Source organism: Paenibacillus konkukensis (assembly GCF_023523925.1).
In the GTDB taxonomy this organism is placed as follows: domain Bacteria; phylum Bacillota; class Bacilli; order Paenibacillales; family NBRC-103111; genus Paenibacillus_S; species Paenibacillus_S doosanensis.
Window position 1 is genome coordinate 5618873 of the sequence record NZ_CP027059.1, and the last position, 57671, is coordinate 5676543.

50 protein-coding genes (2 of these 50 running past the window's edge) are annotated in these 57671 nt (G+C 56.4%); 45 read left to right on the forward strand and 5 right to left on the reverse strand.

What is annotated here, in order from left to right:
• The 15 genes from SK3146_RS24445 to SK3146_RS24515 form a co-directional block, all read left to right on the forward strand.
• Positions 1-642, forward strand: the 3' end of a protein-coding gene (locus tag SK3146_RS24445) for a sensor histidine kinase (RefSeq protein ID WP_249861212.1). It extends 1113 nt beyond the left edge of the window; 642 of the gene's 1755 nt are visible here — the last part of the coding sequence; its start codon lies beyond the left edge, outside the window; its stop codon occupies positions 640-642.
• Positions 620-2242, forward strand: a complete 1623-nt coding sequence (locus tag SK3146_RS24450; protein WP_249861213.1) for a response regulator — start codon at positions 620-622, stop codon at positions 2240-2242. The genes SK3146_RS24445 and SK3146_RS24450 overlap by 23 nt, the downstream gene beginning before the upstream one ends.
• A 131-nt stretch (positions 2243-2373) precedes the next feature.
• Positions 2374-3270 (forward strand): nucleoside hydrolase, encoded by an 897-nt coding sequence (locus SK3146_RS24455; RefSeq protein ID WP_249861214.1) that lies wholly within the window; start codon positions 2374-2376, stop codon positions 3268-3270.
• A 36-nt stretch (positions 3271-3306) separates the two neighbouring features.
• Positions 3307-4638: an ABC transporter substrate-binding protein gene (locus SK3146_RS24460; RefSeq protein WP_249861215.1), complete on the forward strand. Its 1332-nt coding sequence runs from the start codon at positions 3307-3309 to the stop codon at positions 4636-4638.
• An 85-nt stretch (positions 4639-4723) separates the two neighbouring features.
• Positions 4724-5593: a carbohydrate ABC transporter permease gene (locus SK3146_RS24465; protein ID WP_249861216.1), complete on the forward strand. Its 870-nt coding sequence runs from the start codon at positions 4724-4726 to the stop codon at positions 5591-5593.
• A 10-nt stretch (positions 5594-5603) separates the two neighbouring features.
• Positions 5604-6443 carry a carbohydrate ABC transporter permease gene (locus tag SK3146_RS24470; RefSeq protein ID WP_249861217.1) on the forward strand — a complete coding sequence of 280 codons (840 nt, stop codon included), beginning with the start codon at positions 5604-5606 and terminating at the stop codon, positions 6441-6443.
• 81 nt (positions 6444-6524) lie between these two features.
• The gene (gene rbsK, locus SK3146_RS24475; RefSeq protein WP_249861218.1) at positions 6525-7469 is read left to right on the forward strand and encodes a ribokinase; all 945 of its coding nucleotides are present in this window, start codon (positions 6525-6527) and stop codon (positions 7467-7469) included.
• A gap of 186 nt (positions 7470-7655) precedes the next feature.
• Positions 7656-8312: an HAD family hydrolase gene (locus tag SK3146_RS24480; protein WP_249861219.1), complete on the forward strand. Its 657-nt coding sequence runs from the start codon at positions 7656-7658 to the stop codon at positions 8310-8312.
• 93 nt (positions 8313-8405) lie between these two features.
• Positions 8406-8930: a P-loop nucleotide/nucleoside kinase family protein gene (locus tag SK3146_RS24485; RefSeq protein WP_249861220.1), complete on the forward strand. Its 525-nt coding sequence runs from the start codon at positions 8406-8408 to the stop codon at positions 8928-8930.
• Between the two features lie 117 nt (positions 8931-9047).
• Positions 9048-10046, forward strand: coding sequence for a phosphotransferase enzyme family protein (locus SK3146_RS24490; protein WP_249861221.1), 999 nt, complete (start codon positions 9048-9050; stop codon positions 10044-10046).
• A gap of 45 nt (positions 10047-10091) precedes the next feature.
• Positions 10092-10592 (forward strand): NUDIX domain-containing protein, encoded by a 501-nt coding sequence (locus SK3146_RS24495; protein ID WP_249861222.1) that lies wholly within the window; start codon positions 10092-10094, stop codon positions 10590-10592.
• A 194-nt stretch (positions 10593-10786) separates the two neighbouring features.
• Positions 10787-11839 (forward strand): DUF1835 domain-containing protein, encoded by a 1053-nt coding sequence (locus tag SK3146_RS24500; protein WP_249861223.1) that lies wholly within the window; start codon positions 10787-10789, stop codon positions 11837-11839.
• 216 nt (positions 11840-12055) lie between these two features.
• Positions 12056-13339, forward strand: coding sequence for a class II aldolase/adducin family protein (locus tag SK3146_RS24505; RefSeq protein WP_249861224.1), 1284 nt, complete (start codon positions 12056-12058; stop codon positions 13337-13339).
• 164 nt (positions 13340-13503) lie between these two features.
• Positions 13504-14022 (forward strand): hemerythrin domain-containing protein, encoded by a 519-nt coding sequence (locus tag SK3146_RS24510; RefSeq protein ID WP_249861225.1) that lies wholly within the window; start codon positions 13504-13506, stop codon positions 14020-14022.
• A 31-nt stretch (positions 14023-14053) separates the two neighbouring features.
• The gene (locus SK3146_RS24515; protein ID WP_249861226.1) at positions 14054-14905 is read left to right on the forward strand and encodes a formate/nitrite transporter family protein; all 852 of its coding nucleotides are present in this window, start codon (positions 14054-14056) and stop codon (positions 14903-14905) included.
• 341 nt (positions 14906-15246) lie between these two features.
• Here the strand turns inward: SK3146_RS24515 and SK3146_RS24520 are convergent, their stop codons facing one another.
• Both SK3146_RS24520 and SK3146_RS24525 read right to left on the reverse strand, forming a co-directional pair.
• Positions 15247-16509 (reverse strand): acetate/propionate family kinase, encoded by a 1263-nt coding sequence (locus SK3146_RS24520; protein WP_249861227.1) that lies wholly within the window; start codon positions 16507-16509, stop codon positions 15247-15249.
• Positions 16506-17378, reverse strand: coding sequence for a 3-hydroxyacyl-CoA dehydrogenase family protein (locus SK3146_RS24525; protein WP_249861228.1), 873 nt, complete (start codon positions 17376-17378; stop codon positions 16506-16508). The genes SK3146_RS24520 and SK3146_RS24525 overlap by 4 nt, the downstream gene beginning before the upstream one ends.
• A 495-nt stretch (positions 17379-17873) precedes the next feature.
• Between SK3146_RS24525 and SK3146_RS24530 the strand changes: the two genes are divergently transcribed.
• The 24 genes from SK3146_RS24530 (at position 17874) to SK3146_RS24645 (ending at position 46119) form a co-directional block, all read left to right on the forward strand.
• The gene (locus SK3146_RS24530; RefSeq protein ID WP_249866421.1) at positions 17874-18422 is read left to right on the forward strand and encodes a DoxX family protein; all 549 of its coding nucleotides are present in this window, start codon (positions 17874-17876) and stop codon (positions 18420-18422) included.
• Entirely contained in the window at positions 18415-18678 is a 264-nt protein-coding gene (locus SK3146_RS24535) for a hypothetical protein (protein ID WP_249861229.1), read from the forward strand. The genes SK3146_RS24530 and SK3146_RS24535 overlap by 8 nt, the downstream gene beginning before the upstream one ends.
• A 15-nt stretch (positions 18679-18693) precedes the next feature.
• The gene (locus SK3146_RS24540) at positions 18694-19239 is read left to right on the forward strand and encodes a hemerythrin domain-containing protein (RefSeq protein WP_249861230.1); all 546 of its coding nucleotides are present in this window, start codon (positions 18694-18696) and stop codon (positions 19237-19239) included.
• Between the two features lie 148 nt (positions 19240-19387).
• On the forward strand, positions 19388-22003 hold the full coding sequence (gene adhE / locus SK3146_RS24545) for a bifunctional acetaldehyde-CoA/alcohol dehydrogenase (protein WP_249861231.1): 2616 nt from the start codon (positions 19388-19390) through the stop codon (positions 22001-22003).
• 68 nt (positions 22004-22071) lie between these two features.
• On the forward strand, positions 22072-24348 hold the full coding sequence (pflB, locus tag SK3146_RS24550; protein WP_249861232.1) for a formate C-acetyltransferase: 2277 nt from the start codon (positions 22072-22074) through the stop codon (positions 24346-24348).
• A 156-nt stretch (positions 24349-24504) separates the two neighbouring features.
• The gene (gene pflA / locus SK3146_RS24555; protein WP_249861233.1) at positions 24505-25284 is read left to right on the forward strand and encodes a pyruvate formate-lyase-activating protein; all 780 of its coding nucleotides are present in this window, start codon (positions 24505-24507) and stop codon (positions 25282-25284) included.
• Between the two features lie 406 nt (positions 25285-25690).
• A complete protein-coding gene (locus SK3146_RS24560) occupies positions 25691-26410 on the forward strand; it encodes a G1 family glutamic endopeptidase (protein ID WP_249861234.1) in 720 nt (239 codons plus the stop codon).
• Positions 26411-26655: 245 nt separating this feature from the next.
• A complete protein-coding gene (locus SK3146_RS24565) occupies positions 26656-27666 on the forward strand; it encodes an AraC family transcriptional regulator (RefSeq protein WP_249861235.1) in 1011 nt (336 codons plus the stop codon).
• Between the two features lie 227 nt (positions 27667-27893).
• Positions 27894-28685 carry an SDR family NAD(P)-dependent oxidoreductase gene (locus SK3146_RS24570; RefSeq protein ID WP_249861236.1) on the forward strand — a complete coding sequence of 264 codons (792 nt, stop codon included), beginning with the start codon at positions 27894-27896 and terminating at the stop codon, positions 28683-28685.
• 350 nt (positions 28686-29035) lie between these two features.
• The gene (locus SK3146_RS24575; RefSeq protein WP_249861237.1) at positions 29036-30028 is read left to right on the forward strand and encodes a beta-ketoacyl-ACP synthase III; all 993 of its coding nucleotides are present in this window, start codon (positions 29036-29038) and stop codon (positions 30026-30028) included.
• The gene (locus SK3146_RS24580; RefSeq protein WP_249861238.1) at positions 30018-31307 is read left to right on the forward strand and encodes an ATP-grasp domain-containing protein; all 1290 of its coding nucleotides are present in this window, start codon (positions 30018-30020) and stop codon (positions 31305-31307) included. Before SK3146_RS24575 ends, SK3146_RS24580 begins: the two co-directional genes overlap by 11 nt.
• Positions 31298-32296, forward strand: a complete 999-nt coding sequence (locus tag SK3146_RS24585; protein ID WP_249866422.1) for an NAD-dependent epimerase/dehydratase family protein — start codon at positions 31298-31300, stop codon at positions 32294-32296. The genes SK3146_RS24580 and SK3146_RS24585 overlap by 10 nt, the downstream gene beginning before the upstream one ends.
• On the forward strand, positions 32289-33140 hold the full coding sequence (locus tag SK3146_RS24590) for an MBL fold metallo-hydrolase (RefSeq protein WP_249861239.1): 852 nt from the start codon (positions 32289-32291) through the stop codon (positions 33138-33140). Before SK3146_RS24585 ends, SK3146_RS24590 begins: the two co-directional genes overlap by 8 nt.
• Complete coding sequence (locus SK3146_RS24595) at positions 33137-34498, forward strand: F390 synthetase-related protein (RefSeq protein ID WP_249861240.1); 1362 nt, start codon at positions 33137-33139, stop codon at positions 34496-34498. The genes SK3146_RS24590 and SK3146_RS24595 overlap by 4 nt, the downstream gene beginning before the upstream one ends.
• Before the next feature lie 606 nt (positions 34499-35104).
• Positions 35105-35902, forward strand: coding sequence for an SDR family oxidoreductase (locus SK3146_RS24600; RefSeq protein ID WP_249866423.1), 798 nt, complete (start codon positions 35105-35107; stop codon positions 35900-35902).
• 420 nt (positions 35903-36322) lie between these two features.
• Positions 36323-37417 (forward strand): putative 2-aminoethylphosphonate ABC transporter substrate-binding protein, encoded by a 1095-nt coding sequence (locus tag SK3146_RS24605; protein WP_249861241.1) that lies wholly within the window; start codon positions 36323-36325, stop codon positions 37415-37417.
• Between the two features lie 64 nt (positions 37418-37481).
• Positions 37482-38540: an ABC transporter ATP-binding protein gene (locus SK3146_RS24610; protein WP_249861242.1), complete on the forward strand. Its 1059-nt coding sequence runs from the start codon at positions 37482-37484 to the stop codon at positions 38538-38540.
• Positions 38537-40249: a putative 2-aminoethylphosphonate ABC transporter permease subunit gene (locus SK3146_RS24615; RefSeq protein WP_259618055.1), complete on the forward strand. Its 1713-nt coding sequence runs from the start codon at positions 38537-38539 to the stop codon at positions 40247-40249. The genes SK3146_RS24610 and SK3146_RS24615 overlap by 4 nt, the downstream gene beginning before the upstream one ends.
• Positions 40250-40324: 75 nt before the next feature.
• Complete coding sequence (gene phnX / locus SK3146_RS24620) at positions 40325-41122, forward strand: phosphonoacetaldehyde hydrolase (RefSeq protein ID WP_249861243.1); 798 nt, start codon at positions 40325-40327, stop codon at positions 41120-41122.
• Positions 41119-42300, forward strand: coding sequence for a 2-aminoethylphosphonate--pyruvate transaminase (gene phnW / locus SK3146_RS24625; RefSeq protein ID WP_249861244.1), 1182 nt, complete (start codon positions 41119-41121; stop codon positions 42298-42300). Before phnX ends, phnW begins: the two co-directional genes overlap by 4 nt.
• Positions 42301-42396: 96 nt before the next feature.
• A complete protein-coding gene (locus SK3146_RS24630) occupies positions 42397-43203 on the forward strand; it encodes a DeoR/GlpR family DNA-binding transcription regulator (protein ID WP_249861245.1) in 807 nt (268 codons plus the stop codon).
• Between the two features lie 160 nt (positions 43204-43363).
• Positions 43364-44401, forward strand: a complete 1038-nt coding sequence (locus tag SK3146_RS24635; protein ID WP_249861246.1) for an extracellular solute-binding protein — start codon at positions 43364-43366, stop codon at positions 44399-44401.
• The gene (locus SK3146_RS24640; RefSeq protein WP_434006819.1) at positions 44346-45050 is read left to right on the forward strand and encodes a Gfo/Idh/MocA family protein; all 705 of its coding nucleotides are present in this window, start codon (positions 44346-44348) and stop codon (positions 45048-45050) included. Before SK3146_RS24635 ends, SK3146_RS24640 begins: the two co-directional genes overlap by 56 nt.
• A 43-nt stretch (positions 45051-45093) precedes the next feature.
• Positions 45094-46119, forward strand: a complete 1026-nt coding sequence (locus SK3146_RS24645; RefSeq protein WP_249861248.1) for a sugar phosphate isomerase/epimerase family protein — start codon at positions 45094-45096, stop codon at positions 46117-46119.
• A 101-nt stretch (positions 46120-46220) separates the two neighbouring features.
• On the opposite strand, the gene SK3146_RS24650 is transcribed toward SK3146_RS24645, so the two are convergent.
• Positions 46221-47081, reverse strand: a complete 861-nt coding sequence (locus SK3146_RS24650; RefSeq protein ID WP_249861249.1) for a polysaccharide deacetylase family protein — start codon at positions 47079-47081, stop codon at positions 46221-46223.
• Positions 47082-47209: 128 nt separating this feature from the next.
• On the opposite strand from SK3146_RS24650, the gene SK3146_RS24655 reads away from it, so the two are divergent.
• From SK3146_RS24655 to SK3146_RS24680, 6 genes are all read left to right on the forward strand, one after another.
• Positions 47210-48994, forward strand: coding sequence for a sensor histidine kinase (locus SK3146_RS24655; protein WP_249861250.1), 1785 nt, complete (start codon positions 47210-47212; stop codon positions 48992-48994).
• The gene (locus tag SK3146_RS24660; protein ID WP_249861251.1) at positions 48975-50258 is read left to right on the forward strand and encodes a response regulator transcription factor; all 1284 of its coding nucleotides are present in this window, start codon (positions 48975-48977) and stop codon (positions 50256-50258) included. The genes SK3146_RS24655 and SK3146_RS24660 overlap by 20 nt, the downstream gene beginning before the upstream one ends.
• Positions 50259-50362: 104 nt before the next feature.
• Positions 50363-51865 carry an ABC transporter substrate-binding protein gene (locus SK3146_RS24665; RefSeq protein WP_249861252.1) on the forward strand — a complete coding sequence of 501 codons (1503 nt, stop codon included), beginning with the start codon at positions 50363-50365 and terminating at the stop codon, positions 51863-51865.
• Between the two features lie 115 nt (positions 51866-51980).
• A complete protein-coding gene (locus SK3146_RS24670; RefSeq protein WP_249866425.1) occupies positions 51981-52850 on the forward strand; it encodes an ABC transporter permease in 870 nt (289 codons plus the stop codon).
• A 19-nt stretch (positions 52851-52869) separates the two neighbouring features.
• Positions 52870-53757, forward strand: coding sequence for a carbohydrate ABC transporter permease (locus SK3146_RS24675; RefSeq protein WP_249861253.1), 888 nt, complete (start codon positions 52870-52872; stop codon positions 53755-53757).
• A 63-nt stretch (positions 53758-53820) separates the two neighbouring features.
• Positions 53821-55470 carry a CocE/NonD family hydrolase gene (locus SK3146_RS24680; RefSeq protein WP_249861254.1) on the forward strand — a complete coding sequence of 550 codons (1650 nt, stop codon included), beginning with the start codon at positions 53821-53823 and terminating at the stop codon, positions 55468-55470.
• 280 nt (positions 55471-55750) lie between these two features.
• Here SK3146_RS24680 and SK3146_RS24685 read toward each other — a convergent pair whose 3' ends face one another.
• Positions 55751-56509 (reverse strand): sugar isomerase domain-containing protein, encoded by a 759-nt coding sequence (locus SK3146_RS24685; protein ID WP_249861255.1) that lies wholly within the window; start codon positions 56507-56509, stop codon positions 55751-55753.
• On the reverse strand, positions 56506-57671 hold the 3' portion of the coding sequence (locus SK3146_RS24690) for an N-acetylglucosamine-6-phosphate deacetylase (protein WP_249861256.1). Its footprint extends 31 nt past the window's final position; only the last 1166 of its 1197 coding nucleotides appear in the window; its start codon lies off the right edge, out of view; it ends in the stop codon at positions 56506-56508. The genes SK3146_RS24685 and SK3146_RS24690 overlap by 4 nt, the downstream gene beginning before the upstream one ends.

The following is a 57671-nucleotide window of genomic DNA, read 5'->3' on the forward strand; positions in this document are numbered from 1 at the left end:
CTGGCTACGCTGAAGCAGCTTCAAGCGCAAATTAACCCCCATTTTTTATATAACAGTCTGAACTTCATCATTAGTTCCGCCAATCTCGGGCGCAATGAACCGGTCATCGCCATGGCCTACAATTTGAGCGATTATTACCGTTATATTACAAGGCTTGACGACGATAACTCTTGTCTTCGGGATGAGCTGAAGCTGGTGACCAACTATTTGGAGATTCATCAGCTAAGGCTGCAAAGAATCCGGTACGACATTCATGTTCCCGAAGAAATGATGAACCTGCGCATGCCTAGACTCCTCATACAGCCTATCGTGGAAAATGCGATTGTCCATGGCCTGGAGATGAAAGTGGGCAAAGGAACTCTCGTGATAACGGGAGAGGCTTCCGGCGAATACAGGCGAATTACGATCGAAGACGACGGCGTCGGTCTTTCGGCCGACAGGCTGCGGCTGCTGACGGAGCAGCTTAACCGTCCTATGGAGGAGACCAAGGGCTACGGGCTTTGGAACGTGCAGCAGCGGCTGCAATATTGGTTCGGCGAAGACGCCGGATTGGAATTGAAGGCGTCATCCGGCCTGACGGGGCTTAGTGTGACCTTATATTGGAGAAAGGATGCGGATTATGATGCAGTTGCTTCTCGTTGACGATGAGCCGGTGATTTTGGAGGACTTGGAAATTTTCATGAGAAACACGATGTGCTTTGACCATGTGCATACGGCCGGCTCCGGGCACGAGGCGGTTCAAATATTAGAGCAATCCCCCATAGATATTATGGTGACAGATATCCGCATGCCGGGGATGTCGGGTCTTGAATTATGCGAATATGTCAAACAAAAGCAGCTGGATATCGAGTACATTCTTTTATCGGGCTATGCGGAGTTCGAATATGCCCGGCAGGCGCTGCAGAGCAATACGGCGGCATACTTGCTGAAGCCGGTGAAGAAGGAGGAGCTGCTGCAGACGATCCGGCAGTCGGCGGACAGGCTGAAGCAGAAGAGGGAAGCCGCGCTCGCCAGCCGAAAGGCGCAGGAGACCGTCCGCTCTCATCTGGTCCAGCTCCAAGCTTCGCTCCTGCTGGATGTGCTCAAAGGGAAGCGATGGGCTCCCGAGAAATGGACGGAACAAACGGAGAAGCTGAACATTCCCTTCTCATTCGGAGAGCAGGCCGCTATTATGCTGGTTCGCATTGAAAACCGGTTTCTGGAGTATGACGAGCGCAGCATCGCTTTATTCGAGTTTGCCGTCGTCAATATCGCGGAGGAAGTGCTGCAGGAATATTTCGAAGTCTGGACATGCCAAGACGACAGCCATTATCTGGCCTTCATGATCAAACGGAGAAACGGGGTTTCGACGGATGCGTCGAGCAAAAAGATTCTTGAGCAGCTGGTCCCGCAATTGCAGCAGACTATAGCATTGTGTCTCCAGGGGAAAATCTCTGTCGTCATCAGCGATTTTGCAACCTTTCCCTTGTCGGTGGCCGAGTGGTACCAGCAAGCATTGGCGCTCTTCAGAAGGATGCCCGAAAGCGAGCAGGAGCTGTTCCACCGCTTGTGGGATCAGCCGCCGCATATGCCGCTGCGCCCTCTTCAGCGATTGTATGAGCCGCCTACGGTACTGCAGCTGATCGAAACGGGACGGTGGCAGGATGCGGAAGAGCGGCTGAACTATATTTTTGAAGAGCTGAGCGGCAACGGGATGGACACGGCGGAGTCATTGTCGGAGGTGTTTTTATCATTATCGAATGCTTACGCCTATCTGATTCATATGAACGGGCTGCAGATGGCCGATGTATTGGAGGACTCCTACAGGAGCGGAACCCATGCCTCCGCATTTCGCACGGTCAAGCAGCTTCACGGATGGGCGTCTCAGGCGCTGGAGCGGATCAAAGAACGGATCGGCGCCGGCGCTAAAGTCAACAAGAGCGCGCTCGTTTTGCAAATCCATCAATATATTGAGCGCCATCTGTCCGAGGATGTCACTCTCCAGGCGATTAGCGAGCACGTGCATCTGCATCCCGCTTATTTGTCGGCGGCGTACAAGCAAGAAACGGGCGTGAACTTGAGCGAATATATATACCGGTACCGCATGGAAAAGGCCGCCTATCTGTTAAGAAATTCGAAGGCCAAAATTTACGAAATAGCGGCCCAGCTCGGGTATCAATATACGCCGTACTTTACCAAGCTGTTCAAGAACTATTATGAAGTATCGCCGCAAGAGTATCGCGCTTTTGTCGGCCGGGAGTAAGCAAGATCTTTAGATTGTCCACTAGGATCTTAAAATATCATCCGTGTTCGCCGCCCCCTATCCATTTTATACTTTAAAAGAACGGTGAAACGCCGCTTTATAACAACTCAAACCAAATAGGGGGCTTCATAGTGAATCGCATTATACTGGATACGGATATAGGGACAGACTCGGATGATGCCGTTGCTTTATCGCTCGCGCTGAGATCGCCGGAAATTAAGCTTGAAGGAGTTACGACCGTGTACGGGAATGTGCACGTTCGTGCGAACATTGCCAGGAAAATCATGAGGCTCTCCGGAGACGAAGAGGTAGCCGTGTACCCCGGGGTCGTACAGACTTTGCTGCGCAACCGCGAGGTGTTCTGGGCCGGCATCGAGGGTGAAGGGCTGGATATCGAGGACTCTAAGGAGAAAGACAGCAAGCATGCCGTGGATTATATCATCGAGACGGTGATGAACAATCCGGGCGAAATTACGCTGGTGCCTATCGGGCCGCTAACGAATATAGCTGCGGCGATCATTCGGGAGCCCGCTATTGCGAAGAATGTCAAAGAAATTGCTATGATGGGCGGCGTCGTTCGCTTGGGCAGCACCGCCGTAGAGCTTCCTCCGATTGAACATAATGTGAAATGCGACCCTGAGGCGGCATCGGTCGTATTTGGGAGCGGGGCCCCGATTCTTATGGTAGGGCTTGATGTGACGAGACAGGTTTCCATAACAAGAGAGGACAAGGACGATCTTGCGGTCTCGGGAACCCCGTTAGCCGTTACATTGACCAAGCAAATTGAAGGATATATGGATTACCGGCAAAGGGATTTCACCTACATGCATGACCCGCTGGCCGTAGCGCTTCTGATCAACCGCGAATTGGTGACGACGAGAAGAATGAGCGTCCGGGTCGATTACGATCATCGACATCCGACGGGAATCACGGTAGGGGAACTGGATGAGCAGGGGAATGTTGAGGTTTGTCTTGAAGTGGACCGCGAATCGTTCCTGCAGCTGCTTAAAGAACGAGTGTTTAGCTGATATAGGCTTGGATAGATAAAAAAGGGGGCTTTCACGTTGAAAAAATTACAAACCAGCATCGCCTGCTCGCTGGCTCTGCTGCTTCTGGCAGGCTGCTCCGGCACTTCGGGCAAAGATTCTCAGTCCGCCAAACAAGCGGACAGCGCTTCCGGAACGACCGAAATTTCGTATTTGGCCAACTCGATCTGGGAGAAGCCGATCAAGAAGGTCATTGACGAATTTGAGAAGGAAAACCCCAATATCAAGGTGAATCTGCAGCTTAGTCCTTCGACCAAATTGACCGAAACGATAGAAATCAAGCTCGCTTCCAAAGCGCAGGATCTGGACGTTATCTCTGTCGATGTTCCGTTAACGATGGGATATGCGGTGAAAGGATATTTGGAACCGCTCGATTCGCTGATTGGCGAGGATGCCAAGCAGAAGTGGATTCCTTCCGCCACCGATGCGGGCTCGTATCAGGGGCAATTAATGGCGGCTCCGATGAACACCTCCAGCGTCGTTCTGTTCTATAACAAGGATTTATTCCAGCAAGCGGGCATTCCGTTTCCATCGGATCAATTGGATTATAGAATGACCTGGGAGAATGTGGTGGAAGTAGCCAGGAAATTATCCAAGGATACGAACGGCGATAACCAAAACGATGTATTCGGTTTCAGCTTCGACCAGGTTGGCAAAGCCTATCAGCTGATTTCTCTTGGGCAAAGTAAAAATGCGAAGCTGCTGAGCGACAACGGCCTTACGGCTACGGGCTATACGAATTCGCCCGAAATGGTAAGCGCGTTCCAGTTCTACTCGGATCTGTTCAATAAAGAGAAAGTGAGCCCGAAGATCAAACGGGAGGAAGCGCTGGATTACTTTATTTCAGGTAAAGTGGCCATGTTCCTGGCTTCGACCCAGAATATGCCGCGGATTCAAGAGGCAGGCATGAATTTCGGCATCGCTCCTCATCCTTATTTCGCAGGCGGGAAAGTCGTGACGCCTACAGGAAGCTGGCATGTGGGCATCTCCAAATATTCCACGAAAAAAGAAGCCGCAGCCAAGTTCGTCAAATATTTGACGCTGGGTAAAGGCTCGCAAATTTGGTTCAATGAAAATGGGGCGCTTCCGGCTACTCTGGAACTGCTCGATCAGATCGATAAAGATCCCAAATACAATGAGTTTCCTAATAACATTATGAAATTGGCGGCCGGGGAAGCGCGCGAAACTGCGGCTACACGCCCCAAAACGCCGGGCTACCTGGAATGGGAAACCAATGTGAACAAAGCCTTCGAGGATATTAAGAACGGATCGGACCCGAAAAAGGCATTGGATGACGCTGCAACGCTCATTGACAGTCAATTAAAGAAATATCAGTCCGTAGTGAAGTAACTATAAGGCAAGGGATAGGCTAACCGTCCTGTCCCTTTTCTTTCAATAAGTTTTCTTAGGAAGCTAGAAATTTGGACGACAGAAGGTGAATGACATCAAAGCGCAGCGAATCACTCCTTATTTATTTTTATTCCCGGCGATGCTCGGCTTGCTCCTGTTCAAGCTGTATCCGGTGTTTAAAGGCTTGACGGACAGCTTGTATGCGCCGGCCTTTCTCAACGCAAGCGAAGCCTTCGTCGGATTGCAAAACTATACAACTCTTTTTACAGATCCGGTTTTCTGGAATTCATTGAAAATTACGCTATTATTCAACGTATTCGTCAATCCGATACAGGTTATTCTTGCCTTTATGCTGGCGCTATTGCTTAATGCGAAGCTCAAGCATATCGGGATATTCCGGGGAATTCATTTTGTTCCCGTTGCCGTATCGGTTTCTACTGCCTGTATTTTATGGAATATTATGCTGAGCCCCGAACAAGGAGTCGTGAACTCCATGCTGGTCGGGCTGGGGCTGGAGCAGCAGCCGTTTCTCACCAGCTCCAAGCAAGCTCTCGCATCGATTATCGGCATTTCGACGTGGAAAGGCATCGGCTATTGGGCGATCTTTTTTCTGGCCGGCTTGCAGGAGGTATCCGTTTCATTATACGAGGCGTCTTCCATGGACGGAGCCTCCCGGTGGCAGCAATTTATGCAGGTTACGTTTCCGATGATGAAGCGGTCTATCACGTTCGTGGCGGTATCGGTTACCGTCTCTAACTTCCTGCTGTTTTCCCCGATGTATATTCTTACCCAGGGCGGCCCGGAGCACAGCACGAATGTCTTGATGCTGGAGAGCTACAACAGCGCGTTCCTCTATTCCGATTCCGGCAGAGCGTCTGCGATTGTCATTATATTGCTGCTATTAACCTTAAGCATCGTCGCCTTGCAGTTTAAATTTTTGAAAGCCAAGCACTAGGGGGGATCACATGAAACGCAACAAGGGCTCGATTCCCGTAATGTATATCGCACATATCCTTCTGGGGCTTATCATCTTGCTGCCGCTGGGGTTTGCCTTAGTCTCGTCGCTGCGCCCCCTGGATGAAATTTTCCGCTACATGTCGCCTGTTTCGTGGAGGACGTTCATTCCGACTCATATTACTTTTGACGCTTATGTCTCGCTATTTACGGAGAGAGGCTTCGGGCGGATTTTCTTCAACACGTTTTACGTTTCGATAGTCAACGTTGTGATAGGGCTGGTTATCGCTTCCATGGCCGCTTTTGCCTTCGTCTATTTTGAATTTAGAGGCCGGACTCTACTGTTCTTCCTCGTCATTCTCACCTTTATGATCCCGTTTGAGGTGATCGCGATTCCTTTGTACGGCCTCGTCGATAAATTGGGATGGATCGATACGTATTCCGGCATCATTGTTCCCGGGTTGGCTAACGGGCTGGTCATCTTCCTCTACAGGCAATTTTTCCTCGATCTTCCCAAGGCGCTTATCGAATCGGCGCGGATTGACGGAGCTTCGTGGTTCAAAATTTATGCGGGAATCATTCTCCCGTTGTGCAAGCCCGTCACCGTAAGCGCGGGATTGTTAATTTTCATCCATCAATGGGAGTCGTTCATGTGGCCGCTGATTGCGACCCGGTCCAAAGCTTATAAAGTGATCCAGGTCGCCTTAAGCGATTTTGTCACCGAATTTGCAACGTACTGGAACGAGATGTTCGCCGGCATCATCATTGCCGTACTTGTGCCTGTCCTTGTCTTGCTGCCGCTTCAACGTTATTTTGTCAACGGGATCGCCAACACGGGATCGAAAGAGTAGCTTGCTTAAAGCGGCCGATCAATGATTACAGCGAGCGATAAAAAAATCGGTTTGGCTTGGATGCCAGGGGAGGTTGTATCCATGGGAAATATCGTAGTCGTCGGCAGCATTAATATGGATTTCGTATGCTATATTCGCAGGTTTCCGCAACCCGGAGAAACGGTGCAAAGCTACAGGACGGAGACGAAATCCGGGGGCAAAGGAGCGAACCAGGCTGTGGCCGCAGCGCTTTCCGGCGGGAAGGTCAGTTTGGTCGGGGCGGTCGGCAACGATTCCTACAGCAGGGACATCGTGTTTGGGCTTAGAAATTACCGCGTCGATACGGACCGGATCATGCAGAAAAAGAGTGATATAGGCACGGCCTTTATCGCCGTGGAGGAGTCGGGCCAGAATAATATTGTTATCAGCGAAGGCGCGAACGGTTGCTTGACGGTAGAAGATTTAAAAGACCTGCCGGAGCTGTTCGGCCCGTCGTCGGTGCTGCTGGTCCAGAACGAAATTCCATGGGCTTGCACGCGGGCCGCCTTGCAACTGGCCAAGGATCATGGAGTACGGACTTATTTCAATCCTGCTCCGGCATTAGGCATCGAAGAGGACGTATTTCCTCTGGTGGATGTTATGATTTTGAACGAATCGGAGGCTGAATCCATTACCTCCATTCGGCTTAGTGAAGAATTATCCGATGTAAAGCAAGCTGCAAGCCGGATTATCGCATTAGGGGTACGGGAAGTGATCATTACCCTCGGGGAAAAAGGTTCCTTCTACATGAACGATCAGGAAGAGAGTATATTCACTCCAGCATTCTCCGTCCATGCGGTGGATACGACGGCTGCCGGGGATACGTTCATCGGTTCGTTGATTGCAGCCAGGCAGCAGGGGACGCCGATCAGAGAGGCTCTGCGGCAGGCCAGCGCAGCTTCAGCCCTTGCGGTGTCGCGGGCCGGAGCTCAAGAGTCGATACCGACTGCCGAGGAAGTCGCCGAATTTTTGAGCCGCAGCGATAGCCGGGTTGGCGAACCGATTTAACTTTGCGGTGCGTTTGGCACGGCTTAAACGGGTTTAAACTTTACTGAAACATGCAGGAAGAGGCTGCCGGTGCACACAACCGGCGGCCTTTTTGCGCCCCATATATGAACCGGCTTGCAAAAACGCCCGCGATTCGGCATTGTATAAGTAAGACGATTATCGTTACCTGGTTAGGAGGAGCCCGGAATGAATCCCAAACCGCTTCGCTTCGCGGGAATTATTTTTGATATGGATAACACGCTGCTTCGGTCGCATATTGATTTTGCCCGGATGAAAAGAGAAGTGCGCGAATTGCTTCTCGGCTTCGGCGTGATGGAAGAGGAGACGGCTTGGGACAGGCATACGACAGTAACGATGATCGACTCGGCGCGTTCGCACCGCAATTATACGGACAGTGTGGATCGGGCCGTTTGGCGGCGCGTGGCCGCTATCGAAGAGGAGGGGATGGCCGGAGCGGACCTGGAACCCGGTGTCGCCGAATGTTTGGAGGCCATCAGCGGAAAGCTGGTGCTCACCGTGTTGACCAATAACGCGGATGCGGCGGCGTTCAAGGCACTTCGTGAAACCGGCATCGACCGGTATTTCGCGAAGGTTGTCGGCAGGGACGGCACCACGGCTCTGAAGCCGGCTCCGGACGGCGTGCAGCGCATCCTGCGGCAGTATGAAGCCATCCCGCCGCATCGCTGGTTATCCGTGGGCGATTCCTGGATCGACGGCATGGCGGCGCAATTAGCCGGCGTACCGTTCGTGGCGTACGGCCCCGGAGCCGCTCGGATGGAGGAGCGGGAGGTACGGCCGCTGGGCGCGATCGAAGCTATGCATGAGCTGATGCGATTTTTGTAGACGGGCTTTATTTTTTATAAAGAAAACTTTCCCTTTCTATGTAAGCAGATATTGGATATAATCTGTATTTATGTAATATCTGGGGGGCGTTATATGGAGAAGATCCCTTTATTTATTGTTACCGGCGCAAGCGGTGTCGGGAAAACGACAGTTATGCAGGAGCTGCGTGCCATACTGCCGCAGTTTGATGTATTTAGCACGGATATGGACAATTTCGGAACGACGGCTGCCAAATTAGAATACCAAGATCGGTTTAACTTATTGTTTCATTTTGCTAATGCGGTTGCGAAATCCGGAAGAGGAACGATCATTTGCGGCACGATGATGCCATGGGCGGCTGAAAAGTGCGATACATACAATGAATTCAGTGAAATATGCTTTATTAATCTGCATTGCGATGATGCGACTCGCAATCATCGTTTGCGCAACCGAGGAGATCGCGCCATGTGGACCGATGAGATGCTTAAGCAGCATGAAGAATTTGCCCAATGGCTTATTCAAAATGCAGAAACCGCATACAATCCTCCTATGCCCGTAATTGATACTACATCAACCCCACCGGCACAAGTCGCAGAGCACATAAAAAAATACATACTGAGTAAATGGAACCAACCCTGACGAGGCTGCCGCAATGAACGGCAGTCTCGCTGCGCTATGGGAAACGAGAACCAGGGTAGAGGCGGATGCGAGCCATCGCTTTTTAGATGAGTCTGATCATAGGGGAGGAAAGCTGCTATGCCGGATGATGCGAACTGTATTAAGGAAATATTGTTACAATATCCCTTTATCGACCCCGTTGTGGAATTTATTCGCCATAATGAAAACATCACTTACAAGGTAACCGAAAAGGGATCTGAAGATGCTTACCTGCTGCGGATACATAAACCAATAACCAAAAACATGCAGGGGGTACAAAACAGGCGCGAGGCGATTCAATCGGAATTGGAATATTTGTTAGCTTGGTCGTCTTGTTCTGAACTGCCTGTTCAAATCCCTGTTCCGAATCTAAACGGTGATGTAGTATCAAGCGTTGTCCTGGAAGGCGAAGAAGTATATTGTTCCGTCTTGAAATGGATTTGCGGGGAAACCATGTCCAGGAGCGACTTCGCCAGTGAAGAAATGGCGAGTACCTTGGGGGAGCGTGTCGCCCAATTGCACCAGTTTTCACGGAGTTTTAAACCGAGTTCCGGGTTTATAAGACCCGAATACGAGATCGCGTGGATCAATAACATGCTGACCAAATTGCGATCAGGTGAAAACATGGGTGTAATCCTTAGCGGCGAGTTCCAAATTATTGAAAAGGCATTTCCGCCGATAATCGATCGCATGAAAAGCTGGAGCAAAAGCATTGAGACATGGGGATTCATCCATGCCGATATTCACTATAGCAACTTCATTCGCACATCCAGGGGAATCTCGTTCATTGATTTCGGATTATCGGGGTTTGGATACTACGCAATGGATGTAGCTATGAGCGCCCTTTTTATTAAAAGCGAATTGCGGGATGATCTGCTGTCCGGCTACACTAAAGTGATTGCCGGGAACATAGATGTCGCACAGCTTGAGGACTTGATGTTTTTGAATATATGCGAATATTATGCATTTCTGGTCAGCAGAAGAGAAAAGCATCTATGGATACGCGAACATATGCCAAGCCTGATTGAACTTTGCCGATCGTTGCTTCAAGGTACACCGGTTTTTTATCGTATGAATCAAGTAGGCTTAGCCAACTAAAGAGGCTGTGCTTAATAAGAAGTTCCGCTAACAGGAGGCGATTGCATGGAAGTCAGACAAATGGCGACAGCATTCTTGATCCATCAAGAGCATGTATTAATGATGAAGAAAGCTCGCAGCAAACTATTTGATTTCGAGTTTTGGGGAGGCATTGGCGGTCATCTTGAATATGAAGAATTGAACTTCCCGATGAAAGCAAGCTACAGGGAAATTGAAGAAGAGACCGGGTTTAAGGAGAATGAAATCAACAACTTTAAACTTAAATACATTTTAATAGAAGACAGTCACGGTGAAATCAGACAGCAGTACGTTTATTTTGGTGAAACGACGCATAGAAACTTTATCGCTTCGGATGAGGGCGACTTGTTTTGGATTCATAAAAATGAACTGTTAAATCTAAAAACTTCGAAAATGATCCAATCTACAATTCAACATTTCTTGGAAAATCCTGATGAAACTAGCATTTGTGTAGGCTCGCTCACGGTTAATGATGAACAAATTCCACAGATCCAATGGACTACCGTAAAGCAGACGTCAACTTTTTAAACCTTGGAGTTAAATGAACGTACTTACTATCTAGATTTAGTCGGGCCTGTCTCATAGAGATGGGTCTATTTGCTTTATTATCCTATATATGAAACTAACTAGGCGATTTCGCGTCTAAATTAAAAAGGTACAAACAGTAAAAATCCGAACCAAATCGAATCGTATCGATATAGGTTGGAGGGGAGAAAAGAGCATTGAATAAACGATTAGACATACGGAAAGCGATCCATGCGCTATCCTCGCAAGAGGCCAAGCAGCTCCTCGCGGGCATTAAGCTTCAATTGGATTTGGTCGAGTTGAGCCCTAATGCGAATATAGATTTGTATAAAAACATCAATGACATGTACGAGCAGCTGCTGGTTCCCGATAGCCGGAAATCGATATGGGAGCCGGATGCGTCTGCCAGAAAGGTACATATCGTTTTCGGGGATTCTGCTGCCGCAAGCTTGAAATTGGCCATGAAGCAGCTGGGAGATGCGGAGGCGAGCAAGATGGTCTGCTTCCGCGACCTATTTTCCATCGGTCCTTTATGGCGGCTTCATGAAGAAAGGGGACGAGCGGCTAGAGGGGAGTGGTTCAAAGACCATATTAATAGCGGCAATGACGACGATGCTGATGATGATTATGGCAGTATGTATCACCAAAGACTGGACGAGCAAATGGCCCTTATTCCCGATGAAGCCTCCATTGTCATATGGAGCGGCGGCAATGCGCATGAGCAGGCAGGGCTTCGGTATGCCATGTATTTGCTCAAGGAAAGGAACAATCCAATCTTTACCTTCCATGCCGCAAAGGCGTGCGAGAGAAGGTTTTCCACTGCTGATCGGCAAATTCGCTATTCCCATACAGGCGAAATTTCCCCGGAGCTACTTCAGGAGATTGTTGGAGAGGCTGAGGAAGTCGGACCTTTACCACGGGAAACAAGAAGGCTGCTGGAGCAGGAATGGTTGTCGCTTGCAAACCGTGACGAAGTGCTGCGCACATGGGACGGAGAACGAATTGTTAATGTCCGTGAAGATCATTACGACGCTTATTTGCTGGAAGCCATAGACAAGCTGCATACCGGCCAATCCCATCGTGATTTTATTAAAGCGGCAAGGGTCATAGGCGAAGCGCTCGGCTCCTGTGAGCAGTACATTGGCGATAGTTATTTAGAATATCGGCTGAGGCAGTTGATCTACAACGGAGTTTTGGACATCAAAGGCGTGCCGCGGGCGATGAGGTATTATAGTGTAAGGCGTAAATAAGGGACAGAAGTAGGAAAATTGCAGGAGTTGAAGCCAATTCCTTTTGCAAAACGACCGGGACCGCTGATCCGTCAAAGGTGCCGGTCTATTTTCTGAGGCAGAACCGGGCATTATAATTGATATTGTGAAATCCATCACATGATACGGCGCTACCGCGGGCTATAATGAAATTCATACTGAGGATATGCATTTATATAGGAAAAAGAGGTGGACTCTATGCATTTTGAACTGGCGCATCCGGCTGATCAAATCATTATGATGATGGAGCGAATTTACGGTTACGGCATGACTACGACGTCCGGGGGCAATCTGTCCATACGCGACGAGAACGGAGATATTTGGATTACGCCCGCCGGCGTGGACAAAGGGGCTCTGACCCGCGAGGATGTGGTGTGCGTGAAGCCGGGCGGAACGTCGGTCGGCATTCATGCGCCGTCGAGCGAGCTTCCTTTTCACGAGCGCATTTATCGTGCCAGACCCGACCTGAAGGCGGTGCTTCACGCCCATCCGCCGGCGCTTGTCGCCTTCAGCATCGTCAGACAAATCCCGAACCTGCATTTGCTGCCCAACGATTACCGGATTTGCGGCGAGGTGGGGATGGCGGAATACGCGCTGCCCGGCAGCGAGCGGCTGGGGAGGAATATTGCCGACGTATTCGCGAGAGGAATCAACACGGTGATGCTGGAAAATCACGGCGTCGTGATCGGGGGTAGTGATTTGTTCGAAGCGTTCAAAGCCTTCGAAACGCTGGAGTTTTGCGCGAGGCTGGAGCTGAAGGCGAGACGGATCGGCGAACCGGTCGCCCTGACGCCCGAGCAGCTTGCCGAACGGCTGGCGGACACGCCGCAAGCGGAGGCTTTCGTTCCCGCCGGATTTAGCGCGAAGGAGAGAGGACTGCGCCGGGAGATGTGCCGGCTGATTCATCGCGCTTATCATCAGAAGCTTTTTACAAGCACGCAAGGCACGTTCTCGCAAAGAATCGACGGAGATTCGTTTATTATTACGCCATTCGATCAGGACCGGAAATACCTCGGGCCCGAAGATCTTGTAAGGGTGGACGGCGGCCGCGTGGAGGCGGGGAAGGCACCGAGCCGCTCGGTTCGGCTGCATCAATGGATTTACGATAAGCAGCCGCATGTCAATTCGATTATTATCGCTCATCCGCCGAATATTATGGCCTTTGCCGTGACGGCTGCCAAGTTCGATTCCAGGACGATTCCCGAGAGCTACATTTTGCTGAGAGGCATGCCGAAATTACCTTACGGCGCGGCTTTCCGGACGCCGGAGGCAACGGCGGAACGGTTTACTCCGGATACGCCGATCGCTCTCATGGAAAATGAATGCGTGATCGCCGTCGGGCACAGTCTGCTGAATGCGTTCGACAGATTGGAAGTGGCCGAGTACAGCGCCAAAGCGGTCATTTCGGCGGCAAGTCTGGGCGGCATCGTCGTTATGGATCAGGACAAAATCCGCGAGATCGACGAAGCGTTCAAGCTGTAGTGCAAGCTGAAGCGGGGTAGGCGCGACGATGCGTGTCAAACAACGAATCGATTATCCATGACAACTTGTGATTGTTTTCACATACATTCCCGTTCGGATACGGTATAGTGGGAACTAGCAAGAGATCATAGCATAAGGCCTAGAAGCCAACGGAGGGATAAGCGATGAGACAGCGCATGAATATGGATTTGCATTTTACGACGATCGGCCACCCGCTGTATGAATTCAACGAAGCGGTGCAGCGGCTTAGGGAAGAGCACGCGATGCTCGAAGAAGGGTTGGGCGAATTATGCGCCGCCGCCAAGGCGATCGGGGACGAGGAGCAGACGGACGATTGGACGGAGCCGCTCCTTGAATTGCGCGGGAAGGCATTGGCCTTTCAGCAGGAGCTGATGGCCCACAGCCATTGGGAGGAAGAGAAGATGTTTCCGATGGTCGCCTGGTATTTCGGCGAGGAGCCGGATCAATTCCCGCTGATGGAGCAGGAGCATGAGCTTGCCGAGCAATGCATCGAGGCGTTCATCAAGGCGGCCGACCGCATCCGTCATGCCGTGCGCCGCGCCGAGGCTCAAGATATGGCAGCCTATTTGCTGCAGGCCGGTTCGATATTGAAGCATCATTTCCGCCAGGAAGAAGAGATTATCGCGGCGCTCGAAGACCGTTCGAACCGGTACGGATTTTAGGCCGGGCGGCATCTAGGAGGGGGGATGTTCCATGGGCTTCGCCAAACCGGAGCAAATCGCGCTGCGCACCGTGCAATTCGGCGTGAAAAAAGCGAACCTGCCGCTGTCCGCCCAGCTTCCGCTCGGATTCGCCGCCGGCGCCTTCATCTCGCTCGGCTTTCTTCTGGCCATCCGCGTAAGCGCCGGCCTGCCTCCCGAATGGGAAGGCTTCCGCAGCTTCCTCGGAGCCGCCGTCTTTCCGCTGGGGCTGATCTTGTGCCTGGCGGCGGGCGGCGAGCTGCTCACCGGCAATATGATGGCCGTGCCCTTCGCCTGCATGGCGGGACGCATTCCGCTAAGGCGCGTTGCCGCCAACTGGCTGGTCATCACGCTGAGCAACTTCGCCGGGGCGATCTTCGTCGCCTATGCGTTCGGCCATCTTGCCGGAATGACGGAGCACGGGCCTTATCTGGCCCAAATGGTCGCGCTGACCGAAGCCAAGCTGGAAGAGCCGTTCCTGACGGCGCTAATCTCGGGGGTCGGCTGCAACTGGCTTGTCTCCCTGGCGGTGTGGACCGCGTACGGCGCCGACGACGGAGCGGGAGTGGTGCTCGGCATCTGGTTTCCGACGATGGCGTTCGTGGCGCTCGGCTTTCAGCACGTGGTCGCCAATATGTTTCTCATTCCGGCCGCGATTTTCGCCGGACAGGCGAGCTGGGGGGAGTATGCGGCTAATTTCGTCCCCGTTTTTCTCGGCAATGCGATCGGGGGTTGTTTATTTGTAGCCGGGCTCTATCGTTTGGCCTACAGACGGAAGCTGCGGGAAGGAGAAAGCGCGGAGGAGCAGGTCCGGCAGCAGGCGAAAGGGAGCAAGGAGCCGGCTATAAGGGAGCCGCAATTATGAGGTATTCGGGCCCGAGCGCCAGCAGCCGCTTGAATACAGGCCGATGACTGAGACCAATTTCGTTAAGGTGAAATTGGTCTTTTTGGCTTGCCGTGCAGCCAGAATGGGATCATTGGATGCGCATGAACGATAAAAGCGACCGCTGCACGCGGCCGCTCCTCTAACGTGAAAAGACACCGACACAGTTATTGCGCTCGCATCGCAATGCTGCGAAATTTTCCAACGCGCGCGAATCCCGAAGTGCGCGTTTGCAGCGCCGCGCGGCAGTAGGTCGAATCCCATAAGCAGAGGCAAGCGGCGCAACATACCGACTGCCCCTCCTATAGGGCAGATCCGTCCGTTTACACCGATCCCAATGCCGCGTGGTGAACGCGATCCGTATCGCAGCTTGGCGCCGCCGCTTCCTTCTTCTCCAGCAAAGCGTACGTTTTCTGGGCGATCATCAGCTCCTCGTTCGTCGGAATGACGAGGACACTGACCCGGGACTGTTCGGCGGAGATGAGCCGCTCCCCGCTATCCGCCGCTTCGTTGAGCCGCTCGTCGACGGCTACCCCGAGATAAGTCAGCCGCTGCGTAATTTGCTGCCGCAAGTACGACGAGTTCTCGCCGACGCCGCCGGTAAAGACGATCGCATCGACGCCGTTCATCGCCGCGGCATACGCCCCGATATATTTGCGGATGCGGTATTCGTACATCTCCAGCGCGAGTATCGCGCTCGCCTGCCCCTGCCGGGCGGCTTCCTGAATTTCGCGCACGTCGGAGCTGATGCCGGAGACGCCGAGCAGGCCGCTGTGCTTGTTCAGCATGGAGCTGATCTCATGCAGCGTCAGCTCCTCCTTCATCATGAGATAAGGGAGGATCGCCGGATCGAGATCGCCCGAACGGGTTCCCATCATCAGCCCTTCGAGCGGCGTCATGCCCATGCTCGTGTCGACCGAGCGGCCGGCTTCGATGGCCGTGCAGCTGACCCCGTTGCCGATATGGCAGGTCACCATATTCAGCTGCGTGACGGGCTTGCCGAGCAATAGCGCCGCGCGGCGGCTGACATATTCATGCGACGTGCCGTGAAAGCCGTAGCGGCGAATACCGTATTTGCGGTGAAGCACCCGGGGAATCGGGTACAAGTACGCCTTCGCGGGGAGCGTCTGATGGAAAGCCGTATCGAATACGGCGACCTGCGGCACATCCGGGAGATGCTCCTCCACGGCGGTAATGCCGACCATATGCGCCGGGTTATGGAGCGGGGCGACGTCGTACAGCCGCTTGATCTCCCGCTTGACTCCGGCGTTAATGAGCACCTCGCCCGTGAACACCTCGCCGCCGTGGACGACCCGGTGCCCGACGCCGTGAATGTCCGTTACGCTGCGGAGCACTCCGGTATCCGGGTTCGTCAGGAGGCGCAGCATCAGGCTGATCGCCTCCGAATGCGTCATAATCTCTTGCACGAGCGTCACTTCGTGTCCCGCGCCGTCCTGCTGAGAGATCAGCGCCGTCTCCGAGCCGATCCGCTCGACTCTGCCCTTGGCGATGAGCCGCTCGCGCTGCATATCGAACATTTGATATTTCAAAGAGGAGCTGCCGGAATTGATAACCAGGATGTTCATATTCTTTCCCCTCCGTCGGTATATTGGAAAAAGCCTCTGCCCGTTTTGACCCCGAGCCTGCCGGAGCGCACGGTTTTCTTGAGCAGCGTATTCGGCCGGAATTTCACGTCCCCGAATTCGAGAAACAAAGCCTCCATCGAAGCGAGCACGGAATCGAGGCCGAACCGGTCGGCCATTTCCAGCGGGCCGTAATGAAAGTCGTAGCCGAGCTTCATCGCTTTGTCGATGTCCTCGGCGGAAGCGACGCCCTCCAGCAAGGCGTGGATCGCCTCGTTGATCAGAACGCAAATGAGCCGGGTCGTCACATAGCCGGGAGATTCGTACACCTGCACGCTCTCCTTGTCCAGCACCTGCTCGGCGAACCGTCTCATTCGGGCGAACGTCTCCTCCGACGTATTCATGCCCCGCACCAGCTCGACCATGCGGATTTGCCCCGCCGGATGCAGGAAATGCATGCCGATCGTCCGGTCCGGATAAACAAGCCTGCTTGCCAGCAAGGTCAGGCTGAGCGTAGCCGTATTGGTGGCAAGAATCGCATCCGGCGGAAGAATGCGGTCGAGCTCGATGAACAGCCGCTGCTTCGTCTCGAAATGCTCCGTAACCGACTCAATCGCAAGCTGGCATTCCGCCAAAGCTTCCATATCCGTAACCTTGTGCAGCCTGGAGAGGATCAGCTTTTTCTCCTGACGTGTAAGAGCCCATCGTTCCATCTGCCGGTCCAGATGAGCCTCGATCGCTTCAACGGATTGTCCGAGCAGCTCGGGCGTTTTATCGTAGAGAAGCACGTCCAAACCTTTGGACGCCAGCATAACGGCGATGCCTTGTCCCATCGTGCCTGCGCCGATAACGGCGATTTTTCTAAGTTCCATCTCTCTCACTCCTTCCATTCTTATTGTAAGATCGCTGCACGGGAAACTCTGTGATCCTTTTCACAAGGAACTTATTCCGGGCGGGAGCGGCGCCGCAGATTGGAGCAAAACGCAGCCCTCAACGCGGATTAGCGGGGGATATTGTCGAAGCAAAACGAAGTTTAAAAAAATTCCGGCAAGTGTGATTTTAAGCACATTCTTTTATCTTGAGGTCTGGTACATTATAGCCATGGGGGACAGCAAAACACCCCGCAGCGCCAAGCTTCATAACAACAAGGTTCGCAAGATGAAGCTTCGGAGCATAAAGGCTTCACATAACAACCAAGCAACGCTATGAAACAGGGAAAGGAGAATCGCCATGAAGAAAACATCCGGATCCAATCGATCTCCGCTGGTCGAAAAGATTTTTTACAAATAAGTTTGTGAAAAAAAGAACATTCCAGTTTTACAATTAATTTCATGTTAAAACTTCATATCAAAGAATGGGAGAGGATTATCATGTTAAAGTGGATTAGGGAAAACGTTTATGCGGCCGGATTATTTTTCATCATTCGGGTTTACCTCGGATGGGAGTGGCTGACGGCAGGCTGGCACAAGCTGACAGGCGGGTTCGACGCCACAGGGTTTATTAAAGGGGCCGTCACCAAGCCGATTGTCGATAAGGCGACCAACGAGCTGGTTTATCCGACCTTCACCGCCTTCCTGGAGCATTTCGCACTGCCGAACGCGACATGGTTTAACATCGTCATTCCGATCGGCGAATGCTTGGTAGGCCTTGGACTTATCCTCGGCGCATTGACGACGACGGCGGCATTCTTCGGTATGCTGATGAACTTCATGTTCATGTTCGCGGGCACCGTAAGCACTAACCCTTGGCTGATCCTGATTGGCGGACTCGTCTTCCTGGCTGAAACGAACGCCGGACGCTTCGGAGTCGACTACTACCTGATGCCGCTGCTTCGCAAAGCGTTTCATAAGATGAGACACGGCGGACACAACGGCCCGACAGCGGCGGACGGCAAGCCTAAAGCGGTGCATGTATAACCGTCCGGCACATCAAGCCAAGTCGGCAAGGAGCAGCAAGAACAGCAAGAAGCGTGGTGAAAGAGCGGCCGGGGAGCGGAAGCTTCTCTCGGCCGCAGGCCGCGAATGCATCGCCGAACATCAAGAAGCCCGCTTGCAAGACCGGCAGGGAGCGCGGCTGCTATCAAGCAAGCAGACGGAGCCCGGACTTGGATCAAGTCCGGCGCTCTTCTGCAAGCGGCAAGACGGCAAGTGTAACGATAACGGCAAGCGATAAACGGAGGTCATGACCATGGACAGGAAAATGGCTTATGAAACGCAAGGCGACTTGGGGACCGCGCACGAAACGGAGCTTTCCGAGGCGCTGGAGAGATTGAAGCGGGAACACGACGACCTGCTGCGGGCATTGAACGGGATGTATGCTCAGGCAAGACTGGCGGAACGGGAAACCGATCCGAAGCGGGCCCTGCCGTTATTGCTTCAGCTGCGGCTGGGAGCGACGGCCTTTCTGGAAGAGCTGGAACGCCATTCGGAATGGGAGGAGCACGAGCTGTATCCGTTCTTGAACGATTATTTCCACCGCAAGCATGCGCCGTCGATCGTGCCTTCGCTGTGGATGCTGGAGAAAGATCATGAACTGGCGACCGACAATCTGAACTCCTACCTGAAAGCCGTTCGCGTGATCGAGAGCAACCCCGATGCGATGCTGCCGAGCCAAGCGGCCGGCTACCTGATTCATGCCTGCCGCATTCTGCAAGAGCATTTGCGCCAGGAGGAGCAGCTCGTATTCCCGATGACGGAGCAGGTGCTGACGGACATGGATTATTTGTTCTCTTAGGCTGCTGGTTTCTGGTATGCAGATGCCATGTAGATGCTATGCAGATGCAAAACCTGCTGTGCAATCGGGGAAAAGGCTTGACGCAAGATATTGTGAAATAAATCACATAAAAGCGGCGGAAGCCCGCTTATCCATTGGAGGCGAAACTATGGCAGTCAGAGAAAAGCAGGCGGCATCAGGCAGCGCGGTTACTGCGCAAGAAGAAGTGAACGGACTCGTTCAAAAGGCGAAGAAAGCATTGCAGGCCATGCTGCAGCTAAATCAGCAAGAGGTCGACAACATCGTGCAGCAGATGGCGCTGGCCGGGCTGGATAAACATATGGCGCTTGCCAAGCAAGCCGTCGAGGAGACGGGCCGCGGGGTCTATGAAGATAAAATTACGAAAAATTTGTTCGCCACCGAGTACATTTATCACAGCATCAAATACGACAAAACAGTCGGCGTCATCGAAGACAATCCCTATGAGCACTACCAGAAGGTTGCGGAGCCCGTAGGCATTATCGCCGGCGTGACGCCGGTGACGAACCCGACGTCGACGACGATGTTCAAGGCGCTGATCGCGATGAAAACGCGCAATCCGATCATCTTCGCCTTCCATCCGTCCGCTCAGCGCAGCAGCGAGGCCGCGGCGCGCACGGTCATGGAGGCGGCGGTGAAGGCGGGCGCTCCCGAAGGCTGCATCCAGTGGGTCGAGCATCCGTCTCTGGAAGCGACTAACCTGCTCATGAACCATCCCGACGTCGCGCTGGTGCTGGCGACAGGCGGAGCCTCCATGGTCAAGGCGGCGTACAGCACAGGGAAGCCGGCGCTCGGCGTAGGCCCGGGCAACGTGCCCTGCTTTATCGAGAAAACGGCGAATTTGCAGCAGGCCGTAACCGATCTGATTTTGTCCAAGACGTTCGATAACGGCATGATCTGCGCCTCCGAGCAGGCGGTCATTATCGAGGAGCCGGTTTACGCGCAGACCAGGCAGTTAATGAGCCATATGGGCTGCTACTTCTTGAATAAGGAAGAGACGGAAGCCGTATCGAAGCTGGTCATCAACCCGGAGAAATGCGCGGTCAACGCCGTTATCGTCGGCCAGTCCGCCGTCCAAATCGCGGGGATGGCAGGCATCACGGTGCCGGAGAATACGAAGGTGCTGGCGGCCGAGCTGGGCGGCGTCGGCGAAGCTTATCCGCTGTCCGCCGAGAAGCTGAGTCCGGTGCTGGCCTGCTACAAGGTGAAGAACGCCTCCCAGGGAATAGCCCGGGCGGCGGAAGTGGTCGCTTACGGCGGCATGGGTCACTCCTCCGTCATTCATTCCAATGACGAGCAGGTAATTGCGGAGTTCTCCGCAGCGCTGCAAACCGGCCGGATCATCGTCAACGCTCCGTCGACGCACGGCGCGATCGGCGATATTTACAACACGAACCTGCCGTCGCTGACGCTCGGCTGCGGCTCTTACGGCCATAATTCGACGACGGCCAACGTCACCGCGGTCAATCTGCTGAACATTAAGCGGGTCGCTTACCGCACGGTCAATATGCAGTGGTTCAAAATTCCGCCGAAGGTGTATTTCGAGAAAGGCGCGACGCAATATTTGGAGAAAATGCCGGACATCTCCCGCATTCTGATCGTCACCGATCCGATGATGGTGAAGCTGGGTTATGTCGAGCGCGTCGAATATTATTTGCGCAAACGGAAGACGCCGGTATCGATTGAAATTTTCGCCGATGTCGAACCCGATCCTTCCGTCGATACGGTCGAACGCGGCACCAGGCTGATGGAATCGTTCCAGCCGGACTGCGTGATCGCGCTCGGCGGCGGTTCTCCGATGGACGCGGCCAAGGCGATGTGGCTGTTCTACGAATATCCGGATACGAGCTTCCAATCGCTGAAACAGAAATTTCTGGACATCCGCAAGCGGGTGTACAAATATCCGCGCCTCGGCCGCAAAGCGAAGTTCGTGGCGATTCCGACGACTTCGGGCACGGGCTCCGAGGTGACCTCGTTCGCCGTCATTACCGACAAGCAGGCGGGCCATACCAAATACCCGCTGGCCGATTACGAGCTGACGCCGGATGTAGCGATTATCGATCCGGATTATGTATACAGCCTGCCGAAAACGGCGGTAGCCGATACGGGGATGGACGTGCTGACCCATGCGATCGAAGCTTACGTATCCGTCATGGCTAACGATTATACGGACGGTCTGGCGATCAAGGCGATTCAGCTCGTGTTCCAATACCTCGAGCCTTCGTTCGCCGCGGCGGACCCGCTGGCAAGAGAGAAGATGCATAACGCTTCGACGATAGCGGGCATGGCCTTTGCCAACGCCTTCCTGGGCATTAACCACAGTCTGGCGCACAAATGGGGCGGCGAGTTCCATACGGCGCACGGACGGACTAACGCCATATTGATGCCGCACATAATCCGGTACAATGCGCAGAAGCCGACGAAGTACGCTTCGTTTCCGAAATACAGCCATTTTGTCGCCGATCAGCGCTACGCGGAGATCGCCCGTATTCTGGGCTTGCCCGCCCGCACGACGGAGGAGGGCGTGAACAGCTTGATCGAGGCGGTCCGCAAGCTGAATCAGGCGCTCGGCATTCCGGCCTCCTTCTCGGAGCTCGGCATCGACCCGCAAGTATTCGAGAGCAAGGCCGACGAGCTCGCCGACCGCGCCTTCGAGGATCAATGCACGACGGCGAATCCGCGGATGCCGCTCGTTACCGAGCTGGCGGAGCTGTACCGCAAGGCGTTTTACGGAAAATTCGAATAACGGCGTTATCGATTCTATGATCTGATCTTATCGTGCAAAGCTGAGATAATATTTTGGAGGTGCCTGTCATGGCAATGAAGGAAGCGGAGCTGCAGCAGCAGAAGCAGCAAGCATGGGAAGCGTATTACGAAGGGTTTCGCTCCGGCAAATGGAAGACCCATATCGATGTAAAAGATTTCATCGACCGGAACTTGACTCCCTATACCGGCGACGAAGCGTTTCTGGCCGGTCCGACGGAGGCGACCGTCGCGCTCTGGGAGCGAATCCGCGAGCTGATGAAGCAGGAGAATGCCAACGGAGGCGTGCTGGACATCGACGTGAACACGGTATCGACGATTACGTCCCATGCGCCGGGTTACATCGATCAGGAGAAGGAACAGATCGTCGGTCTCCAGACGGACGCTCCGTTCAAGCGCTCCGTGCAGCCGTTCGGAGGCATCCGGATGGTCGTGGACGCTTGCGAGGCGTACGGCTTCCAGCTGCCGGAGGAGATCGTCAAGCTGTTCACCGATATCCGCAAGACGCATAACCAGGGCGTATTCGACGCCTATACGACCGAGATGCGCACGGCGCGGAAGGCGGGCATCATTACCGGCCTACCCGACGCCTACGGGCGCGGCCGGATCATCGGCGATTACCGCCGCGTCGCCTTGTACGGCGTCGACCGGCTGATCGCGGCGAAGCGGGAAGAGCAGCTTCAGCTCGAAGTGGACGCGATGACCGAGGAGGTCATCCGCGCCCGCGAGGAGCTGTCCGAGCAAATCGCCGCGCTGCGCGAGCTGAAGCGGATGGCCGCCTCCTACGGCTGCGATATTTCCCGGCCGGCCGTGTCGGCCCAGGAAGCGGTGCAATGGCTGTACTTCGCCTACCTCGGCGCGATCAAGGAGCAGAACGGGGCCGCGATGAGTCTCGGCCGCGTATCCAGCTTCCTCGACATTTATATCGAGCGCGACTTGAAGGCAGGCAGACTGACGGAGGAAACCGCGCAGGAGCTGATGGACCATTTCGTCATGAAGCTCCGTATCGTGAAGTTTCTGCGCACGCCCGATTACAACGAGCTGTTCAGCGGCGACCCGACCTGGGTGACGGAATCCGTCGGCGGCATGGCGCTGGACGGAACGACCCGCGTGACGCGCAGCTCATTCCGCATCCTGCATACGCTGTACAACCTCGGGCCCGCGCCGGAGCCGAATTTGACGGTGCTCTGGTCGCCGCGTCTGCCCGAGGCGTTCAAAGCTTACTGCGCCAAGGTGTCGATCGAGACAAGCTCGATTCAGTACGAGAATGACGATCTGATGCTGCCGCAATTCGGCGACGATTACGGGATCGCCTGCTGCGTATCGGCGATGCGGATCGGCAAGCAGATGCAGTTTTTCGGAGCCCGCGCGAATCTGGCCAAAGCGCTCCTCTACGCAATTAACGGCGGCGTGGACGAGAAGCTCGGCATTCAAGTCGGACCGGCCATCGCGCCGATCCTGAGCGAGACGCTCACGTACGACGAGGTCATGCCGAAATACGATATCGTGCTGGAATGGCTGGCCAAGCTGTATATCAACACGCTGAACGTCATTCACTATATGCATGACAAGTACAGCTACGAGCGGCTGGAGATGGCGCTCCACGACAAAGATATTTTGCGCACGATGGCATGCGGCATAGCGGGCTTGTCCGTCGTCGCCGACAGCTTGAGCGCGCTGAAATACGCCAAGGTCCGCCCGATCCGCAACGAGCGGGGCATCGCCGTCGACTTCGAGATCGAAGGCGAATACCCGCAGTACGGCAACAACGACGAGCGGGTCGACCGCATTGCCGTGGAGCTGACGGAAGCGTTCATCGCCAAGCTGCGCAAGCATAAGACCTACCGCAATGCGGTGACGACGATGTCCGTGCTGACGATCACCTCGAACGTCGTCTACGGGAAGAAGACCGGCAGCACGCCGGACGGACGCAAGGCGGGAGAGCCGTTCGCTCCGGGAGCCAATCCGATGCACGGCCGCGACCGCAAAGGCGCCTTGGCTTCGCTCGCTTCGGTAGCGAAGATTCCTTACGAGAGCAGCCTGGACGGCATCTCCAATACGTTCTCGATCGTCCCGAAGGCGCTCGGCAAGGAGCAGCAGGCGCGGGTGAACAATCTGGTCAGCCTGCTCGACGGCTATTCCGCGACCGGCGGCCATCATCTGAACGTGAACGTGTTCGACCGCGAGCATCTGCTCGACGCGATGGAGCATCCGGAGAATTATCCGCAGCTGACGATCCGCGTCTCCGGTTATGCGGTCAACTTCGTCAAGCTGACCCGCGAGCAGCAGCTCGACGTCATCCACCGGACGTTCCACGGATCAATCTGATTGGATCTGATCTGATCGTCTGATGAACAAGAAGAACTAGCTCAAGCGGAAACAGTCCGTAGAAACGCAAGCGTTCGCCTTCAACCCCGGATATCGGGCGGTTAGTCGTACCGGGCAATCCGGGAGGGGCGGCGCTCAAGGAAAGGAGCATACCGTATGAACGGCACTTTACATTCCCAACACAGTCACGCCGGAGCCGTCCACTCTCATACCGGCCGCATCCATTCGATCGAAACGTTCGGAACGGTCGACGGCCCGGGCATACGCTTCGTGCTGTTCATGCAGGGCTGCGCGCTGCAATGCCAATACTGCCATAATCCGGATACTTGGGATTCGGCCAAGGGCCGGGTCGTCACCGTAGACGAAATTCTCGGCGAGCTGGAGCCGTACCTGGAATATTACAGGCGCTCCGGGGGCGGCATTACCGTCACCGGGGGAGAGCCGACCTTGCAGGCCGCGTTCGTCGCCGCCTTGTTCACCGAAGTCAAGCGGCGCTGGGGGCTGCACACCGCCCTCGATTCGTCCGGCTTCTGCGAGCCCGACCATGTGCAGGAGCTGATGGAGGTGACGGATTTGGTGCTGCTCGACGTGAAGCATATCGATCCGGCGAAGCATACGGCGCTGACCAGTCAATCCAACGAGCGGACGCTGCATTTCGCCGAGCTGTTGTCCGCGCAGGGCAAACCGGTCTGGATTCGCCATGTGCTCGTCCCCGGCCTGACCGACGGCAGCGAGGATCTGAGGAAGCTCGGCGCTTTCCTGGGCAAGCTGACCAACGTCGAGAAGCTGGAGCTGCTGCCTTATCACCGGATGGGCGTATACAAATGGCAGCAGCTCGGCAGGCCTTATCCGCTGGAAGGCGTCGCCGAACCGGACGAACGCGAGGTGGAGCGGGCCAAGCGGCTGATTGCCCAGGGGATGGGCGGGAGTTGGTGAGCGGACGTGGAGCGTATTGGAACCATCTTATCCGAAACGCCTCCATACAACCGATGCAACCGATGCAACCGATTATAATGAAAACAAGCGGTCCTTTCCGGATATATTCGGAGCGGGCCGCTTGTTCGCTGTTTCTGCGCTCTTGCTGTGCGGCGCCTTGGCGGAACGGATTGCTTGCCGCCGCGGCGCGCCTGTTTCATGCTCTTTGTGACAGCCGTCCGTGTCCGGTTCTCCCCGGTTCGAATAGCCATATGAAATAAACCTCCATCGGGGCTTTCGGCTTTCCAAGAAGCGAAGCGCCCGGTTATAAGCAGGTTTATTCGCCGATTGGAATACAGCGATGCGATCGCTGTAAAGGACTTAACATTCCGATGCGGCAGATAAAGGCGAACAGGTGGTGAAAGGTTTGGCGCGAAGCATACGGAAAGGCTCGTCGCCCTGCAAGCCGGTGTCTTCCAAGACGGGAATCCGGCAGAATGCGCTGGCGGCGGGGTGGACATCCGCCAACTGGTCGGGGTACGCCGTGAAGAAAACGAAAAAAAATTCATGCCGCAGCATCTCCGCCTATTGGAGGGTACCGCGGATAAGAGCAAGCGAGTCAGACAAATATTCCTCGACTTGGATCGGCATTGACGGATTCGGTAACTCCTCGTTAATTCAAACCGGAACCGAACAGCACTACAAGAACGGCAAAGCCCATTATTACGCCTGGTGGGAAATACTGCCTGCGGCCGAGACGAGAATCCCTCATAAGGTTTCGGCCGGCGATTGGATGTATGCGAGCATTTCCCGGCGAAGCGGCGCGAATCGATGGCGTATTGTCCTTGCCAATCGAACCCAAGGCTGGGTTTTCTCCAAAACGGTCGCCTACAGCGGACCGGCTCTTACCGCGGAATGGATCATGGAGGCGCCTTCGCTCAACAATCAGATAACCAATTTGGCCAAGTATACCCGGCTTCCGTTTACCAGGTGCCGCCTCAACCGGAGCAACCCGCGGCTCAAGTCTGCGCAGAGAGGCGTTATGGTTCAGAACGGCAAGACAGTCTCCACGCCGTCTCTTCCAAGCAAGAGCAAGGACGGCTTCTTCGCAGCCTACGGTTCCCGAACGCCCCGGCCACCGAAATAACCCGAAGCAGCGGCTTTGCGCCGGGCAGCGCTTTTCCAGATTCCAATGGCTCTTCCGCGCTTTTTTCACCAGGCTTCAAAAGCCCGGCCGTTTCCCCGCGACATTTCAGTTTTAAGCCGACCTCCTTCCGGGGCGGCTTATTTGTATGGCTGCGTATCCCTTGGATGAAGAAAAGCGCATAATTAATGTATACTTATTAGTACCCGGAACGAATAGGTAAGCAGCTAAAAGGAGATCCATAAGCAATGAAATCCGACCGTATCAAATTTCCGCCGGGATTTTGGGCGGGATTGCAGCAATTGGGGATGGACCCGCAGGACGTAGCCCGCAAAGCGCGGCTGCCGCTCGCCGCAATTGCCGATGAGGCTGAAGTCACCGCCTCCCAATATTTCGCCGTTTGGCAAGCGTACGCCGATCTCGCAGGTGACGCGGCTGCGGGAATCGTCCGGCTCGTCACCGTCTTTGCAACGGCGCAATATCCGCCGACCGTCCTGGCTACCTATCATGCTCGCGACTATCGCGATGCCCTGAACCGGATGGCCCGGTATAAGCGGCTGTGTCCTCCGGAAAGCTTGCGGATAACCGAAGAGGGAGAGCGCTGTACCGTCGAATTGGAATGGATGCCCGGCAAGCGCCCCGTACCGCCCGTGCTGGTCGGCACCACGCTGGCCTTTCTTCTGGAGCTTGGACGGCGCGGCACGGGCCGGCCTATCACCGCAATGTCCGCGGAATTTACTCACTCGATGGGAGATGTACAGCCCCTTGAAGCTTACTTCGGATGTCCTGTTCGGACGGGGGCGGCCGAGAACCGGTTGACGCTGCGCCGGAGCGACCTGGACCGCCCTTTTATATCGTATAACCAAGAGCTGCTGGAGATCCTGACTCCCGTGCTGGACCGCTCGCTGGATGAACAGATCAGCCGTTCCGTCTCTGATATGGTCAAGTGGTTTTTGAAGCGCAGCTTAACCGGAGGGCGCCTCGACATTCGGACTGCGGCGAGCGGGCTCGGCATGAGCGATCGAACCCTGCAGCGCCGCCTTACGGAGGAAGGGACAACGTTCAAGCAGCTGCTGTCGCAGGTTCGGCATGAACAGGCGCGGCAATATTTGACAGATCCTGAGCTTGATATAAAAGAAGTGGCGTTCTTGCTTGGATACGAAGACCAGAACTCGTTTTATCGCGCCTTTCGCAATTGGGAAGGCGACACGCCTTCCCGCTGGCGTTCCCGGCATATCGAGGCAAACCCGCGGTTATAGAGCACCAATCTCATCTAATTAACCTCACCAAATTCCGCCTGATCCGTCTCGCGCAGTTCTCGTATTTTTCCGAGTTTTCGCATTTGGCGGATTCAACAAGAAATTTGGCGCTGCGGGCTAGTTACGGAACGATCCGGACCAAGTAATATGATCTCTATCCTAAGCAAACCGGAGCAATCCGAAGCATTATACGTTTGCTGTGAACGACAACAAAGGAGATATCAGTTATGGATATGGGATTAAGGAACAAGACCGCTTTAGTAACCGGATCGACCAGAGGCATAGGGAAAGCCATTGCCGTTGAACTTGCCAGAGAAGGCGCCGATGTACTTGTTAACGGACGGAATCGTGACGAGGTCGAAAGAACGGTAAGCGAATTGAAATCGGAGTTCCCGTCGACTTCTCCGCAGAACGCTGCCGCCGATATTGCAAATAAGGAGCAAAGGGCAGCTTTATTTGAGAAGTTTCCCCGCGTCGACATCCTGGTCAACAATATGGGGATTTACGAAATCATGTCCTATGAGGACGTTGACGACGCGGTGTGGGAAAGGTATTTTCGTACGAACGTGCTCGCCGCCAACGCATTGTCTAAATTTTATTTGCCCGCCATGTTGAACAACAATGACGGACGAATTATTTTTATCGCCAGCGAAGAAGCGGTAATGCCTTCGGGGCAGATGCCTCAGTATGCAATGACCAAATCGATGCTGTTATCGCTGTCCAAAAGCCTGTCCAAACTGACGATAGGCACGGAAGTCACATCCAATGCAATTATGCCGGGACCGACGCTTTCCGAAAATGTATATCAAATTATCGACGGCCTGTTTCCGGACGATAGGGCTTTTTCGGAAAAGGAGAAACAATTTATGGCGGCAAACCTGCCTCAATCCGAAATCCAGCGCTTTATCAGACCTTCCGAAATAGGCAGGCTGGCCGCATTCGTATGCAGCCCTTATGCATCCGCGTTTAAAGGTTCCGCCATCCGAATGGACGGGGGTATGGTGCCTACGATTTTTTAATGGTAACGGCTCGGGTTTGGCTGCTTCCGGGACATAACCCGCCGGCCAAGCCCGTAGTACCGTAGTAAGCAGCTTAAAAACGCCTGTCGTCTTGAACGTCGCGCAGCACCGCGATGCCGACGAACGCTTGATGAGGACGCCTTAAGGGCGTCTTTTTGTTGTTGCTTTAGTTAGAGGCAGCCGCGAAATCTGCGGGGTCTTAGAAAAAGATAGTACTTTCAGCATTTCAGGAATCGTCTACAATAAGGTATAACAAAGATTCGACGCTTCTAGACTGTCGATCGCTTCCTTCTCTTATGTCGCACAGCTTTAAGAGAAGTTACGCAGGGAGAGCATAAGGAGGTTCGACTATGCATATCAGAAATATTAAAATAAGAAGCACAGGCAAATATTTGCCGAAAAAGATCGTGACCGCCCGGGAGATGGATGAGCGGCTCGGCGTGCCCGCAGGCTGGGTCGAGAAAAAATCCGACGTGGTGCGGCGGCATTTCGTCGAGGATGAGACCGCCTCGCAGATGGGGGCTTACGCTGCGACCGAAGCGATGAAGCAAGCCGGTCTGCGCTTCGGCGACATCGATTGCCTGGTGTGCGCCAGCGGCACGATGGAGCAGCCGATTCCGAGCACGGCTTCGCTGATTCAGCGGGCGCTCGGCGAGGAGCAATCCGGGGTGCCCTGCTTCGATATTAATTCCACCTGCCTCAGCTTCCTGACCGCCCTCGACGTCATGTCGTATATGGTAGCGTCAGGCCGCTACCGCCGCATTCTGCTCGTATCGAGCGAGATCGCCTCGATCGGGCTTAACTGGTCGGATAAGGAGAGCGCAGCGCTGTTCGGCGACGGGGCGGCGGCGGTGATCGTCGAGGGAGCGGAACAAGGCGAAGGCTCCCGCATCGTCTGCTCGGCGATGAAGACGTACAGTCAAGGCGCGCATTTGTCGCAAATCCGCGGCGGCGGCACGGGCGCTCACGCCTTGTCCGCGCAGGAGGAGGAGGCGTTCCTGTTCGAGATGGACGGCCAGGCGATTTATAAGATGGCGGCGCGCATTTTGCCCGGCTTCGTCGATTCGCTGCTTCGGGAAGCGGGCTGCTCGATCCAAGATATCGAACTCGTCATCCCGCATCAGGGCAGCGCGATGGCGATGCGGCTCATCGGCCGAAAGCTCGGCATCGCGCGCGAGCGGCTGATGTTCATCACGCCGACGCACGGCAATACGATCGCCGCGTCGATCCCGATGGGGCTGCATGAAGCGATCCGTCAAGGGCGGATTGCGCGGGGATCGCGGATCATGCTGCTCGGGACGTCGGCAGGGTTGTCCGTCGGAGGGATGATCCTTGACTATTAGCGGGCAGGCCGGATCGCCGGAGCGGAAGGAACCGGCAGGCAGGCGCATTCTGCTCACCGGCGGCCGAGCGCCCGCGACGCTCGACCTGGCAAGGCAGCTCGCGGCGAACGGCCACGCGGTCTACGTGGCGGAGAGCTGCCCGGAGCAGCTGTGCAAGCGCTCGCGCGCCGTGCGGCGCAGCTACCTGGTGCCGGAGCCCGCGGCGAATCCGCGGGCCTATGCGGCGGCGCTGCGGGACATTGCCGCGGCCGAGCGCATGGACTGGCTGCTGCCGATGTGCGAGGAGCTGTTCTATGTCGCGGCCGGGCTTGACGAGCTGCAGAGCGTCTGCCGCGTCCTGGCCGAGCCGCCTGGGAAGCTTAGGCGGCTGCACAGCAAGTGGGAGTTCATCAGCCGTGTGCAGGAGCTCGGCTTGTCCGCTCCGCAGACGCATTTGCTGTCGTCGCCGCAGGAGCGCGCCGCCTTCATGGCAGAGGAGGCGGAGCGGGCGAAGCGGCGGCGGGAGGCCGGGGAGCCGGATGCGGCGAAGTGGGTATTCAAGCCGGTCTTCTCCCGTTTCTCCAGCAAGGTCGTCATAGCGGAGGTGAAGGCAAGCGGCTGGCAGCCGGATTCCCGGCTGGCTGCCCTGCCCGTGACGGGCGAAGAGCCGTGGGTGGCGCAGCGGTATATCGAAGGGACGGGCTACTGCAGCTACAGCATCGCCCAGCAAGGGACGATAACGGCGCATGCCGTCTATCCCGTGCGCTTTACGGCCGGACGCGGCGCCTGCATCAGCTTCGAGCCGGTCAAGCATCCGGGAATCGACCGCTGGACGGAGCGGTTCATACGCGAGGAAGGCTTCACCGGCCAGATCGCCTTCGACTTCATCGAAGACCGCGAGGGCGGGCTATATCCCCTCGAATGCAATCCGCGGGCGACGAGCGGCATTCATCTGTTCCGGCCGGAGGACCGGCTGGACCGGGCGCTCATGCCGGAGGAAGGGCAGCCGCTACCGGAGCGGATCGAACCGCAAGCTTCCCGCAAAGCAATGATCGCCGCAGCGATGCTGAGCTGCGGCGCGGTCGCCCTGCTCAAGGACTTTTCCCGCGAGCGGCTCGGGTCATGGCTGCGAATCATGACGGGAGGGCGGGATGTCGTCTTCAGGGCGAACGATCCGGGCCCTCTCTGGCAGCAGTTCCGGCTAGTGTATTGGAATCTGCGCGTCGGCGCCCGGCATCGCATTTCGGTGATGGAAGCGTCCACGAAGGATATTGAATGGAACGGCGGTGAATTAAGGTGAAGGTGCTGGTCACCGGTGCAACGGGTTTTTTAGGCAAGCATTTGGCGGTGGCTCTGCACAAGCTCGGCCACGAAGTCACGGCTGCGGGGCGGAATGCGCAGGCCGGAGCGGAGCTGGCCGCGCAGGGCATCGCGTTTCTGCCTTGCCGCCTGGAGGATACGGCTCAGACCGTAAGGAGCTGCTTCGGGCAGGATATCGTCTTTCACTGCGGGGCGCTGTCTTCGCTGTGGGGCAGCTATAACGATTTCTATGAAAGCAATGTAACGGGCACTCGCAACGTGATCAAGGGATGTACGGAAGGCGGCGTACAGAGGCTTATTTACGTTTCAACGCCGAGCATCTATTTCGATTATACCGATCGCTTGAGCATTGCCGAATCCGCTCGGCTGCCTCGCCGCGCGGCCAATGCCTATGCCGAGACCAAAAGGCTCGCCGAGCAGGACATCGATGCGGCCTTTCGCTTGGGGCTGGCTGTCGTTACCGTTCGTCCGCGGGCGATTTTCGGTCCGGGCGACCGGGCAATCGTACCGCGGCTCATCGAGGCCAGCCGTCAAGGGAAGCTGCCGCTCATTAGGGGCGGCCGCGCCGTTCTCGATCTGACCTATGTGGATAATGCGGTACAGGCGCTGCTGCTGTGCATGACGGCGCCTTCTTCCGTGCTCGGGCGCAAGTACAATGTTACGAACGGCGAACCGCAGCCGTTCATTGAGGTGCTGAACTATTTGTTCGAACGGCTGGGCGAGCCGCTCCGCAGCCGGAAGCTTCCGTACCGGGCGGCTTACGCGCTGGCGGGTTTGCTGGAGGCCGCCGCCAAGCTTTCCGGCAGCGGCAAGGAGCCGCTGCTAACCCGCTACAGCGTCGGACTGCTTGGCCGCAGCCAGACGCTCGACATTACGGCGGCGAGAGAGGAGCTCGGCTATCGGCCGCAGGTCACTGTGAAGGAAGGGATTGACGCTTATGCCGCTTGGTACCGGAGACAACATGATTAAGCTGGATGTCGCATGCTTCGTGCTGGAGGCCGGCTGCTGCACCCATCCACAATGGGTTACACTGCGCGGCGGAAGCCGCCGTCCTGTCCGCTTCCCCGCTCTGTTCGCGCTGATCGAGCATCCGCGCCTCGGCTATATGCTGTTCGATACCGGGTATACGCAGCGGTTTTTCCGGGAGACGGCCCGCTGGCCATACTCGCTCTACGCGAAGATGACGCCCGTTCGCTTCACGGAGCGGGAGAGCGCGGTACAGCAGCTTCGGCGTAGAGGAATCGAGCCGGAGGCGGTGCGGCACATTATTATCTCGCATTTCCATGCGGATCATGTCGCCGGGCTGAGGGATTTTCCGAACGCCGACTTCCTGTTCTTGCAGGAGGCGTATGACGCCGTCCGCCGCCGTACGGGCTGGAACGCCGTTATGGCCGGGTACCTGCCCGGCTTATTGCCGGACGATTTCGAGGCGAGGGCGCAGCCGATAGATGAAAGCAAGCAGGCCGAGCTGCCGCCGGGCTTCCCGTTCGAGCGCGGCCTCGATCTGTTCGGGGACGGCAGCCTCATCGCCGTCGACGTGCCGGGACATGCCGCCGGGCAAATCGGCCTTCTGCTGTCTGCCGGAGGCGAAATGCATTTTCTATGCGCGGATGCGGTATGGAGCAGTCTCGCATATCGGGAGAACCGGCCGCCGCATCCTTTGGCAGGACTGATTATGTCCGACCGCCGCAAGTATAAGGATAGCTTCGAACGGGTCCGCCGGCTGCATAAGCTGTATCCGGACATCCGGATTGTTCCGTCCCATTGCGAGGAGATGGAACGGTCCCTTGTTCGGGGAGGGGGCTCGGTATGATCGACAAGCTGATTGTAGTCTGGCATTATGCGCTGACCAAGTACCGGATGCGGCGAAGCCGCGAACGGGAGCGGGTGGAGAAGCGGCAGGAGAAGCGTATCCGCCGGCATATCCGCTTCGTGCGGAAGCGCTCCGCCTATTACCGCGAGCTGTGGCGGGGGCTTCCCGATTCGGCGTGGCGCAGCTTCCCTGTCATCGGGAAAACGGAAATGATGGAGCACTTCGACCGCCTCAATACGGCGGGCGTCTTGAAGGAGCAAGCTTTCGCGCTCGCGCTGCGGGCGGAGCAAACCCGCGATTTCACGCCGATGCTCGGCTCCGTGACGATAGGGCTGTCCTCCGGCACGTCGGGCAGCCGCGGCTTGTTTCTTGTGAGCCGTTACGAACGCATGGCCTGGGCGGGCACGATCCTGGCCAAGGTACTGCCCCGCTCGCTGCTCCATGCCGAGCGGGTCGCCTTCTTCCTCCGCGCCGACAGCAATCTGTACGGCAGCGTCGGCAGCCGCAGGCTGCAGTTCCGGTTCTACGATCTGCTCGATCCGCTCCATGAGCATATCGAGCGCTTGAACCGGCAGCAGCCGAGTCTGCTTGTCGCCCCGCCGTCGCTCTTGCGGGCGCTGGCGGAGGCGGCGCAGGACGGCCGGCTGGCGATCCGGCCGGACAAGATCATCGGGGTCGCCGAGGTGCTCGACCCGCTGGACGGGCGGCGCATCGAAGCAGCGTTCGGCCAGGCGGTGCACCAGATTTACCAATGCACAGAAGGGTTGCTGGCCTGCACCTGTCCGCACGGGACGCTGCATATCAATGAGGATATCGTCGCGGTGCAGAAGGAATATCTCGACGAAGAGCTGCGCAAGTTCGTCCCGATTATTACGGATTTCTCGCGGACGACGCAGCCGCTGATCCGGTACCGTCTGAACGATATGTTGACGGAACGGGCGGAGCCTTGTCCTTGCGGTTCGTCGCACTTGGCGCTGGAGCGGGTCGAGGGGCGCTGCGACGATCTATTTTATTTCCCGGCGAAAAGCGAGGCGAGGCGAATGGAGCCGCCGGTGCCGGTATTTCCCGATTTTATTAGCCGTGCGATCATTTCCTCCGCCGAGGAAGTGCTGGAGTATAAGGCTGTTCAGCATGCGGCGAACCGGGTAGAAATCTCGCTGCGGTTGAAGCCGGAGCATGCCGGGATATGGGATAGCGTCTGCGCGCGCATTACCGAAAGCATCGGCCGCTTATGCGATTCGCTCGGCTGCAGCGCGCCGCAGCTGCGCTATACCGAGCTGGCCTATGAGCTTGGGCCGCGCAAGCTGAGAAGGGTGGAGAGAAGATTCCAGCCGGAGGAGCGGCCGCTTTTATACTGAGATGCTAAAGGCATGGTGAACAAGTGGCCGGAGAGTCGATAAAGAGTTGAAATAGCATAAGCGTTCGCTTTTTTCTGCGGATTGCAACCCATTTAAGGGACATTTATTCAAGAAATTCGGGACGGGCAGCGATCGGAGCATACGCAGTAGCACGGAAAATCTGCGCTGTAAAGGCGAGCGCTAACGCTTCTACAGTGGCGGAGTAAAGTCGCAACGGACACAGGGGCCGTTATATAAACCATAGCGGCCATTTTGGATTTCTAACGGACACAGATGCAGCTATTTGTTGACAAAGCCTCCATAGAAAGCGATACGGAGCTATGTAAGCGCTGTGATGTCCGTCCCTCGTTTCAAAAACGTCTGTTTTCGACGAATTTAGCTCACCGGTGTCCGTTAAACTTGGAAATGATTTGATGCTTGGTTCCGGGGGCTATACCTCCTGAGAACCGCGGACTTTTTCACCGCACTCTTAAGAAAAGGAGGGGTTTGCTCTTGGACACGAGTCAGAAGCATCCGCAGCTTAAGCGCAGCGGAGACGGGCAGGACGGACAGAGCGAAAGGCCGGTGGCATGCATAACAGGGGCGTCCAGCGGCTTCGGATTGTTAATGGCGCTGGAGCTGGCGAAAGCCGGCTACAGGGTGATCGCAACGATGCGCGATACGGCGAATAACGGGCTGCTGCTTCGGCGTGCGGAAGAAGCGGGCGTTGCGGAGCGGATCGACTGTTTGCCGCTCGATGTAACCGACCACCCGGCGTGCGAAGAGACGATCGCGCATATACGGTCCGCCTACGGCCGGATCGACGTGCTCGTCAATAATGCGGGGATGGCCATCGGAGGCAGCATCGAAGAGATTCCGATGGAGGAGTGGAAGCGGCAGATGGACGTCAACGTCTTCGGACTCATCGCGATGACCCGGGCGGCGCTTCCTGTTATGCGCGAGCAGCGGCGGGGCACGATCATTAACATCGGCAGCGTGAGCGGAAGAGTCGGCTTCCCCGGATACGGACCCTATGCGGCGTCCAAATTCGCGGTGGAGGGGTTCAGCGAATCGCTGCGCCTGGAGATGCTGCCGTTTGGCGTCCACGTCGTGCTGGTCGAGCCGGGAGCGTACCGGACCGATATATGGTCCAAAGGCTTCGACCATATGACGGCGCGGTTTCGGGAGGACTCGCCCTACGCGCGGTTTCTGGGAGCCGTTCTGCGCTATTCGCGCAATGTCGCCCGGACCGCAGGCGAGCCGCAGGATGTCGCCCGAGCCGTCGTCCGCATCGCCGGCTCCCGCTATCCCCGGCTGCGCTATCCGCTGGGGCGGGGAGCGGCGTTGTCGATCGCAGGCAAGACGCTGCTGCCTTGGAAATGGTTCGAGCGGCTGCTGCTGCGGGAGCTGGAGAAGGGGGATTAGCTGAAGACGAGAGGAACCTAACCTTCGTCGAACGCTGCTGCAATTGCGATAGGGGAGGACGCCGGCAGGAGGTTCCTCCGGGCATGCCCTACCATGCCGCGATAAAAGCCAATACATATACTATGATTTCCTCGAGCAGAGTTAGCCGACTCTCTCGGGGATTTTTTTGTATTCGACATAAGATGGGAACCGATTGCCGTGCAACGCATTTTGAGCATCGCGTAAATAATGAACCATCGAAAATCCGGCAAAACGGGCCGCGGGCCGCATCTTCCTCTGTTAGATTGACATGAAAAACAACTAAAAACAACGAAAAACTATTAAAAACACAATCTTAATATGGGTTTAACACTCGTATTACAATTCGCTTTTATAGTTAGAAACAAGCAGTCATCTTAAAAAAACGAGGGAGAGATTAGCTTGAAAAAGTGGACGCATGTCATTGCGGCGGCATTAGTAACGATATCATTGACGGCAGGCTGTGCTGCCAAATCGGCGCAAACCCCGGCGGCGGGCGGTGCCGCTTCGGCGGACGCAAGCACGGCTAACCAGCCGGTCAAAAACAACGAAATTACGGTGTACACAGCGCTTGAGGACGATCAAATCAAGTCTTATCTCGAATCGTACAAAAAGAAATATCCCGACATGAAGGTCAACATCGTTCGCGACAGTACAGGAGTGATAACGGCCAAGCTGCTGGCGGAAAAAGCGAATCCCGTCGCCGACGTCGTCTGGGGCACGGCGGCGACGAGTCTTCTGGTGTTAAGCCAGAACGACATGCTGGAGCCTTACGCCCCGCAAGGCGCGGACAAAGTGGTGCCGGAATTCAAGGATACGGCGAACCCTCCGAAATGGGTAGGCATCGACGCCTGGGAAACGGCGTTTATCGTCAACACGAAGGAGCTGGAGAAGAAACACCTCCCGGTCCCGAAATCGTATGCCGATCTGATCAAGCCGGAGTATAAGGGCATGATCGTAATGCCTCATCCTGCTTCATCCGGTACCGGCTTTCTCGATGTATCCGGCTGGATTCAGCTGATGGGCACAGACAAGGCTTGGGGATATATGGACAAGCTCCACGAAAATATCGCTTCCTACGTTCATTCCGGCTCCAAGCCGGCCAAGATGGCGGCTTCCGGGGAAGCGGCGATCGGCATCTCGTTCGGCTACCGCGGGCTTCAAGAGAAGAAGAAGGGCGCTCCGGTCGAGGTGGTGTTCCCGGAAGAAGGCTCCGGTTGGGACGTTGAAGCAAACGCATTGATGAAGAAAAAAGACATCAAGCCGGAAGCCAAGCAGTTTTTGGATTGGGCGATTTCCGAAGAGCCGATGCAGGAATATGCGAAAAATTACGCGATTCTTTCCGTGAAAGGCGACGGTAAAATCCCCGAAGGCTATACGCAGGACCCGCTGAAGCAGTTGATTCAATACGATTTGAATGCGGCGGCTAAGGACCGCGAAAGCATCTTATCGGACTGGGAGAAGCGTTACAGCGGCAAGAGCGAGCCCAAGAGCTGATTCAAGCTCGCCGAGCAGGGAATTCTCCGATCGAACAGCTAGCTATATAGGAGAGTGGTTACTTATGAAAAACAGCGATTTGACCGTGCGCGGCATTCACAAATCGTTCGGCGGGTTTCAAGCGCTGCGCGACATTCATCTCGATATTCCCAAGGGGCAGTTCACCTGCCTCCTGGGGCCGAGCGGCTGCGGCAAAACGACGCTGCTGCGCATTATTGCAGGCCTTGAGCGGCCGGATGCCGGCAAGATCGAGCTAAGCGGCCGCGATATTACCGCGCTGCCTCCGGCGAAGCGCAACTTCGGCATCGTGTTCCAATCGTACGCGCTGTTTCCGAACCTGACGGCGGCGCAAAATATCGCCTACGGCTTGAAGGGCAAGCTGCCGCGCAAGCAAATCGAAGAGAAGGTGCGGGAAGCGCTCGAGCTGGTCGATCTGCATCGGATCGAGGAGCGGTATCCCGCCCAATTGTCGGGCGGTCAACAGCAGCGCGTTGCCCTGGCCCGGGCAATTGTGATGTCGCCGGAGCTGCTGCTGCTCGATGAGCCTCTGTCCGCGCTGGACGCGAAGGTGCGGATCAAGCTGCGGCAGGAGCTCCGTGCGCTGCAGGAGCGGCTCGGCATCACGGCCGTGATGGTCACGCACGACCAGGAGGAGGCGCTCACGTTGGCGGATCGGATCGTCGTGATGAACAACGCGCAGGTGATGCAGAGCGGCTCGCCGCAGGAAGTGTACGAACGGCCCAACTGCCCGTTTGTAGCCGATTTTATCGGGGCGATCAACTTTTTGCCGGGTTCGCAGGTGGCCGGCTATCCGCAGCCGGAGGCGCTGCTTGCGGTGCGTCCCGAGCATATTCGGGTCGTAAGCTCCGGAAGAGGCGCGGCGGAGCATGACGTGCCGGTCATCGCCGGCTTGATTCGTCATGTCGAATTTCGCGGGCCTTACTACCGGATCGAGCTGCAATTGCTCAATGACAGGGAGGAGCCGGTCGATCAAGCGATGACGATCGACGTGTCCGTGCAGGCTTCCCAAAGCATGGAGCTGGTCAAGCATCGTAAGATGATGCTGACGCTTCCGCAGGAACGGCTGCTCGCCTTTGACCGGGAAGCGGCGGTGCTGCAATGAGAGCTCTCGCCCCGCGATGGCGGAAACGGCGCAGCTGGGGGGCGGGCGAAGGGGGGCAAGCGGCATTCATTGCGCTCATGCTGCTCATCCTGCTTATCGTTATGGCCGCCCCGTTGTACATGCTGTTCCGCCAAGCGTTTCAGAGCCGCGACGGCGCGTATGTCGGGCTGGACAATTTCCTGCAATACTTCGAGACGCCGGTTTGGAGTGGCGCCATCGGCCATACATTGTTCATTTCACTGAGCACAACCGCCATTTCGGCCGTGCTTGCGTTTTTCTACGCTTATGCGCTCGCCCGCACCGATATGAAGGGCAGACGCTTGTATAAATCCGTCGTGCTGCTGCCGCTGTTTGCTCCGACGATGATGCACGGGATCGGCCTGATTTATTTGTTCGGCAAGCAGGGGCTGGCTACCCAAGGCTTGTTCGGTCTGCTGCCGTCCATAGACATTGAGCTGTACGGACCGACGGGAATCATTTTATCGGAAATCATCTATACGTTTCCGCAGGCGTTCCTTATCTTCTCCATTGCTCTGGCCATGACCGATTTCCGGCTGTATGAGGCGGCCGAATCGATGGGGGCCGGCAAAGCAAGAACCTTTGTTACCGTTACGCTGCCCAGTGTAAAATATGCGGCGATCAGCGCGCTGTTCGTCTGCTTTACGCTCAGCTTTACCGATTTTGGCGCGCCGGCGGTGGTCGGAGGGCAGTATTCGGTATTGGCGACCGATATTTACAAAAAGGTCATCGGCCAGCAAAACATGAGGATGGGAGCGGTAATCGGCATTCTGCTCACTCTGCCGGCCTTACTCGCCTTTGTTGTGGACCGGATGGTCACTAGCAAGCAGCAAGCGGTCCTTACGGCCAAGTCGACGCCGTATCAAGTATCGCCCGGACGGTGGCGCAATGCGATCGGCCATATGTATTGTCTGCTGATCGGCGGTTCGATTGTCCTGTTGACGGCCGTTGTCGTCTTGGCCTCGCTGGTGAAGGTATGGCCGTATAATTTGACGCTCGGCTGGAGTCATTACGACTTTTCCAATGTGGCCGGCGAAGGGCTGGCTCCGATTTGGAACAGTATCCGCATCTCGCTATTTACCGCGGCGGGCGGTACGGCCATGACCTTCTTGTTTGTTTACTTAATCGAAAAAATCCGCGTTTGGCCGGCGCTGCGCCAAGCAAGCTATTTCATCTCGATGCTGCCGCTGGCGCTGCCCGGGCTCGTCATCGGGCTCAGTTATATATTCTTTTTTAATGCCCCCGGCAATCCGCTTCATTTTTTATACGGCTCGATGGCGATTCTCGTGCTGGTGAACATCGTTCATTTTTATGCGGTGCCGTTCCTTACGGCTTCAACCGCGCTCAAAAAGCTGGATAAAGAATTCGAGCTCGTATCGGAATCGATGAATGTGCCGTTCTACAAAACATTGTTTCGTGTGACGATACCGATGTCGCTGCCTGCGATTATGGAAATGGCGATGTATTATTTCGTCAATTCGATGGTCACGGTATCCGCCGTTATTTTCTTATATGCGCCGGACCTGAAGCCGGCTGCGATTGCCATCGTCAATATGGACGACGCGGGAGATATCGCTCCTGCAGCGGCGATGTCGGTGCTGATCGTGGCGGTGAACGTCGCTGTGCGTTTGCTGTACGAGGCGGGAACGTTCCGGCTTCGCAGAAGGATGGAGGCCTGGCAGCGCAAGTAACGTTTCTCAGGGACTCTTATTGGAGCTTCTTAAACGGCAGGAATAACTATTTTTTACCAAAAGGGGAAGATCGACATGATTCAAGCGGTTATATTGGATTGGGCAGGAACGATGGTTGACTACGGATGCTTCGCGCCGGTAGCGGCTTTTATGAAAGTATTCGAGGAAAGAGGCATTGGAGTGACCCAGGAGGAAGTGCGCAAGCCGATGGGCATGCTGAAGAAGGACCATCTTCGCGCAATTTGCGAAATGGATCGCGTCGCAGTGCTATGGCAGGCCCAATACGGCCGGACGCCGAACGAAGCGGATGTCGATTCGCTGTACGGCGATTTCGAGCCGATGCTGTTCTCGATCCTGCATCGGTATGCGGAGCCGATTCCGGGCGCGGTGGATATGGCCGAACGGCTGCGCAAGCAGGGCATTCGGATCGGCACGACGACAGGCTATACGAGGGAGATGATGAACGTCGTCGCCCCGGAAGCGGCCAAGCGCGGTTACGAGCCGGACGGGATCGTTTGTCCGGATGAGGCGGCGGGAGGACGTCCGCTGCCGTGGATGCTGTATCAAAATGCGATCCGGCTCGGCGTGTATCCGATGAAGCATCTCGTCAAATGCGGAGATACGATCAGCGATATGATGGAAGGCGCGAATGCGGGCGTATGGACCGTCGGCGTACTGAAGGGCGGCAGCGAGCTCGGCATGACGGAGCAGGAGGTGGAAGCCTGCGATCCGGAGGAATTGAGCCGCCGTCTGGATCAGATCGAGAGCGGCTTCCGTGCGGCCGGGGCGCATTACGTCATTGAGACGATCGGCGAGCTCGATCGTGTCGTAGCGCAAATTAATGAGCGGCTGGCCAAGGGGGAACGTCCATGAATCGCGCTATCCATGAAGGGCAAGAAAGCTTTGGCGGGCAGCAAGCGAAGCAAGCGCAGGAAGCGCTCCCGACGCTGCCGAACAATCCGTATTTATTGCTGACGCCGGGGCCGCTTAGCACGACCCCCAGCGTCAAGGCCGCGATGCTGCGCGACTGGTGCACGTGGGATGACGACTACAACTCGCTCGTGCAGAGCATTCGCCGCCGGCTGACGCGGATGGCGAGCCGCCGTGATCCGGAAGCGTACACCTGCGTCCTGATGCAGGGCAGCGGCACGTTCAGCGTCGAGTCCGTGATCGGCACGGTGCTGCCGGAAGGCGGCAAGCTGGCGGTGCTGGCGAACGGCGCCTACGGCCAGCGAATCGCGGCCATTGCCCGGACGCTGCGCATCCCGGTAGCCGTCGCCGACTTCGGCGAGATCGCGCCGGTGAGCGCGGAGCGGCTGGAGGCGCTGCTTGCCGAGCAGCCCGACATCACGCATGTTGCGGTCGTCCATTGCGAGACGACGACCGGGATTTTGAACCCGATCGCGGACATTACGCGCACCGCGAAGCGGCACGGGCTGATCACGATCGTCGATGCCATGAGCAGCTTCGGCGGCGTTGACATCGATATGGCGGAGCTGGACATCGATTTTCTGATCAGCAGCAGCAACAAGTGCATCCAGGGGGTTCCGGGCTTCGGCTTTATTTTGGCGCGGAGGGCCGCGTTGGAAGCCTGCGCGGGACAGGCGCGCTCCTTGTCGCTCGATCTGTACGACCAATGGAGCACGATGGAGAAGCATAACGGCAAGTGGCGGTTCACCTCGCCGACCCATGTGGTCAGAGCGTTCGATCAAGCGTTGATCGAATTGGAGCAGGAAGGCGGCGTCAGCGCGCGAAACGCGCGATACGCGGAAAATCAGCGCCGGCTCACCGCCCGGCTGGAGCGTCTCGGTATCCGGCCGCTGCTGGCCCGGGAATGGCCGTCGCCGATCATTACGGCATTCTATTATCCCGAGACGGATAAATTCTCGTTTCAAGAGCTGTATCATCGTTTGAAACAGGCCGGTTACGTGATCTATCCCGGCAAAATATCCGCCGCCGACACGTTCCGTATCGGCAACATCGGCGATGTCGCGCCGGATCAAATCGACGAGCTGGCAAGCGCGATCGAGTCGCAGCAATTTTGGACATAACGAACATGAGGAACCGATCCGCAGCGGAACGATGTTTATCCGATTCGACAGCTGGTATACTATAGTTAATTACTGGAGGCATTGGAGGCTGCATACGTGTCATTGAATGGCGAGGAAAGAAAACAGACCATCCTGAACCTGCTTCAGATGCAAGGCAAAGTAAGAACGCCGGAGCTTGTGGAGCAGCTGGAAGTTTCCTCAGAGACCGTGCGCCGCTACTTGGAAGAGCTGGAGTTTGAGAACAAGTTGAAGCGCGTATACGGCGGGGCGATCAGGATTCATTTTGAGCGGGAGGAACCGTCCCATTTCAAGCGGGAGGTGCTGCATGCGGAGGAGAAGAGGCGGATCGGGCGGGCTGCCGCCGATTTCGTTCAGGATAAGGATGTCATCGTGCTGGACGACGGTACGACGGCGCTGCATATGATCGAATTTCTTCTGGGTAAACAAGGAATTACCGTTCTCGTTTCTTCCGTTCCGGCTTTGAATCTGCTCATTGATTATAAAAATAAGGGGATGTTCTCCGGCGAAATTGTATTCATCGGTGGACGGGTGAATGCCGCCCATTACCGGGTGAGCGGGGCGGCGGCGCAGCATTTTATGAGCTCCTTCCATGTCGACAAGGCATTCGTCGTAGCCGACGGTATTCGGCTGGACAAAGGCATTACGAGCTATGACGATGAGCGCGGCCTGCTGTCGCGGATGTTTCTGAAGCAGGCGGACCAGGCGATTGTGCTCGGCGACCATTCCAAAATAGGGTCCGCCCATTTTTTCAAAATGGCCGATTTGAGCGAGGTCGATATGATCATTAGCGATGCAGCGCCTCCGGCCGAATGGCGGGAGAAGCTTGCGGAGCAGGGAATTCACTGGGTTGCAGCCGGCGAAGTCGACGGGCTTTCCTCATAGGGGAGCCCGTTTTTGTATATACCTATTCAAACTTACTCTAAACCCTAAATGCAACACAATACGATCGGATGAGAAATCAGAAGATCTGATCATGCTAAAGCGCATTCATTCTGTTACCCTTAGTGAAGAGAATACCATTAATTTTACTGGGGGGAACGGTATGAAGAAATGGATCAAATCGACGGCAGCGATGGCGCTGACGGCGAGTATGCTTGCCGGATGCGGATCGCCGGGTTCCACGGCCTCCAAGCCGGAGGACGGCGCGCAGCAAGCATCCGCGGGAGCGGCAGATCAGTTCAAAGAGAAGCTCAGCCTGAACTTGATGAGCATCACCTATGAAGGCGGAGGCTGGCCCGACAAGCACCCCATGATCGATTATTTGAACAAGAAATTCAACGTCGATCTGAAATTCCAATGGGTGCCGTCGGACAGCTATACGGAGAAGCTGGGCGTGCTGGCGGCGTCGAATTCGTTTCCTGATGCGTTCTTTATCGATATGAACAACTTTCTGAAATGGCGCGATAAAGGCGTATTTCTCGACGTGAAGCCGCTGCTGGGCAATTACCCCAACCTGACCAAGGATATTAAGCCGGAAACGTTCGCCATAGGCAATCCGAGCGGAAAAATATACGGAGTGCCCGTGTATACGCCGGAAACCCGCGATACGTTGGTTATCCGCAAAGACTGGCTGGATAAGCTGGGGCTGAAATATCCGACGAACACCGACGAATTGTATAACGTGGCCAAGGCGTTCGCCAAAAACGATCCGGACGGCAACGGCAAAGAAGATACCGTCGGCTTCTCGACCTCGATCTCCGGGGGAACGACCTTCAACAACCTGGATTACTTGAAGTTCGCTTTCGGGTTGGCTAACGGCTGGAAGGAAGTGAACGGTGCCTTGGTTCCATGGCAGGTGCAGAACAAGGAATTGAAGGATTTCCTGGGCTATTTGCGCAAGGCGTATGCCGAGGGCGTGCTGGACAAAGACTTTGCGGTAAATAAAAATAACGATCCGAGCGTGAAGGCGGAAGCCAATAAATTGGGGATTCATCAGCTGGTGGCCACGGCGATTTATGCCGAAGGCTCCTCCGGCTCGGAGCTTAACATCAAGAAGACGGACCCGAACGCTCAATGGATGACGGGTGCGCCTCCCAAAGGGCGGCTCGATACTAGATATTCGCGCCGAGGAGAGCCATAGCGGCTCGCATGCGCAGTCTTCGAAGCGATGGGAGACGGCGGGCGGAGGGGCCTTGATGATTCTCGGCTCGCACCCGATCGCCGCGGCGATTCATCTGAAAAGCTTTGAGGGCCGCATGAAAGGGGAACGCCCCATCCGCGTCCGGTCGGTGGTTGCCGATATGGCGCCGATGACGAAAAGCGCCGCATACCAATCGGTGGAGCGGCACTGGATCGTGACGGATTGGGTCGATGTGGAGACGTGGGCCAGCGTGATCATCACGTTTACCGACGGGACCAAGGCGGTCGTGCTGGCCTCGTTCGCCGTACTGGGCGGCGTTCGCAACGTGATGGACATCTATACGTCCAACTCCGTCATCCAATGCAATATGACGCCGAACGACGGAGTGATGGTGTATGCTCCGAGCCCGGACGTCTTCGCCAATGAATTTATCGCCGAGAAGCTCGAAACGAAGGCTGGCTGGAATTTCGCCTCCTCCGACGAAGAATGGGCTCGCGGGTACATTCAGGAAATGCAGGACTTTATGGAGTGCATCGCGTGGGATAGGCAGCCTCTATCCGACGGGCAGCTGGCCAGAGACGTGCTGGAAGTGATCTATTCCGCGTACTTGTCTTATGAAACGGGGAAGCGGATTGATATTTTAAATTGAAGTTTCAAATTAAAATTCCAATAAGGAAGAGGAGAATCGCCCAATGAATCGTGCAGAGCTGAACGAAGTATCGCTTGCCAAGGTGTACAAGCAAATTCCGACGGAGCATTATTTGGCGGATGACCGCAGGGGAGAGTATTATTCCGGGGACTACAAGCTGGGTGTCAACCTGTACAGCTTCAGCCATAATTTGTTCGCCTGGTTGCAGGGTACAAACGCCGCGCCTCCGGCGGATACGCTGTCGCTCATCCGTTTTTGCAAAGAGATCGGCTGCGACTGCGTGGACGTCACCGGCTATTTCATTCCCGGGTATGAGAATTTTGCGATGCCCTCCAAGCCGGACAAGGACATATACGGCTATGCCGAAAGCATCCGAAGTCTATGCGAGGAGCTGGGGGTTGAAATTAGCGGCACGGGCGTCAAGAACGACTTCGCCGATCCCGATGCCGCCAGACGGGCTCTGGACGTGAAGCGAATCAAGTACTGGATCGACGTCGCCGCGGCGATGGGAGCGCCCGTCATGCGCGTGTTCAACGGCGAAATTCCGCAGGATATACTATCTACCGACTGGGACACGGTCGCCCGGGAGAGGATCGTTCCCGCTCTGATCGAATGCGCGGACTACGGCGTAGGCAAGGGAGTCCGCATCGGCATGCAAAATCACGGGGACATCACCTCGACGGCCGATCAGGTCATCCGCATTCTCGAGTGGGCGGATCACCCCAATCTCGGCGTCGTCAACGATACCGGCTGCTACAAAACGTTCGGCGCCGCGACGGGCGACGGCTACGATTGGTACGACGACATCGAAGCGGTGCTGCCGTATACGTATAATTTTCAAATCAAGAGGCTGCCCGGCGGCCTGAATACGGAGACTCTGACGGATTTGGATGAGCTGTTCACGCGAATCCGCTACAGCGGTTACCGCGGGTATCTTCCTTTGGAGACGATCTGGTCGGGCGCGGACCCGCAGCATCCTTCCAAGCTGGCTGCTCCGCCTTACGAGCAGGTTCGCGATTTTTTTAATGAGATTCAAGCGGCGATGATTCGCACGAAAGTACGGAAGTAACCGTTCGAACGCAGCATCATAAGGGATGCTCTCAGCCTAAGGAAGCGATAGGCCGTGAGCATCCTTTGCTGTTGTTTGGCGTGCTCAGCCGTCGCCTGCCATCATGCCCTCCACGACCGCTGCAGCTCGCGAACCTCCCGCCATCCGATAAGGCTCAGACGCTCTCGGGCGATGACGTCCTGAACGTCCGGGTCGAGGAACAGATCGTATTCGCAGCGCCGGATCGGCCAAGTGCCGGTAATGGCCTTCAGCTCTTCGGTATCGAGCGACGGATGGAATAAGAGCTCCGTTAATCCGGGCTTCATCTCCCGAAGGAGCCGGATCGCAAGCTGCTTGATCGAATCGTAGTCCGGCGTCTCGGCATAAGTAAACGGCAGACTTAGAACCTCATGCGGATGGAGAATCCCTCTCTCCGCGGCCAGCTGCGCGATCAGCGCCTCCTTGCCCGTCTTGTGTGCAGGGTTGGGCGAGAAGCGGATAGGCAGCGCGAACTGCGCGGCCAGCTCCACCAGCAGCTCATGATGATCCGGTCTAAGGCTGCCCATATGATTATCGAGATGGGTCGGGTCAACCCCCATGCGGATCGCCAGCTCGATCTGCGCGGTCAGCTCCGACCGGACTTGTTCGGGGTCCGCCTTCGCCATATGAGCCGTGTTCGCGGGAAAATGGCCGAATTCGTCAACCAGCGTATCTACATTCCCGTTCCTCAGCACCGGCCCCCATTTGTAATGATCCCATTCGCTTGTCAGCGTCAGATGAACGCCCACGTCCAGCCGGGGATTGCGCGCAGCCGCCCGGGCGGCCTCCAGCGACCAGGGGCAGTTGACCATCAAGGTAGCGGATGTAATCGCCCTCTTTTCCAATAAGTTTAGAATGGCTTGATTGGTCGTATGACACATGCCGAAGTCGTCCGCATGCAATATGACGCACCGTTCCTCCTCCAAGCTCCGTATTTCCGCCATTGCCATCGTTCCCCCTTCAGTGTTAGCTTATTGTATATCTCGATTATCGCAGAAAGCCTTCGGGCCCTCTACTCCGATTTCGACTTTTGATTTTCTTTTTTAGACTTTTGTTAAGGGGGGATGCCGGCGTGAAGAGAGGAGAGCGCTGGATCAAACGGTTGTCCTTGAACTCGATTCGCACGAAGCTGGTGCTGGGCGTGCTGCTGATCATCGTGCCGTTGAACGCGCTGATGCTGGGCTTAAGCTTTTATTCGATCAAGGTCGTTCATAATCAGGTGGCCGATTCCAACAACAATATGCTGAGCCTGTATATGGAGCAGTTCGACGAGAAGCTGCGACGGGTGGATGAATATTTGCTCGGTCTGATGCAGTACGAATCGAATCTGTCGATTCTGCAATCTCCCGCGTCGGAGTGGAATCATTACAGCGCGATTCATAATCTAAGCAATAATGTGACGGCTAACATCGTTTCCTACGATTTTCTGGCGGGCATCTTCGTATACTCGGCGCCGGGCGACGATTACATTTATGCCTTCAACAGGCAGACGCAGATCGGCGAGAGCGACTATATCCGATCTTATGTCCGGGACGCGGTCCGCTCGGATCGGACGCCAAGGGAATGGTTCGAGCGGGGATGGTTTATCGTGCATCCTCCTTCCGGGGCTTCGTATTTTGTCCGCCTGATGAGAAGTGAAAACGGTTACGTCGGGGCTTGGATGAACATCGCCAATGTGCAGCTGCCGCTGCCTTTGGTGAATATCGGGGACCAAGGCGCGGCGTTGTTCGTGGACGAACAGGGCGCTCCGCTGACTAACGCATCGTTCGTCGGCGAACGGCAGGTGCAGGTGGATGTCGGGCTGACGGATTATTACATGACGGGGCAAAAAGAACGCTTCCTCGCCCTCGGCAAGCATTCCACGAAAGGAGCGTTCAGCTTATTCGTCTTCCTCCCGGAGGATAAAATACTGGAGAAGCTGCCCGATCTGCAAAAAGTCGTCGTCACCATCACGGTCTCGTCGTTCGCGATTTTGCCGGTAAGCTTGCTGCTGCTGCGCAAATCGATGCTGATTCCGATACGAAGGCTGCTCAGAGCGATTAAACAGATTATGGAGGGCAATCTGGACGTGCGCATCGCGGCGTTCCGGACATCGGAGGAGTTTCGGATCGTGAACGACTCCTTCAACCATATGATTTCGCAAATCCAGGAGCTGCGCATCCGGGTGTATGAAGAGAAGCTCGACAAGCAGAAGGCCGAATTGCAGCATTTGCAGCTGCAGCTCAATCCCCACACGTTCATTAACTCGTTAAATATGCTGCACATGCTGGCTCGCACCGGGGAGTATCGGACGCTGGAGGATATTTCGCTATGCCTTATTCATTACTACCGCTACAATTTTCGCAGCAATTTGACGCTGGTGACGCTGAAGGAGGAGCTTCAGCATGTGCGCAACTACATCCGCATTCAAGAGCAGCGGTTCCCGGATAATATCCGAATGTCGGTGCAGGTTCCGGATTTTCTGCTGCGCGAGCCGGTCCCGCCGTTAATTATTCAAACGTTCGTGGAAAATACGGTCAAGCATGCGGTCACGCTGGATGAGCCGATTGACATTACGGTGCACGCCGAAGTGGCCGTCTGCGGCGAGCAGCCGTATCTTCTCCTGCGGGTTCAAGATACCGGCATGGGCTTCCCCGATCAGGTGCTGAGCGACCTTGCCGGGGGAAACCGGATTTACAACGAAGAGGGGGAGCGGATCGGCATATGGAATGTGAAGCGGCGGCTGCACATCATTTACGAGAACAAGGCGGACATCCGCTTTGCCAACGGGGAGCCTCATGGAGCTAAGGTAGAGCTACGGCTGCCCATTTATCACGAACCGGAAAAGAGGAAGCTGCATGAATCTGCTTATTGTTGACGATGAACTATGGCTTGCGGAGGCGGTAAAGAGCGAGCTGCCTTGGGAGGAAATGTTCGGCATAAGCTCCGTATCGATCGCGAACAATATCCGCCAGGCGAAGGAGGCGTTCGGTCGGGATTCCGTAGACCTTATGATCTGCGACATTGAGATGCCGCAAGGCAGCGGGCTGCAGCTGCTTGCATGGGTCAAGGAGCATCATCCCCGGACGGAGACGGTGTTTCTTACGTGCCACGCCGATTTCAAGTACGCGCAGCAGGCGATGCAGCTCGGCTGCCTGGACTATTTGCTGAAGCCGGTATCCAGGGAGGAGCTGCGCCAGGCGGTAGAGAAAGCGATCGCCCAGATTAACCGGCAAAGCTATCTGCTGGAGTACAGCCAGCTGGGGGAATTTTGGACGAAGCATCAGCCGCTGCTCGTCGAGAGGTTCTGGCTCGATGTGATCGGCTACTCGATCTCGCCGCAGCCCGAAGCGATACGCCAAGCGGCGGCGGAGCGCAACATTCCGCTCAGGGAGGGGATGCTGTTCCTTCCCGTGCTGATCCAGGTACAGCGGTATCATAAACCGCTCAGCCCGCGGGATGAAAAAATATTGGAATACGGCCTGTGCAACTGCGCCGAGGAAACGCTGTTTCCCCAAGAGGACGGCAGAATCATCGTCTTGTCGGAGCGCAAGCTGCTCGCCGTGATTCCTTCGGGCCAAGGGGGCCATGACATGAGCCGGCTTGTCGCCGACTGCGAATCGTTCATTGCCTTCGGCAATCGGCATCTGTACTGCGATGTGTCCTGTTATGCGGGGGAAGCGGCGCCCGTGCATCAGTTTGCCGATACGGTGCAGAGGCTGTTCCTGCTCGCTCAGCATAACGCCGCGTCCACTGGCAAGGTGAACGTATCGCGAGGGGCGCCCGCCGCACGCTCGTTATCGGCCGAACTCGTCGAGAAAATCGGGCAATATGTCGACGGGAAGCTCGATCAGGAGAGCCTGTCGAGAGAAAGCGTGGCGCAGACGGTGTTTTTGAACCCGGATTATTTGGACCGCATCTTCAAGAAAGAAACCGGCATGTCCGTCACCGCCTTCCTGCAGCAGCAGCGCATGCGGCGGGCCGAGGAGCTGCTCTCCCATACGACGATGTCGGTCATCGCGATCGGCCAGCAGGTCGGTTACTCGAATGTTTCGCATTTTTCCAAACGGTTTAAGCAGCATTCGGGTCTGAGTCCGCTTGAATTTCGGCGCCTCCGCAGCCTTCCTCCTAGTCGAAAATAGAACAAGGAATGGTCGAAAACAGAGCGGAACCGGATGCCGGCAGGCGGTAGAATGAAATCATGTTCGAACATCAATTTGAAACGGTAACAGATGGGGGAAAGAGCATGAGAAAACAAATGAAGTTGGCCGGCTGCGTACTGTCCGCTGCGCTGCTATTATCCGCCTGCGGAGGGAACGAGGCTCCGAAGGCGGGGAGCGAACCGGCGGGCGATGCGGGAGCGAACGCGTTAAACAAAGACCCTTACGAGGTGGTCGTCGCCTTCCCGATTATCGGCAGTATTCCGAAGGACATTCAGCTGGTGCAGGATGAAATCAACAAAATTTCCAGGGCGAAGCTGAACACGACGATGAAGCTGCTGCCGCTCGGCAGCGACTGGGCTAATCAGATCAATCTGATGCTGAGCAGCGGGGAGAAGCTGGATCTGATGGCCACGTACAATTACAGCGCCGACGTCTCGATGGGGCGACTGCTGCCGATTAACGAGCTGATCGATCAGCACGGACAGGGCATCAAGACGGCGCTGGGCGATTACTACAAGGCGACGTTCATCAAAGGCAAAAGCTACGGGGTTCCGAGCGTCCGGGACTTCGCCCAAGATTACGGCCTGCTGATCCGCAAAGACCTGCTCGTCAAAACAGGGATCGACACGTCCAAGATGAAGAGTCTGGACGATTTGGAGCCGCTGCTGAAGGCGCTGAAGGAGACGATCGATCCGTCGATGGTTCCGCTCACGAACAAGACGGGCAATTCGGTGCTCGGCACCTTCAGCACGCGCGACAGCCTCGGCGACGACCTGGGCGTGCTGCTGGGCAACGGCCAGGATAATCTTAAGGTCGTGAACTGGTATGAGACGCCGGAGTATGCCGGGTATTTAAAAACGATTCGCCGTTGGTACGAATCCGGCTATATTTTGAAGGACGCCGTGCAAAACCAGGAGGCGGAGAACGCCGTCATTAAAGCGGGCAAAGCGGCGGCGGTGCTCGGACATCAGAAGCCGGGCTTCGAGACGCAGGCTTCGCATACGACCCAAATGGAGATGGCCACCGTCAAGCTGGTGCCGCCGATCGCCAAGACGAGCACGGTCACGAACGTCATGTGGGGAGTCGCCGCCACCTCCAACAAGCCGGACCGGGCGGTTCAGTTCCTGAATTTGATGTATTCGGACAAAGACATCGTCAACCTGCTCGACTGGGGAATCGAAGGCAAGCACTACGCGAAGGGCAGCGACGGCCTGATCGATTACCCGCAAGGCGTCGACAAGTCGAATACGGGCTGGGGCTTGAACATGGGATGGATGTTCGGCAATCAGTTCCTGGCATACGTGTGGAAGGGCGACAGTCCGGACTTATGGAAAAAGACCGAGGAATTCAATCGGAGTGCGATGAAATCGAAGGCGCTCGGCTTTACGTTCGACGCCTCTCCGGTGAAAACCGAGGTGACCGCGGTATCCAACGTCATTAACCAATACCGCAGAGGCTTGGAATGCGGCGTGCTGGACCCGGATAAAGAGCTGCCGAACTTTATTTCCAAGCTGAAGGACGCGGGCATCGACAAAATTGTCGCCGAAAAGCAGAAGCAGCTGGATCAATGGTCCAAAGAGCAGTGAGGAAAGACAAGGCAATCCGACGCCTGTCGGGTTGCCTTTCTTCTAGACGACGAGACCGGGGAGCGAAGATGCCGTGCGCAGTACAACAGTTAGAAAATATGTTCCTTTGTTTTCCATGATGATTCCGGGGCTGATCTATTTGCTGATCAACAATTACGTTCCGATGTTCGGGATTATGATCGCCTTTAAAGAGGTGAACTATGCCAAGGGCATTTTTGCCGGGGATTGGATCGGCTTCAAAAACTTCGAATACTTGTTCAAAACGCGGGATGCTTACGTCATCACGCGAAATACGCTGCTGTACAACGGGGCGTTCATTATCATTCATACGGTGGTGGCCGTAGGCGTGGCGATTCTGCTGAACGAGATCAGGCAAAAGCTGGCCAACCGCTTTTATCAAAGCGTCATTCTGCTGCCGCATCTGATCTCGATGGTCATCGTCAGCTACTTGGTCTATGCGCTGCTGAGCCTGGAGACCGGGCTGATGAACAAGACGGTGTTGCCGCTGCTCGGGATCGATCCCCTCTCCTGGTACACCGAGGCCAAGTATTGGCCGCTCATCCTGACGATCGTCCACGTATGGAAAGGGGCGGGCTTTCTTTGTATCGTGTATTTGGCTTCGATTATCGGCATCGATACGGAGTACTACGAAGCGGCGATGCTCGACGGGGCGACGAAATGGCAGCAAATCCGCATGATTACGATTCCGCTTATTACGCCGGTCATTACGATGATGACGCTGCTGGCGATAGGCCGCATCTTTTATTCCGATTTCGGTCTGTTCTATCAAGTGCCGATGAATTCGGGTCCGCTCGTCGAGACGACCAGCGTCATCGATACTTATGTGTTCAGAGGCTTGATTACGCTCGGCGATATCGGGATGTCATCGGCGGCGGGGGCTTACCAGTCCATCGTCGGCTTCGTGCTGGTGCTGCTGTCCAATTATGCGGTGAGGAAGCTGAGCAGGGAAAACGCCCTGTTCTAGAAGGAGGTGAAATGAAAGCATGTCTAAAGAACCGAAAAGCATTCAATGGATCGCCCATCTCGTGCTGCTCTCCATGGCGGCCGCATGTTTGATTCCGTTCGTGCTCCTGTTCATGTCGTCGATCTCCAGCGAAGAGAGCATTATTAAATACGGGTACCGGTTTGTGCCGCAAATGTTCAGCCTGGACGCGTACCGCTATTTGCTGGAGCACGGGGGAGAGCTCGGGCGCGCTTACGGCATCACGATCCTTATCACCGTCATCGGGACGTGCGCGAGTCTCGTCATTACTCCGATGCTGGCGTATCCGATGTCGCGTCAAGATTTGCCTTTGAAACATTTCTGGGCGTTTCTCGTCTTCTTTACGCTGCTGTTCAACGGCGGTCTGGTGCCGACCTACTTGATATATACGAAATTTCTGGGGATCAAAAATACGATCTGGGCGTTAATCGTCCCCGGGCTGCTGATGAACGGGTTTAACGTGCTGCTGGTGCGGACTTACTTTATGACTTCGATTCCGCCGGCCCTGATTGAAGCGGCCAAAATCGACGGCGCGGGAGAGTACCGGACCTTCTACAAAATCGTGCTGCCGCTTTCGATGCCGATTATGGCGACGATCGGGCTGTTTCACGGGATCGGGTATTGGAACGACTGGTTCAACGGGTTAACCTACGTGACGAATCCGAAGCTGTTCAGCATTCAAAATATTTTGAACCGGATGCTGCTCGATATTCAGTTTCTTACGCAAAATTCCAACTTATCCGCCGCCGCCGGAGACCAGGTCGCCAAGCTGCCGAGCACGACGGTTCGTATGGCGATCGCGATTGTCGGCGTGCTGCCGGTGCTGATGGCTTATCCGTTTTTCCAAAAGTATTTTATTAAAGGCATCACGATCGGCGCGGTCAAATAAGGATGGCGGATGATGAGGCTGCAAGGAAAGTCCGATATAATACGAGCGAAGGGGAGCGGCAGGATGAACGATAGGCCAGGCGTTCCGGGCGCAGGGACGGAAGATAGAGCCTGGGCAAGGCAGTCCGGGACATCGGATGACTGTGCCGGGAGACGGCAGTATCGGGTTGAGGTGACCGAGCATGTCGGCGTAACGCTGAGCGACGGGATTACGCTGAGCGACGGGATTACGCTGAGCGGGAGGCTTTTCCTGCCGCAGGCGGATGAAGGCGCGAAGCGCTGGCTTTGTCTGCTGCTGGCTAACGGCTACGGGAATCGGAACCAGCCCAGAGAAGATGGGCTGTGCGGCTTCTTTGCCCGCAGCGGGTATGCGGTGCTGCATGTAAGCATGCGCGGTTCCGGCGCCTCCGAAGGCGTCAATACGTTATTCGAATCGTACGGAGAAGACGGCTGCGAGCTTGTGGCGTGGATGGCCGGGCAGGAGTGGTCGACCGGCGCGGTAGGGATGATCGGCCAATCGCTGCGGGGCATCAGCCAATGGCTGACCGCCAAGCGGCTGCCGCCCGGGCTGAAGGCGATCAGCCCGGAGATCGCGTCGCCCGACGGCTACGACGATTTGTGGTATGCCGGAGGGACGCTGCCCGGCCCCGGGCGAAGAAGCAGGGGAGCGCCGGAGTACCCGGCGGCAGCGGCGCACCGCAACAAGGACGACTGGTGGCGCGAGCGGACGGTGTCGCCGGAGGAGCTGGCGCGGATTGCGCAATCCGGCATAGCGGCGCTGATCTCCGGCGGCTGGCAAGATTATGTGTCGCCGGGGAATCTGAAGGCGTATTCGGCGCTGCGCGCCCACGGGGGTATATGCAAGCTGGTCGTCGGGCCCGAGGCCCATGCTTCCGTTGCGCGGATGGAGCCTTATGACTTCAGGCTGTGCCAACTGCGGTGGTTCGACCGCTATTTGAAGGGAGAAGATAACGGGATCGACCGGGAAGAGCCGGTGCTGCTGTTCATCCGGGGCGCAGACATGTGGCGCTACGAGCGGGATTGGCCGATCCCGGATGCGAAGCGGGCGGCGTTCTATCTTGCCGGCATACCGAGCGGCACGCTGGCCGGACGAGACGGCGACGGTTCGCTTTCCTTCGCTCCCGAATCGGAGAGCGGCAGTTCGGTCAGCTGCTACGACTATTTGCCCGATACCGGGCCGTTGCTTCCGGCGATGCGCTGCGCGAGGGGCGGCATTCCCGCCGCCGATCTGTCGCGCTATGAAGAGGCGGCGGCGAGCTGGACGACGGAGCCGCTTCCCCGCCCTGCGGAGATAACCGGCATCGTACGCTTGCGCTTGTGGGCGGCGTGCACGGCCGAGGACGCCGATTTTGTCGTCACGCTCTCCGCCGTATCGCCCGGCGGACGCTCGCAGCAGTTGACCTGCGGTTATCTCAACGCCTCCCGCAGCCGCAGCCGTTCGCACCCGGCTCCGCTCGTCCCGGGCGAAATCCGGGACTATGTCATCGAGCTGATGCCCATGGCCTCGGTCGTGCCGGAAGGCTTTCGGCTGCGCCTTGCGATCGCCGGAGGCAGCTGCTCGCTGCCCGAGCAGGAAGCGCCTCAAGGTCCCGGGCTGCAGCCGCTGCCGTCCGCGGTAACGATCTATCATTCCGGGCGGTATCCGTCCTGTCTGGAAGTGCCGGTGATCGGAGGCTTTATCGGGCCCGAGTGAGGAACGACGGCCGGGCAGGCGGAGCCGCCCGGATATGAAGAGGCTGACCGGATAGGACTGGATAGGAAGCCAAATTCCGGGAACGCAGACAGCCGGGGCGCGGCCGCTACAGCAGGCGATTAGCGTCTGGCTGTCTGCATTTTGCCGGGGGGGAAGACGAAATCCGGCCGCTATAGAAGGGCAGCTCACGTTTAGTCCTCCTCTGTTTTTTGCAGGTACAAAACGAAACCCGGCCTCGGATCGTAAGGATCGCAAGGCCGGGTTTGTTATGGCGTGTGCGCTACAGCTTCTTGATTCTGCCTTTGAATCGCTCAATGAAGCGGGCGTTGGCTTCATCGCCGCCGCTGGCATTGCCGCTCATCCATATGGGCGGGCGGATGCCGTCCTTGACCAGCAGTTCGATCGTCTCGGCTGTGAGCGAATTGAGCAGATAGGCGTTGGCGAACGTGGACATCGCGGCGACCCGCTGGTCCAGACCGTCGATTTCGACGACGGCGTCTCCGACTTCGATTTTCGTATCCAGCACGATATCGACCAGGTCGTGCAGGTTTTGCTTGGACGGATGACGGGCCGGATGGCCGGCCGGCGTGGCGAGCGCATGGCGGACGGAGGTGACCCCGATCGTCTTGACTCCGCGCGCTCTGGCTTCCAGCGCCGCATCGATCGTCGCCGAATTGATGCCGTAGGCGTTAATAATCAGCAATAAGTCCCCCTGCTTCAGCCCGTAATCGTCCAGCACGATCCGCGCGTAGCCGGGCGTTCGCTCGACCGCCATCGATCTTAGCGCGCCGCCGCTCAGCAGCGTCCCTTCGTCGAGGATGGCGCTGATATGCATCAGACCTCCGGCGCGGAAAAAAATCTCCTGCGGCCCGAGATTCGAATGGCCGCCCGGCCCGTAGGCATAGACGATGCGGTCCTGCTTGATATGCTCCGCCATCACACGGGCCGCTTCGGCGACGGCGGCCTGCTCCTCCTGATGAAGAAGCTCCAGATGACGAGTGATTTGCTGAAGATACCGGGTCATGGCTGCTGTGCTCATGCGTTTGCCTCCTTGGCGGGGGATGCCGAGTCGAAGACCCGTTCTCCCAGCTTATAAGTTTGGATGATTTTCACGCCTTGCGGACGCTTCAGCTCGAATAAGACCAGATCCGCCGGCGCGCCGGGGGCGAGTCCGCTCTGCGAGGGCAGGTTCAGCAGGGCGGAGGGGCGCAGCGACGCCATCTCCCATGCGGTATCCAACTCGGCCAGTCCGCTGTCCAGCAGATGGGAAATGCCCCACGGAAGCAGCTGGGCCGATCCGGCCAGCAGGCCGGGATGCTCCGCCAGATGCAGTCTTCCTTCGGGAGTGAGCACGACCCGGCCTCCGATATGGTTCTCATACAGGCCGGGCTCCATGCCGCTTAAGTACACGGCGTCGCTGACGAGCAGCGCCTTCTCTCCCTTGGCGCGCAGCGTCACCTTCAGTACCGAATCCGGCAGATGGAAGCCGTCGGCGATGACGCAGGCCGCCAGCTCATCCCGGCTCAGCTGCTCCCATATATAGTTGGGATGACGGGGCAGCGACAGGTGGGCGCCGTTGCCCAGATGCGTCGACATGCGCGCGCCGGCCTGAACCGCTTCGGCAATCTGCTCCGGCGAAGCGGCGGTATGGCCGATCGACACGATGACGCCCTGCTCCACACAGCGCTCGATGAATTCGGCCGATCCCGGCCATTCCGGCGATAGCGTGACGATCTTAATCCTCCCTTGGGCCGCTTCCTGCCATCTTTGGAATAAAGGCCAGTCGGGCGCTTTCGTAAAGCTTCTGTCATGGGCTCCGCGCGGACCGTCCTCCGGGGAAATGAACGGCCCCTCCAGGTGAATGCCCGGAGCTGCGGCGGCGGAGACGGGGTCGGCGGCGCAGGCGGCGGCGATGGAGCGCATTGCCTGCTCGATTTCCGCATCTCCGTTCGTAATGACGGTGGGGAAGTAAGTGGTGACGCCCTGCCTCCACAGCCCGCGCGTAGCGCGTTCCACCGCGCCTTCGGCAATCGGGATCGTATTGAAGTCGGCGCCGAAATAGCCGTTGATTTGCAGATCCACCAGACCCGGAGCGACCCAGGGCAGCGCAGCTTGGCGAATTTCCGCATCCAATGGATGAAGCGATTGAATCCGGCCGTGTTCGATATGAATCGTAACGGGCTGCTTCGTTTTATAATGAA

Coding starts and splice junctions, on each gene's coding strand:
- SK3146_RS24600 (WP_249866423.1), top strand. CDS start 35,105: ATGGCGCTGGAGCTGGCGAAAGCCGGCTACAGGGTGATCGCAACGATG.
- SK3146_RS24540 (WP_249861230.1), top strand. CDS start 18,694: ATGGACAGGAAAATGGCTTATGAAACGCAAGGCGACTTGGGGACCGCG.
- SK3146_RS24650 (WP_249861249.1), bottom strand. CDS start 47,081: ATGGCGGAAATACGGAGCTTGGAGGAGGAACGGTGCGTCATATTGCAT.
- SK3146_RS24595 (WP_249861240.1), top strand. CDS start 33,137: ATGATCGACAAGCTGATTGTAGTCTGGCATTATGCGCTGACCAAGTAC.
- phnW (WP_249861244.1), top strand. CDS start 41,119: ATGAATCGCGCTATCCATGAAGGGCAAGAAAGCTTTGGCGGGCAGCAA.
- SK3146_RS24505 (WP_249861224.1), top strand. CDS start 12,056: ATGCATTTTGAACTGGCGCATCCGGCTGATCAAATCATTATGATGATG.
- phnX (WP_249861243.1), top strand. CDS start 40,325: ATGATTCAAGCGGTTATATTGGATTGGGCAGGAACGATGGTTGACTAC.
- SK3146_RS24485 (WP_249861220.1), top strand. CDS start 8,406: ATGGAGAAGATCCCTTTATTTATTGTTACCGGCGCAAGCGGTGTCGGG.
- SK3146_RS24450 (WP_249861213.1), top strand. CDS start 620: ATGATGCAGTTGCTTCTCGTTGACGATGAGCCGGTGATTTTGGAGGAC.
- SK3146_RS24510 (WP_249861225.1), top strand. CDS start 13,504: ATGAGACAGCGCATGAATATGGATTTGCATTTTACGACGATCGGCCAC.
- SK3146_RS24525 (WP_249861228.1), bottom strand. CDS start 17,378: ATGGAACTTAGAAAAATCGCCGTTATCGGCGCAGGCACGATGGGACAA.
- SK3146_RS24660 (WP_249861251.1), top strand. CDS start 48,975: ATGAATCTGCTTATTGTTGACGATGAACTATGGCTTGCGGAGGCGGTA.
- SK3146_RS24670 (WP_249866425.1), top strand. CDS start 51,981: ATGATGATTCCGGGGCTGATCTATTTGCTGATCAACAATTACGTTCCG.
- SK3146_RS24635 (WP_249861246.1), top strand. CDS start 43,364: ATGAAGAAATGGATCAAATCGACGGCAGCGATGGCGCTGACGGCGAGT.
- SK3146_RS24470 (WP_249861217.1), top strand. CDS start 5,604: ATGAAACGCAACAAGGGCTCGATTCCCGTAATGTATATCGCACATATC.
- SK3146_RS24515 (WP_249861226.1), top strand. CDS start 14,054: ATGGGCTTCGCCAAACCGGAGCAAATCGCGCTGCGCACCGTGCAATTC.
- SK3146_RS24665 (WP_249861252.1), top strand. CDS start 50,363: ATGAGAAAACAAATGAAGTTGGCCGGCTGCGTACTGTCCGCTGCGCTG.
- SK3146_RS24570 (WP_249861236.1), top strand. CDS start 27,894: ATGGATATGGGATTAAGGAACAAGACCGCTTTAGTAACCGGATCGACC.
- rbsK (WP_249861218.1), top strand. CDS start 6,525: ATGGGAAATATCGTAGTCGTCGGCAGCATTAATATGGATTTCGTATGC.
- SK3146_RS24490 (WP_249861221.1), top strand. CDS start 9,048: ATGCCGGATGATGCGAACTGTATTAAGGAAATATTGTTACAATATCCC.
- SK3146_RS24520 (WP_249861227.1), bottom strand. CDS start 16,509: ATGAACATCCTGGTTATCAATTCCGGCAGCTCCTCTTTGAAATATCAA.
- adhE (WP_249861231.1), top strand. CDS start 19,388: ATGGCAGTCAGAGAAAAGCAGGCGGCATCAGGCAGCGCGGTTACTGCG.
- SK3146_RS24615 (WP_259618055.1), top strand. CDS start 38,537: ATGAGAGCTCTCGCCCCGCGATGGCGGAAACGGCGCAGCTGGGGGGCG.
- SK3146_RS24680 (WP_249861254.1), top strand. CDS start 53,821: ATGAACGATAGGCCAGGCGTTCCGGGCGCAGGGACGGAAGATAGAGCC.
- SK3146_RS24610 (WP_249861242.1), top strand. CDS start 37,482: ATGAAAAACAGCGATTTGACCGTGCGCGGCATTCACAAATCGTTCGGC.
- SK3146_RS24480 (WP_249861219.1), top strand. CDS start 7,656: ATGAATCCCAAACCGCTTCGCTTCGCGGGAATTATTTTTGATATGGAT.
- SK3146_RS24685 (WP_249861255.1), bottom strand. CDS start 56,509: ATGAGCACAGCAGCCATGACCCGGTATCTTCAGCAAATCACTCGTCAT.
- pflB (WP_249861232.1), top strand. CDS start 22,072: ATGGCAATGAAGGAAGCGGAGCTGCAGCAGCAGAAGCAGCAAGCATGG.
- SK3146_RS24590 (WP_249861239.1), top strand. CDS start 32,289: ATGATTAAGCTGGATGTCGCATGCTTCGTGCTGGAGGCCGGCTGCTGC.
- SK3146_RS24535 (WP_249861229.1), top strand. CDS start 18,415: ATGTATAACCGTCCGGCACATCAAGCCAAGTCGGCAAGGAGCAGCAAG.
- SK3146_RS24495 (WP_249861222.1), top strand. CDS start 10,092: ATGGAAGTCAGACAAATGGCGACAGCATTCTTGATCCATCAAGAGCAT.
- SK3146_RS24645 (WP_249861248.1), top strand. CDS start 45,094: ATGAATCGTGCAGAGCTGAACGAAGTATCGCTTGCCAAGGTGTACAAG.
- SK3146_RS24565 (WP_249861235.1), top strand. CDS start 26,656: ATGAAATCCGACCGTATCAAATTTCCGCCGGGATTTTGGGCGGGATTG.
- pflA (WP_249861233.1), top strand. CDS start 24,505: ATGAACGGCACTTTACATTCCCAACACAGTCACGCCGGAGCCGTCCAC.
- SK3146_RS24675 (WP_249861253.1), top strand. CDS start 52,870: ATGTCTAAAGAACCGAAAAGCATTCAATGGATCGCCCATCTCGTGCTG.
- SK3146_RS24575 (WP_249861237.1), top strand. CDS start 29,036: ATGCATATCAGAAATATTAAAATAAGAAGCACAGGCAAATATTTGCCG.